Source organism: Posidoniimonas polymericola (assembly GCF_007859935.1).
Classification (GTDB): Bacteria; Planctomycetota; Planctomycetia; order Pirellulales; family Lacipirellulaceae; genus Posidoniimonas; species Posidoniimonas polymericola.
This window is the reverse complement of sequence record NZ_SJPO01000010.1, coordinates 57,672-113,954: the sequence shown is the minus strand read 5'-3', so window position 1 is coordinate 113,954 and position 56,283 is coordinate 57,672. Positions and strand designations below refer to the sequence as shown.

The following is a 56,283-nucleotide window of genomic DNA, read 5'->3' as shown; positions in this document are numbered from 1 at the left end:
ACAAATCCATCTACGAGGCGATCGACCACGCCGGCATCGCCCACCGGGCCCAGATCCGCGTAGGCCGCATCCGCAGCGAGGACGTCGAGGCGGAGGGCCCCGAGCGGCTGCTCTCTGGCTACGACGGCATCCTGGTTCCGGGCGGTTTTGGCGAACGTGGGATCGAGGGCAAGGTGCAGGCGATCCGATTCGCCCGCGAGAAGGGGATCCCGTTCTTCGGGATCTGCCTTGGCATGCAGTGCGCCGTGGTTGAGTTCGCCCGCCACGTGGTGGGTCTCGAGGGAGCCCACTCGACCGAGTTCGACAAGGACACGCCCGACCCCGTGATCTGCCTGCTGGACGAGCAGCGGAACGTGGTGGACATGGGCGGCACTATGCGGCTCGGCGCGCAGCCGACCCGCCTGGAGCCCGGCAGCGAGGCCGCCAAATGCTACGGCTCGTCGGACATCAGCGAGCGGCACCGCCACCGGTACGAGTTCAACAACTGTTACAGGAGCCGCTTTAACGCCCACGGGATGCGGATCACGGGCACCAGCCCCGACGACGCCCTGGTGGAAGTGGTCGAGGTGCCGGACCACCCGTGGTTCCTGGCCGTGCAGTACCACCCCGAGTTCAAGAGCAAGCCGACCGCGGCGCAGCCGCTGTTCGCTGGGTTTGTCGGGGCGGCGGTTCAGCACCGCATGAAGAAGCGTGCGAACGCCAGCGCCGAGGGGACCCCCGCGGCCGAAGAACAGCCGACAACGCCCAGCTAGCCGCTCCCCCTCATCGGTTCCCCCCCCAAGGCAACGCAGCGAGCCCATGGACGAACAACCGCAAGGCGAGAAGCCTAAGATCATCATCGACGAGGACTGGAAAACCCAGGTCCAGGCCGAGAAGGCAGCCGCCAAGCAGGGCGACCCGGCCGCGGGTGAGCCGGCCGCCCCCGGAGAGCCCCCGCAGGCCGCCGATCAGACGCCGCCCGGCGCCGCCGACTTCCCCGACGATCCCGAGATGCCGCCGGCGTCGTTCGAGATGCTGCTTACCGGGCTGGCGACGGAGGCGATGATGTCGCTCGGTCAGATCCCCAACCCGATTACCGGCGAGGCCAAGGTCCGGCGGAATCAGGCCAAGTACCTGATCGACACCATCGGCGTGCTCCAGGAACGCACCAAGGGCAACGTCTCGCCCGAAGAGGCTCAAGCGATCGATGGGCTATTGCACCAGCTGCGGATGGCCTACGTGCGGACACCCAGCGCCTAGAGCGCGATGGACCTCCCCTTAGCTTTGGTGGCCCTTAGCTTTGGTGGCCCGTCGCTTTGGTAACCCGTAGCATCGCTGGCCGGCAGCGTCGCCAGCGGGCTGCGGCCGCGTCGAGGCGGCTGCTCCGCATCAAGAGAAAAAAACCACGCCCAGCCACGGCGTGCCAGGCATCCGCTGCCTGAACTGCCCACAACGTTATGACTTGCATCCCGGGCCGGGTGACAACGGTCGGGAACGTCGGGCAAATGTCGCGCTGGGCGTGGTTTCCGTTTTGATCCGCCGCTAGGCGGTTAATTCGTCGAATAGCTTTCCAAACTCGGGCATCTGCTGGTCGATCATCTCGGACCAGCTCTCTGGCCTCCACAGCTCGACGCAGACTGCCGCGCCGACCACCACTACGGACCCGCCCGGCTCAACCCCGAGGAACTCTCGGAACCCCTCCGGGATTAACAGGCGGCCGCGGCCGGCCAGCTGCACACTGCGGTGCCGGGTCGAGAGCAGCCGACCGAGCGATTGCACCTCGGCCAGACGCCCCTCTAGCCGCCCCGCGGCGATCTTTGACTCAAGGATCCGCTTCCCCTGCTCGAGCTTCTCCTGCACCCGCTCAGGCCGCCACAGGCCAAGGCAGCCAGGACGCTCCTTCGCGAGGAGCAGCTCGCCACCGTCGGCGGCAAGCTCCTCCCCCATTTCTGGCGGCAGCGACAGACGATATCGGTCATCCAGGCTGCGGATCGACTCACCGACTAGCACGAACCGACACCTGCCTTACCGCTGCACCAAAATATTGTAGGGCAATTTCGTGGGATACCGACCCAAACAAGCAATTGAAACGCAACACCTGTGGGTTTCTCGCCCACAGGCAAGATTCTAACGGCGATGCCACCCGGATCAAGCACCCCAATCGGGGGATATCCGCAATATCGCTTACCTCAGCCAGACGCGTGCATGCAATGCGGCTCTCGCAGATGAGCAGCAATGGAAAGCAGGGCAGAAGCAGGGCTAAGACGAACCACCCCCAGAGCAGCTCAGCTAAAGAACTGGCCGCGGTCAGGCGGGTGGAACGCATTGCGGAAGTGCTGGACCGACTCGGGACGCGTGGAGCCCTTGGGCCACACGATGGCGACCACGTCGAATCGGGCCGGGTGCTCCAGCAGGCCGTGGGCCTTGAGAAAAGCAAGGGCCGAGCGAGAAATGCGCCGCTGCTGCTCGGCGCCGACCGCCTCGGCGGGGCTGCCGCCGCGGAGCGAGCGGCGGGTCTTTACCTCGACAAACACGACGGTCTCGCGGGACTCGACCACGATCAGGTCGATCTCCCCGAACCGTCCGCGGTGACCGCCGGCGACCATCACACACCCTGCGCGGCGGAGCAGACGGGCCGCGTAGGCCTCGCCGCGCTGCCCCAGGGTCGCGGCCCGGGGCCCGGCGCCGACCCGGGCGAGGCCGCGCTGCACACGGCGCAGCAGACTACTCACAATCGCCCTCTCGGCTGGCGGGACGGGCGGCTGCGGTCAGGCCGCAGACCGGACTACTTGAGGCCCGTTTACTTGAGGCCCGACTACTTGAGATCGGTGCGACGCTCGCGGAGGCGGGTCGCCTTGCCGGTGCGGTCGCGGAGGTAGTACAGCTTGGCGCGACGCACGCGGGCCGAACGCTTCACGTCGATCTTGGCGATACGCGGCGAGTGGACCGGGAACTTCCGCTCCACGCCCTCGTTGTTCACGATCCGCCGGACGGTGAACATCTCGTTGACGCCCGAGCCGCTCATCGCGATCACGACGCCCGAGAACACCTGGACGCGTTCCTTGTTGCCTTCCAGGATCTTGTTGTGCACGTCGACCGTGTCGCCGACCTCGAACTTCGGCTTGTCCTCTTTGAGGCTCGCCTTCGCAACAAGGTCAAGGATCTGCTGGCTCATCTTGTTTTTCCTTACGCTGTCCGCCCCAGCGCCGGTTGGCTTGCGGGGCGAGAAAATCGGGATCGTTGTTCTATTTGCTGTCCGCGTCGGGCGGCTCGTGAGAGCCTTCCTCCGCGGGGGAGTCCAGTAAGTCTTGTCGCCGATCGCGGGTACGCCTGAGGCTGTCCTGCCGCCGCCACTCGGCGATGTCGGGGTGGTTCCCGTTCAGCAGCACGTCGGGGACCGCCAGGCCCCGGTACTCCCGGGGTCGGGTGTACTGGGCGTGCTCCAGCAGCCGGTTGCCGCGGGAGAACGAGTCCTCGATGCTGCTGTTCTCGTCGCCCAGCACGCCGGGCAACAACCGCACCACCGCATCCACTATCGTCATCGCGGCGACCTCGCCCCCGTTGAGGACAAAGTCGCCCACCGATACCTCTTCGGGCGACAACAGGTCCATGACCCGCTGGTCGAACCCCTCGTACCGCCCGCACAGCAGCAGCAGCCGGTCGCTCTGGGCCAGCTCCTCCGCTACACGCTGGTCGAACCGCCGCCCCTGCGGGGTCAGCAGGATCAGCCGCCCTGGCGGCTGCTCCGCGTCGCGCTGCGACTGCACGGCCTCGACACACTCCACTACGGGCTCGGGCTTGAGCACCATCCCGGGGCCGCCGCCGAAGGGCCGGTCGTCCACGTTCCGGTGCTTGCTCCGCGCCCAGTCGCGGATGTTGTGCAGGTCGACCCTTACCAAGCCGCGGTCGATCGCCAGCTTGAGCAAGCTCTGACTCAGGTAACCGGAGAAGATCTCCGGGAACAGAGTCAGCACATCGAACCGCATGACTCACCCCATCCGCGTCCAAACCTCGCAAGAAGCGACACGACTACTCGGCCGGCTTCTCTTCGCTCGACTCTTCAGCAGCCGGGGCCTCCTCGGCGGGGGCGGCGTCGTCAGCCTTGGCCTCTTCGGCCGGCGCCTCGGCGGCAGCCTCTTCAGCGGGCTTCTCCTCAGCGGCCCCTTCGGCGGCCCCTTCAGCGGCAGGAGCGGCCGCCTCTTCGGCTGGCTTCTCCGGCTCCGGCGCCTTGGGAAGCGAAGCGGGCTCGCCCGGATCGGGAACCTCGCGGCCCATGGCCAGACGGTCGAGGGCCTGCTTCTGGGCGTCGAGGTGCGTGCCTTCGGGGCCGTACTTCTTGATCAACACCGCCACTTTTTCCGAGGGCTGGGCGCCAACACCGAGCCAGTACTCCACGCGTTCCTTCTTGAGCAGGGCGCGGGCGTCGGTCTCGGGGACCATCGGGTCGTACGTGCCCAGCTCTTCCAGCACACGGCCGTCGCGGGGCGACCGCTTGTCCATGGCGCAGATGCGGAAAAACGGGCGATGGGTCCGGCCCATCTTCTTCATGCGGATACGTACGGACACGCGGAACTCCTCGGGAAATATGTGGGGGTTGATTGGCCCGCGCTCAATGGTCGCTCAGGGCGGGCAGGTGTTTTGCTTGGTAGTGCTTGGCTAGCCAGAGAAAACTGGAATCCAGGATTCTGAGCGATTTCGGCCCAGGTGACAAGGCCCAACAGCCCTGCTCCCGCAAGCCGAGCGGCCTCACCCGGAACCACCTTCCTCGGCAGATTGCCACGCCCAGATGAACCCCGCCCCATCGTCGCCCTACCCCCGACGGCCCTGCCCCCGACGGCCCGAGCCCCGGCGGCGCCCGGCCGCAAGCCGCCCTCCTTCGTAAAGTCCGAAACATCGATCGAAGGGGACAAAACCCCCTTCGCACCATTTCCAAGCACGCCACAAGCCATTTTCACAGAACGACTTACAACAATCCACCTAGCCCCTGCCGAGGGGGTTTTGTCCGCTACTAACAGCAAAGGAGCCAACACCCCGGCCAGCCGCCGCGCCGGTAGCCAACCCTCTGCCCGACGCCACCGCGCAGCACCAGCGGCCCAACGCGACAATCCCCGCGCGGCGCTGGCCAAGAGTGGACATTCGAACACTACCCATTGGAGCACATCGGGTGCGCACTTTCCACAAGAAAACGCCCACCCCGAGAGCCAGGCGGCCGAATGTACCGCTGGTTCTCCGAGCCAGCAATGGGCCGGGTCGGCCACGCCGCCAACGGCCCCAGATCGAGACGGGGGCCGCAAGTCAGGGCTCGGAGAGCCCTGGATACACTCAGCTGCCGAACCCGAACCCGAACCACTCACTCAACACGCCCCAAGCGCGGACCCCTTGCGGCGGGCGCGCCACTATCCAGCTTGCTCGCAGTGCGGCGCGGGTACCTGGTTCACACTGCCAGCGAGCTGGCAGTGGCACCAGGCGATGCGCCCACCGGCCGCAACTAAGAGCCGCCCGAGCTTGGCCCCGTCGTCGCCACGCCAGTGCTCGGCGGGCTCCACCACACGTACTCACGCCAAGCGGCGTGACGCTCTTTTCCCCGCCGCCCGCTACACGGGCTGTCTCAACCTGCGCGCCGCCTGAAAAAGACGCGTCACAATAGGCGGCTGGCGTGCTTTCTAGCGAAAGGCAGCCGCATGCTTGGTTCGGGCTCTTCCTTCTAGATCACCCGCTCCGCCTTGCCCAGCTTCCCGGATTGAGTTTTCGGGAGGGACAGCCCCACTTCAGATTGGAATGCGTTTCAGTCTTCTTCATCCTTCAGGCATTTTAGAAAAGCACCGAATGATCCTGCCAACGAAGAGACAAGGTCGTCTTTCCGCTCACGCCACACGGCGCGATCGCCACCAGGCAAGTGGGCAATGTCCTTGTACAAGACTTGCCCATGTCGCGCGCCAGCAAGCCCTAGAAGTAGCAGGTCGTCTCGGCAGCATCGCCCGATAATCAGGGTATCTTCCGGAACCATACCGCTATACTTGTAACGAGCAAAGGATAGCGAGTCGTACTCCGCACAATGGACCGGAGCTGCCAAGTTCTCATCCACCCAGCAGAACCAATCAATCCACAGATCCTCTCCTAGCCAGTCCGCGTAGAAATAGCCAAGCTCAGGAACCCCGCCATTGAAAACGGATAGGAACGCTTTGTAATCGTTCGATAGCCCACCACCGAGTTGCGAATCCAGGGCTTGCACTTGACTTGCAGAGAGACCGGGACGAGTGCTGCTAAAAACCATCGAGTGCATAATGAATACCTTTCGCACGTTTATAACTGACCGCGGCTGTTTACTTGTAGCCGCCCCCCCACAGCTTGGCTCCGCCCGAGTGTCCAACCTTTTCGTGTACGGCGGTCGGCACTAGCAGCATTACGCCGCGTCGGCTGTCATGATGCCATGTGTGAGGCTCACCTAGTTCTTCACTCCAGTTGTACTTACCCGGCTTTCCATATGCCTTGTTGGCATTCGCAATATCTTTCCTAGGGTTCTTGCCGTCTGGAACCACCTTCTTGATCTTCTTGATTGTAGATGGCTCGAAGGTTATTAGCCGTCCGTACTTAGGATGTGCGAAAACATTCACACGGTGGGTGAAACAAAGGTGTCAGGAATGCTCTGTCGAAAACCCCATCTTGCTAGCTAAACAACGCCGCCGCAAGCATTCGTAGAGAGTGCATGGCGACGACGAGCAAGTCCCCGATAGCGGTGCTGAACGCGGCGTGGCGGGTGGCGCAGGACGCATTGCCGGCGTACTCGCACCGATGCAGCCCGAAGAAGTTTACGCAGCACCAGCTGTTCGCGTGCCTGGTGCTGAAGAAGTTCCTCAAGACCGACTACCGCGGTGTTGAGGCGTGCCTGCGTGACAGCAGCGATCTGCGGTCGGCGATCGAACTGGAGAAGGTCCCGCACTACACCACGCTGCAGAAGGCCGCCGACCGGCTGCTGCTCAAGCCGCTGGCGCGACGGTTGCTGGACGCCACGGTCTGCAGCCACCTGGGCAGACGCCGACGCGTGCCGCTGGCCGCGATCGACTCCACCGGGCTCGAGTGCACGTCCGCCAGCGCGTACTTCGTGAGGCGCCGGGCGGCAGTCTCCAGCCCCTGGAAAACGGTGGTCTACCACCGCTTTCCCAAGCTGAGTGTCATCTGCAATGTCGACACCCACTTCATCCTGGCGTTTGAGACCTCCCGCGGACCTCACCCCGATGTGGCCGACTTCCGCCCGCTGCTAGACGACGCCCGCAGGCGGGTCGGCATGACGTCGATCCTCGCCGACGCCGGTTACGACTCCGAGGCCAACCACCGCCACGCCCGCGAGGCTTGCGGCGTCCGCACCGTCATCCCCGCCAAGCACGGCCGGCCGACCGACAAGCCGGCCAGGGGCCGCTACCGCCGGCTGATGCAGGTGCGGTTCCAACGCGACGCCTACCGGCGCCGCTCCCAAGTTGAGACCGTCATGTCGATGATCAAACGCCGTCAGGGAGCCCACGTCCCCGCACGCAGCGTCCGCCGACAACACCGAGAACTACGCTTGATGGCCCTCGCGCACAACATCATGATCCTTTTAACGCGACGGGTTTTCGACAGAGCCTGTCTGACACCTTTTTCACCTCGCGGCGGATAGGCAGGCGGCAGAATGTATCGCTGGTTCTCCGAACCAGCAAATTGGTGGGCCGAGCCCCGCGTTCAATCCCTCCCACGCCAGGCGGCTCGCTAGTCAGGGCTCGGAGAGCCCTGGATACATTCAGACGCCGGAAGTTGCTGAGGGGACGCCCCCCTGAGGGCAACCTGTAGGAGGCCTCTCTGAGGCCGATTTCGCTCTAACCTTGCCAGCGGTATCGGGCTCGGAGAGCCCTCCTGCAGCCGGATGTTAACGAATTGAAGCGAACGCCTGCGAGTGCGGCCCACCCAAACAAAAACGCCCCGCCGAAACCAGACCGGCGGGGCGTCTTGCATTGTTGACAGTGCGCTAGCAGCTTAGTGGCTGTGCGCGGGCTCGCCATCGTGGCTGTGCACCGACACGGTCGCCGCGACGGTCTTGGCGGGCGTGGCGGGCTTCGCTTCGGCGACCGGCTCCTTGCCCTCGTAGGCGCGGTACAGGTCCTTGATGGCCGCCTCGAGGTCGGTCGCGGTCTTCGGGTCGGCGGCCTGCTTGGTCTTCATCGCGGCCACGATCACGCCGTGGGCCGCCTTGAGCTGCTCGACGTACTTCGGGTTGTCGCTCTTGATCCGCTGGGCGAGGAAGTACTGGCCGATGATCTCTTGGATGTTCGAGGCGTGCGCCTCCTTTGTGGCGACCCACCGCGACAGCTGGTTGTGGCCGGTGGCGTCGTGCGTGCCCGAGAGCTCGCCGATCTGGGTGATCGCCTTGGCGATAGTCTCGGTGTCCTCGAGCATCTCGTCGAAGCGGCGCTGGTCGCCGTAGATGCCGCAGGGGACCTGGCAGTGCGCGGCGGCGATCTGCGGGACGACGAGCACGGCGGCGAGTGCGACAGCACTGAGAATGGACTTCATAGTTGCCTTGTGGGTTAGTGACTGTGACGAAACTTCGGAAGGCGCCAGATCAGGTCCGACGCCTGAAACATACTCTACGGCCCCGACCACCCTACGGCAATTCGCATCACTGCATGCCGCAATCTTCGGAGGTTATGCAGGGCCATTGTTGCAATTAACCCCGCAAACGATACATTGCGTCGCGGAGTGACAGGCGATCCTCCCCCCACCTACGCGACCCCCTCGCACAATCTGCCCATGTTTGCCCGCGCGATGCGGCGCTCGCTGAGCGCCGCTTGCTTGCTGTTTTCTGCCGCCGCGACTGTCGAGTGCGCCGCCCAGCAATTCGTTAGCCCCAACCGGACCGCCTCTGCACCGCGACGCGGCGCCGTGGCCGTGCACTATTCCGCCGATACCAGGCCCACTAACGCGAGGCCCACGCCCGGCCTGCCTGCAACCGCGGGGGCGGACCCCCAACCGGCGCCACCGCCCGCCGTGCAATTCGAGCCAGGTGAACTCACCGCCCACGGCGCCAATGTCTCGCGACTGGCGGCCAACTGTGTCTCCGGGAGTCACTTCACCGAAATCGGCTGCTGCTCGCCAGCCGCGGGCGTGCCGCCGCTGCTGGAGCCCTACCAGGCCTTCCCAGCAGCCAGCGATGTCAACGCCGTGACGTTCCCTGACGAGTTCTTTGCCGGCGGGCGGGACATCAGCGTGATCCAAGTCGACGAGTTGACCCACTACGGCTCAGCGCCCCCCAGCTTCGAGGACTTCACATCCTGGCGTGGCGGTGGCTCCTGGGCCGGTCAGAAGCCCCTGCAGGGCGGTGGTTTCGTCGCCCTGGATGCCGCGGTCGGCACACGCTAGCGTCTGGGGACCCGGAGCTCAGGGACCCGGAGCTTGGGGGCGCTAGAGCTGAGTCCAGGGACGACCGACTAGGGCTGCAGCTCCAAAATCTCGATCTTGCGGAAGTCGTAGGGCGCGCTCTCCGACTGGATCGAGATGTAGCCGCCGGTAAGGTCTCGCTCGGCGCCGCCGTCCAACAACCGCTTGGCGTCGGCGTCGTTCGGGTCGAGCTGCGGCCGGGTGTACGCCATCACCTGCTCGCCGTCGACAAAGTGCTTGATCGAGTCGCCGCGGACCTCGGCCTCGATCGTCATCCACTCGCCGTGCGGCACGGTCTTGCTCGACGAGTTCGTGCAGTGCGGCGTGAACAGCTTGCCTTCGAGAAAGACCGTGGTCCCGGGCGTGCAGAGGTTGGCGGTCGAGCGGGGCTGGCCGTCGTCGCGGCCGGCCAGGATCTGCACCTCGAGCGACGCCGGGAACTCCTGATCCAGCACCATCGACTCGGGCGACTGGCAATGCAGCATCAGGCCGTTGTTCCGCTCGGCCCAGCCCGGGCTCCCCTCGGGCTGCTCGCCGACCGAGCGGCACTCGACGCGGATGCGGTAGTTGCTGAACGAGTCCTTGTGGAACAGGTGCCCGTAGCGCCCGCGGTAGCGGCCCTCGTACTGATCGAACCGCACCTTCAGCAGGCCGTCCTCGACACGGAAGGTGTCGGCGAAGTTCTCGCCCGCCTCGTGCCCACGGATCTTGGGGGTCCAGCCGGTCAGGTCCTGGCCGTTGAACAGCTGCCGCCACTCCTCGGCGTTGAGTGTGGGCGTTGCGATCGGGGCGAGCGTGGCCAGGCAGATTCCGGCCGCGAGGAGCAGGCGTGCGGGCATGATGCGAAGATCTCTTGAGGAGTGGGAGTTTGTCGTTCGGCCCCCAAGTATAGCCGCAGTCGACCCCACAAAGCCAATCGCACGGTCTGCTCAGACCGACTCGCCCGCCAGGTAGCCGGTGGCGAAGGCGGACTGGAAGTTGTACCCGCCGATCGGCCCGTCGAGGTCGAGCACCTCGCCCGCCAGGTACAACCCGGGCGAGACCCGGCTCTGCATGTCGCGGGACGCGACTTCCTTGAGCGAGACCCCGCCGGCGGTCACCTCGGCCTTCTTGAAACCGAGCGTCCCGGAGAGCGGCGCCCTGCCCCGCTTCACCGCGTCGACAATCCTGCCGGTCGCGGCCTTGCCGAGCTCTGCGGTCCGCTGGTCGGGCGGGACGCCGGCGATGGCGAGCAGCTGCTCGACGACGCTCCGCGGCAGCAGTTCGGTCAGCACCGCCAGCACGTTCTTGCCGCCGCTCCGCAGCCGCTCCCGGAGCTGCTCCTCAACCACGTCCGGCGTGAAGTCGAACACGGCCGACCAGTCGGCGGCCGGGCGCTCGGTGATCGCCCGGCTGAGGTCCATCGCGACCGGGCCCGAGAGCCCGAAGTGCGTGAACAGCAGCGAGCCGCGGCGGGTGTCGGCCGGCTTCGCGCCGGGCTCGACCGCGCTCAAGCGGACGTCGCTCAGCGTGACGCCCTGCAGCTCGTGGAGCCACGTCGCGGTGCTGGTCAGCGGCGCGAGCGCGGGCCGCGTGGGGACAATCTTGTGCCCCAACTGCTTGGCCCAGGCGTAGCCGTCGCCAGTCGTGCCGCAGCCTGGCCAGGAGCGGCCGCCGCTCGACAGCACCACGCGGGGCGTCGTGACCGTGCGGGCCGGGGTCGTGATCTCGTAGTCGTCGCCGACCCGGACAAGCTGCTCGACCGGCTCGCCGAGCGACATCACCGCGCCGGCATTCTGCACCGCCGCGATGCACGCCCGGGCGACGTCGAGCGCCCGGTTGCTGACCGGGAAGACCTTGCCCGTCTCCTCGACCTTGGTCGGCACGCCCCAGGAGTGGAACAGGTCGACCACGTCCTCCGGGCCCAGACAGGCAAACGGGGCGTGGAGGAAGCGTTCGCCCTGGCGGCCGAACGCGGCGGCCATGTCGCGGGCGGTGGCGGCGTGGGTCAGGTTGCAGCGGGTGCCGCCCGACATCAGGATCTTGACGCCCGCCTTGCGATTTTTCTCGAGCAGCAGCACGCGCCGGCCCCGGGCAGCTGCCCGCCAAGCGGCGAACATGCCGGCCGCGCCGGCGCCAATTACAACGACCTCCCACTTTTCATTCATGCCGACAATCGTAGCGTCCGACGGACCAGTCTGTAACGTCCAGGCGCGAGCCGCGTACCAGAAGCGTAGGGCCGGCCGCCGGTTGTTGGCCCCGCCCCCCAGCAACGTGGTACACTGGACATGGACACACGCCCTCCAATCCGTCGCCCTGTTATGCGTACCGCCGCGATGTGCGTCTCGCCGTTCGAAATCACGCTGGCGGCCCTGGTCTGGCTCGCCGCCCTGGGGGTTGTCGCCCACGGCGAGGCCCCGGTCCCCGTGGCGAACCCGGTCCCCGTGGCGAACCAAGCGCCCGCCGCCGGGCCCCCGGCTGAGGGCGAGCAAGCAGTCCCGCCCAACAACGCCCAGCGCCCCGCTCCCATTCCGGCCGACGACGCCGAGCGGCAGGCGGTTTGGCAGAGCCCCCCGATGCAGTTCGCCCTGGCTTGGCTGCAGGAGTACTTCCGCACCTCGCGGCAGTCGCCCCCCGAGGTCGAGCAGGCCTACCTAGACCGACTGTCAAAGCTCTCCGCAGAAGAGCTCCGGGCGTGGCTGCAGCAGTTCCTGCGTCAGCACCAGCAGACCGCGGTAGAGAACCAACGCTTCTCAGCGGTCCGCCGGCAGTCGGTCGCCGAGGCCGCGTCGTTGAAAACGCCGTCCCGCGTCCCGCGCACTGGCGTCGCGGGGCGATACCCCAACTACGTGCAGCCGCTCTCGGCGCAGCGGCCGTTCAACAACCCGACCTACAGCCCCGTGGGGTCGCCGCTCCGGTCGCTGCAGATCGTCAACTACCTCGACACGCTCGAGGTCCTCGACTACATCCGCGACGTCCGCAGCAGCGGGCGATGACGGTCCGGTCGGCCCCTGACGAGAGTGCCCCGGCGGCCCTATGCTACCGGGCATGAGCCTGCCCGAATGGAAGCTGCCCCCTGGCGTGCCGCGCGGCGTGTGGGACTACGCGCAGTCGGTCGCGGTTGCGCAGGACTACGACGACTACCACGCCCTCAACCCGCTGTTCGAGTTTGAAGAGGCGGTGCTGCGTGAGGAGTTCTCCCGCCCCGGCACGGTCGCGGACCTCGGCTGCGGCACCGGCCGGGCGCTGCTGCCGCTCGTGCGGGAGGGGCACCGCGGCCTCGCGATCGACCTCTCGCAGAACATGCTCGACGTCGTCCGCGAGAAGGCGGAGCTCGAACGCCTGCCGGTCGAGTGCCTGCAGGCCAACCTGACCGAGCTCGACGCGGTGGCCGATCAGAGCGTCGACTACGCGATGTGCCTGTTCAGCACGCTGGGGATGATCCGCCAGCGGAAGATGCGGCGCCGGGCGCTGGCCCACATGCGGCGTGTCCTGCGGCCGGGCGGGCGGCTGGTGCTGCACGTGCACAACTTCTGGTTCAACCTCTGGGACCCCGGCGGCCCGTGGTGGGTCGCCCGCAGCCTGGCGGCGGCCGCCTCGCCCCGCGCGCGGGGCGGCGACTGGGACCTGGGCGACAAGTACTTCCCCTACCGCGGCGTGCCCAATTTCTACCTGCACGTCTTCCGCGAGCGCGAGCTCCGCGCCGACCTCCGCACCGCCGAACTGGCCGTCCGCCGCTGGATCCCGCTGGAGGTCCGCCGCCGGCACGCGCTGCCCCACCCCTGGTTTGCCCGGGCGCTGCGGGCCAACGGCTGGATCGTCGTGGTCGAGCGGTGACGGGGCGCTGACGGGCCGCCGACCGGCCGCGACGGGGCCTGGGCAGGCGGGGCCCGCTGGGCGAAGCTTCTCCCACCGGTCGCAATCGACTATCATCAAGCTGCAGGAAGAACGCCTAATCTCTACGGACGCCCGATGATCGCACCGATTCTCGCCCAGATTGAAAATCTCCGGGACCTCCTCCCGCTGGCCGTCACCTTCATAGTGGTGGTCCTGCTGATCGGACTGGCCATCTTCATCTTCAGCTACGGCAAGCTGTGGCTGCAAGCATGGTCGTCCAATGTGTGGATGAACCCGTTCGACTTGGTCTTCATGAGCCTCCGCCAGGTCCACGCCCGGACGATCGTCGACGCCCGGATCATGGCGACCCAGGCCGGCGTCGGCAGCGACCCCGCGACCGGCATCACCACCCGCCGGCTCGAGGCCCACTACCTGGCCGGCGGCAACGTGCCGCGGGTGATCAACGCGTTGATCGCCGCACACCGCGCCGACATCGACCTCGACTTCGACCGCGCCGCGGCCATCGACCTGGCCGGCCGCGACGTGCTCGACGCCGTCAAGACGAGCGTCTACCCGAAGGTGATCGACTGCCCCGACCCCGAGAAGTCGCCCAGGACCACGCTCAGCGCGGTCGCCAAGAGCGGCGTCGAACTCAAGATCCGCGCGCGGGTGACCGTCCGCACCAACCTCAAGCAGCTGATCGGCGGGGCCACCGAAGAGACCATCATCGCCCGCGTCGGCGAGGGCATCATCACCGCGATCGGCTCGGCTCAGGACCACCAGGCGGTGATGGAGAACCCCGACCGGATCTCCAAGGCGGTGCTCGAGCGGGGCCTCGACGCGCACACGGCGTTTGAGATTGTCTCGATCGATATCGCCGACATCGACATCGGCGAGAACATCGGGGCCCGGCTGCAGGCCGACCAGGCCGAGGCCGACACCCGCAAGGCTCAGGCGTTTGCCGAGCAGCGTCGCGCGGACGCCATCGCCCGCGAGCAAGAGATGAAGGCCGACGTCGCGGCCAACCGGGCCGGCGTGCTGCTGGCTCAGGCCGAGGTGCCGATGGCCATGGCCGAGGCGTTCAAGCGGGGCACGCTCGAGACCTCGCGGAACGGCGCCGGCTAGGCGTGCGACCGCGCAGGGCCGCCTGCCGCTGAAGGGTCACCGCGGCCCAAGGGTCACCTACCCCTACTGGCGCCGCAGGGCGTACTCGAACGCCGCCTGGATAGCAGACTCGGTCTCGGGGTCGGGCTTGGTGAGCAGCCGCCACGAGCCGTCGATGTACTCGAGCTCGAAGTCCTTGACGTCTTCGCCGTCGCGGGTCTTGATGGGCGAGCTGCTGCTGATCGGCGCCGCCTTGTCGGTCATCGGCTGACCAAACTGGATCTCGAATTCGTTGTCCGACCCGTCGCCGCTATCAGCAGCATCGCGGCCGCGGTCGTCCTGGGACTTCTCGTCTTCCTTGTCGCGGTCGCGGTTGTGGGTGAACATGGTCACCGTGTAGCGACGTGTGATGGTAATCGTGCCGCGGTAGTTCTCGTCCTCGGAGGTCGGCTTCACCAATTTCCGCTCGACGCCGTGGCTCCACTCGGTGTTGGCGCCCCCGGCGGGGCCAGGATCGTGGGCCGAACTGTCCTCCGTGCCCACAATCCGGTCGATGTCGTCGTAGATGTGGTCGAACTTGACCTCGGCCTCCGGACGCGGCGGCTCCACGGGCGCGGGAGGCTTGCTTTCGGTTTCGCAGCCGCTTAGTACGGCCACGGCAATCGCCGTCAGCAGAGTCCGGGCCGGCAGGCGGTTTGGTTGCGGGTAGGAAGAGGTCGGCATCGGCGCAGGAGAACGGGTTAGAGAGCGTGGGCTTTACCAGGGCCGCGGAGCGGCTGCGTCGCATGCTTCAGGATAGCACTAGACCCCGCCCCGGGCCAACCGAAACCGCTCGCCGCAGGGCCTAATCGGCGTGACTCGCCTAAACCGGCTAACCGGACTCCGTGCCGCCCGTGCGTGCGTCAGGGGTCGCCAGCAGTGGGTGCGGGCCCCAACATAACCGCCGTCAGCGTGACCAACATCAGCACGATAAACAGGTAGACACCCGCCACACCGATCCAGTGGGTCCAGTGGCGGCGTTTCCCCTCACGGCGGTCGCCGAGCATGCCGACGGTCACCAAACCAGCGGCGACCAATTGCGGCAGCAGCATGGAGCAGTACACAACCGCCACCATGCCGTGGTACCCCGATTGGTAGCCGACGAAGGAGTAAATCAGTAGTCGGGAGAAGAACCTCGCGATCGGTTCTGCCGCCGCCCAAACGAACACCCAACGCCAGCGCCCCGGCGTCCGCCAGGCGAGCGTCGCCCCGACCGATAGCACGAGCACGAAACGGAACAGTTGGTAGACTGAGTGCACCCAGTAGGACGCCTCACCCGCAGCGGCAAACACCGCGAACAGCACAAGCTGGGCGAGCACCTCGAGCCCGCTAAGCAGCAGCAGGCCGTGCCCCGGCTGCCAATCTCGCACCCCCGCCCGCCGCGCTAGCAGCACCACCAGCAGCGCCGACAACTCGGCGCTCGCCGGCAAGTACCACATCAGCGTGAGCGCCGACCGGGGATCGTCGATCTGGTCGGAAGTTCGCTGGTAAGAGAACACGACTGCGAACACCACCGACGCCACCGCGGTCCACAGCAGCAGGTGGCCGATCCGCAGCGGCGGCAACGCAGACTCCGTCAGGCAGTCCTCGACGAACTGACTTTCGTCGTGGTCGTCGAACGGGCTCTCTGCCGCCATCACCGGGGTTCTCCGAGTATTAGGACGACTCACCCGCTAATCATGACAGCGCCGAGGGAGCTTGAAACGGGGACTGGCTCTCGACCGCCGAGCACGGCCTCGCCTTAGGGCAAGCGCGGCGGCGGTCGCGTGCCTGTCCCCCTTTCAAGCGGGGCGCCGGTGGACAGTGTGATTCGATGGTCCGTCGAAAACGGGGACAGGCACGGCGCGGCCTGCCGATGCCCGGGTTCCGGCCCACTCGACGCTTCGAGCCAGTCCCCGTTTTCGACTCGCGTCTTGCGCCCTACAGGTTGAACCGCTCTTGCAGGCTCTCGACCTGCATCTCCTCGACCCGCAGGGCCTCCATCGCCTGGGTGGCCGCCTCGCACGCCTCGAGCGTGGTCAGGCACGGCACGCCGGCCGCGACCGCGGCGGCGCGGATGCGCCCCTCGTCGGTCCGGGCGCCCTTGCCGATCGGCGTGTTCATCACCAGCGCGACGTTCTCGTCGGCCAGGTAGTCGAGCAGGTTCGGGTGGCCCTGCTGGATCTTCTTCACCTCCTGGCACTCGATGCCCGCCTCGCGGAGGGCCTTGCCCGTCCCCGGGGTGCAGAGGATCGAGAACCCGATGGCCGCCAGCCGCTTGCCGATCTCGACCGCCGCCGGCTTGTGACGCGGCGCGACGCTCAGGAAGATGTTGCCCGACTCGGGCAGCACGGTCCCCGCCGCGAGCTGGCTCTTGGCGAACGCCAGGCTGAACCGTGGGCTGATGCCCATCACCTCGCCTGTGCTCCGCATCTCGGGGCCCAGCACGATGTCGACCCCCTGAAACTTGTTGAACGGGAACACCGCTTCCTTCACCGAGACGTGCGCCGGGATCGGGTCTTCGGTGACGCCCTGCTCTTTGAGGCTGACGCCGGCCATCACCTTGGCGGCAACCTTGGCCGCCGGCAGGCCGGTCGCCTTGGCGACGAACGGCACCGTGCGGCTCGCACGGGGGTTTACCTCGATCACGTAGAGGACCGGCTTCTCGTCTTCCCAACGCACGGCGTACTGCACGTTCATCAGGCCCTTCACGCCGAGCTCCATCGCGAGCGCAACGGTCGCCTCGCGGATCTCGGCCAGCACCGGCCCCGGCAGGCTGTAGGCCGGGATCGAGCAGGCCGAGTCGCCCGAGTGCACGCCGGCCTCCTCGATGTGCTCCATGATGCCGGGCACGACGACCGTCTCGCCGTCGGCGATGGCGTCGACGTCCACCTCCGTGGCGCCCTCCAGGAACTTGTCGATCAGCACCGGCTGGCCCTGGGCCGCGATGAACGCCACGGCGACAAACTTCTCTAGCTGGGCGTTGTCGTAGCAGATCTCCATCGCGCGGCCGCCGAGCACAAAGCTCGGACGCACCAGCACCGGGAAGCCGATTTCGCCGGCGATGCGGCGGGCCTCGTCCATCGTGCGGGCGATGCCGTTGGCCGGCTGCCGCAGGCCGAGCCGCTCGAGCAGCGCGGCGAACTTCTCGCGGTCCTCGGCGTCCTCGATCGCGCTGACGCTGGTGCCGATGATCGGCACGCCCGACTCCTCGAGCGCCCGCGCCAGGTTGAGCGGGGTCTGGCCGCCGAACTGCACGATCACGCCGTCCGGCTGCACGCGGTCGCAGATGTTCAGCACGTCCTCGACCGTCAGCGGCTCGAAGAACAACAGGTCCGAGGTGTCGTAGTCGGTGCTGACGGTCTCGGGGTTCGAGTTGACCATGATCGACTCGATGCCCAGCTCACGCAGCGCGAAGCTGGCGTGGCAGCAGCAGTAGTCGAACTCGATGCCCTGGCCGATCCGGTTGGGGCCGCCGCCGAGGATCATGATCCGCTTCGCGCCGGCGGCCTTGGGCGGGGTCTCGTCCTCGTCCTCGTAGGTCGAATAGAAGTACGGGGTGTAGGCCTCGAACTCGGCCGCGCAGGTGTCGACCGACTTGAACGCGGTCTGGATGCCCCGCTTGATCCGCTCGGCCCGCACCTCCAGCTCGCTGCGGCCAAAGATGGTAGAGAGCTGGCGGTCGGAGAAGCCGAACCGCTTGGCCGTGCGGAGCTGCGCGTCGGAAATGGCGTCCCAGGAGAACCCACCTTCGGCGACCAACTCGCGCAGCGCGTCCTCGGTCTCAACGATCTCGTGCAGGTTGTCGAGGAACCAGGGGTCGATGCCGGTGATCTCGAACACCTCGGAAACCGACAGCCCGAGCTTGAACGCGTAGCGGACGTGCCAGATGCGGTCGGGGCCGGCCGAGGCCAACTGCGCCCGGATCTCCTCCTCGTCGGGGCGCTCCTCGCCCGGCTCGCCGTTGGGTCCGTACCACAGGTCCGACTGGTCGCAGCCGAAGCCGAACGCGCCGACCTCCAGCCCCCGCAACGCCTTCTGGAAGCTCTCCTTGAACGTGCTGCCGATGGCCATGGTCTCGCCGACGCTCTTCATCTGCGTGGTGAGCTTGTCGTTGGCGTCGGGGAACTTCTCGAACGCGAACCGCGGGATCTTCGTCACGACGTAGTCGATCGTCGGCTCGAAGCAGGCGGTGGTCTCGCGGGTGATGTCGTTAGGGAGCTCGTGCAGCCGGTAGCCGACCGCCAGCTTGGCGGCGATCTTGGCGATCGGGAAGCCGGTCGCCTTGCTCGCCAACGCGCTCGAGCGGCTCACGCGGGGGTTCATCTCGATCACGATCATCCGCCCGTCCTCGGGGTTGATCGCGAACTGGATGTTGGAGCCGCCGGTCTCGACGCCGATCTCCCTGATCACCGCCAGCGACGCGTCGCGCATCCGCTGATACTCTTTGTCGGTGAGCGTCTGGGCTGGCGCCACGGTAATTGAGTCGCCGGTGTGGATCCCCATGGCGTCGAAGTTCTCGATCGCGCAGATGATCACAACGTTGTCGTCCGCGTCGCGCATCACCTCCATCTCGAACTCTTTCCAGCCGAGGATCGACTCCTCGATCAGCACCTCGGTGGTCGGCGACAGGTCCAGCCCGCGGCGGACCATCTGATCGAACTCCTGGCGGTTGTAGGCGATGCCGCCGCCCGAGCCGCCCATTGTGAAGCTCGGCCGGATGATAGCCGGCAGGCTGATGTGCTCGATCCACTCGCGGGCCGCCTCGAGGGTCTGGACCGTCTTGCCCTTGCACACGCCCAGGCCGAGCTTGTCCATGGCGGCCTTGAACCGCTCGCGGTTCTCGGCCTTGTCGATCACGTCGGCGTTGGCCGCGATCATCTCCACGCCGTGCTTCTCGAGCACGCCGTGGTGGTCGAGCTCCATCGCCAGGTTCAGCGCGGTCTGCCCGCCGAGGGTCGGCAGCAGGGCGTCCGGTTTCTCCTTCTCGATGATCTTCTCGACGATCGGCCAGGTGAGCGGCTCGATGTAGGTGCGGTCGGCCGTCGCCGGGTCGGTCATGATCGTGGCCGGGTTCGAGTTGACCAGCACGACCTCGTAGCCCTCCTCGCGGAGCGCCTTGCACGCCTGGGTGCCGGAATAGTCGAACTCGCAGGCCTGACCAATGACAATCGGGCCGCTGCCCAGGAGCAGAATCTTGTGGATATCGTCGCGTCGTGGCACGGTCGGCAGTGGGGAAGGCGGATGGCAGAGGGGGGACGCTTCCCAGGGACCCTCCGCTGGAGCGGGTAAAATCGCTCCAAGTTATCACGCCGATGGGCGGGTCGACAACCGGCTACCGGGGTAAGGAATTTGCCCTCCTTAGCAAGGGCCATGCCCGCTTCGCCCGCCACGCGGGAATCCTTCACCAACGGGCCGGCGTCTTGGCCTACTTGATCTCGAACGACTGCGCCGTGTAGTCGCCCTGGAACGACTCGATTTCTCGGCCGGTGATCTGCCTCAGCTTGTCGGCCAGGTCGAAGTACTCAGGGCTGTGCTCCTTGTAGGCCCAGAAGAAGGCGCGGTCTTCGACCCCGTCCGGCCGCCGAATATCGTTGCGGGCGTGCTTGGTCGGGAAATAGGTGTAGACGTCCAACGGGACCCCCTCCGGCAACCCGTCGATGACGCCGTCGATGCGTTGCTCGTTGTAGCCAGCCACGATCACCCGCTTCAGGTCGACCCCCTCGCCGACCTCCAGCTTCCAGTCCTGCCAGTAGTAAGAACTCAGCACCACCGTGAGCGGCTCGCCTGTCTTGGTGACGCGCACCACCAGCGGCTTGTCCTCCGGTCCGTTGTAGGTTCCCACGACATACACCTTCGAGTTGGCGACCTCCGGAAGATCTTCCAGCGCGGGTCGGTCCGCTTCTGCCTGCGGCTCATCGTGCTGCGCTGGTTTATCGCCAGGAGCTTGCAACTTGAGTTGCTTGGTGAGCTCCTCGATCTGGCGTGCCTGCTCCTCTAGCCGGCTCCGCATCTCTCGAACCTGTTCTTCGGCAACCTGCCTCTGGTGCTCGGCTTCTAGTCGAGCGCGGTCGGATTGACGTTGTGTATCCTGGAGTTGTTCTTCGAGCCTTGCAACTTGTCGCTGCTCTCCCGGCCGAAGCGTGGACCTAGTCAACACCATCGTCGCCGTTATGTAGTTTGGCAACGCCTGTTCTAGTTCCGTGTTGGTGCGCCCCCGCACGCAGCGCAGCAGGACCAATGCCGATTCTGGCCGCAACCCGGGGCCAAGTTGTCGAAGTTCGCACACCTCACCACGCACTACGACTCTCGTTGGGTTGCCCCCCAAATTAGCCGCGAGGCCGTTTGAGTCGGTACCGGGGTCGACAACCGACATCAGGGCCGAAAAGTGACCGTCGTGCCCATTCGCCGCCATGCGGACGAGCTTCATGTGCGGGCGAGGCCGCGGATCGCCGGGCAGCAGCACCGGCATGTGCTCTCCGAGCCGCAGATCAGCGATGACGGCCCAGCCCTTCGGATCTAGCTCCGACGGTTCGTGCTCGGCGTTCCAGTTCCCCTGCTTCATCGTCGATTCGGGCCCGTACTGATCGCGCTCCGGCACGACCGGCATCGCTTCAATCTCTCGCCCCTCCGGATCGCTTCCTGTGCGTCCTCCGAGATCCTTCGCTCGCAGCGCTGCCTCGAACTGGGCTCGATACGCCGCAAGCTGATCGGAAACGGCGTCGGCCTGCTTCTGAATCTGGCGGAACTTGTGCTCGCCCACCCCGCTCATTGCTTTCATGTCCGCCAAGTACTGCTCGTAAGACTGCTTTTTTTGCTGTAGGTACTGGTACTTCGAATCCGCCGCCAAGGCGGCGAGCAACTCCATATCCTCTGCCTGCCTTGCCGACGACGGTTGCTTGGGGTTCGTCTCCCGCAGTTCCGCCGATTGGTTCTGCAACTCCCCCATCCGCCGCTGCATCTCTACCGCCCGGGCTTGGGCCTCGAGGGCCTCGGCGTTAGCGACCATTTGCTGCTGGGCCGCCACCAACGCCTGCTTCGCCCGCGTCAGCTGCTCGGCGGCGTCAAACTGGTCGTCGATGCTCGCCGGCTCGCCCGACTGGGCGGCATGTTGCATTAGTTCCGAACGCCGCTCCGCTAGGTCGACCGCGACCTTGAGCTGGCGAAGTGCCTCCTCTCGCTCACCGTGGATCTGGTGCAGCTCTGCCACGGCCGAGGCGTAACGCCGTTCGGCCGTGAGCAGTGCGAGTGTGGACGCGACTCCCTGCTCGTGCTGCTGGCGGACCATTTCGACCAAGTGGCGGTACACGTCGACGAGTTCCTGCTGCGGAGCGGCTGCGTCTTGGTCGGCGTCTCGATTGGCGCCGGTGGGTTCGGCTTGAGTGACGGCGACGGGCGTGGCGTCGACGGGTTCGGCAGCGTCCGCCTCGACGATCGGCGCCGCGGGTAGCGTCATGGCGACCGAAGCCCCTTCGTCGGCATCCACCGGCGTGGCGTCGAGTTGCACGGTGAGATTCGACGCGGGCCCCGCCACAGCGTTTGACGCTAGGGTTGATTGGTCTTCGGCAGTGGCCACCAACGCGGCGATCGCGATCGTCGCGGCGACGGCCAGGGGCTTGGCGTAGGCTGCCATCATCATCGAGCGGGCTCCGCTGAGGGTCAGTTGTTGGACGATCACCGAGTGCGACGCGATCGCGCCGCCGGAGCTGAGCACCGGGCCGACCGGCGCCGCCTCGGCCGGGCGGCTGGCGGCCAGCACGCCCATCGCCACCGAGAGCGACACGCCGCGGCGGATCAGCCGCGAGCGGAGCTGCCGCTTGCCGCGGACCAGCTGGCCCTGCACGGTGGCGACCGTGGTGTCGAGCTGGTCGGCGATCTCCTGGCGGCTGAGGCCTTCTAGGTACCGCAGCACGAGCGGCGTCTGGTACTTGTCAGGAAGAGCACGCAGCTCCTCCATCAGCGCGGCGGAAAGTTGCCGGCGCTCGATGTCGGGGAACGCCGGCTCGGGCTGCAGCGGCTCGTCGTCGAGCGGCGCCTCGCGGCGGCGCAGCCGGGCGCGGCGGGCGTCACACGCCGCGCGGAGGGCGACCCGGTACAGCCAGCCAGCGGCCGACTCGCTCGCCCGGATGCTGTCGGCGCGGCGGAGCAGGATCAGGAAGGTCGCCTGGAACGCGTCCTGCGCGTCGGCCTCGCGGTGCAGCACGTTGCGGCAGACGCCCCACACCATCGCGGCGTGGCGGTCGAGGATCTCGGCCAGGGCTTGGGGGTCGCCGCCGCGGCGGAACCGCATCAACAGCTCGCCGTCGGTCGCGGAGATCGGGCTGGCGGTGGTGCGGCGTGTCCGCGCGCTGGTCAGCAGGCGTCTGGCAGTGGTCGGCATCGGGCTCTCCAGGGTGCGTCGCGGCGTTTGGAACCCTTGCCGCTACCTGTACCGAGGCCGATTATCGCCGATCGAACCGCGGCGATTCTGAAAAAAGCCGAGAAAACACCTGCCGTGTTGGATCCCCGGCACGATTAGCCCCGGCATTCATGCCGGGGTTTGCCTGGTCACACTCCGCTGCTGGAGCCCCGTTCACGGGGCTCCAGCAGGGCCAACGGGCTCAAGCCGCCGGGACGGAAGGCCCGTGAACGGGCCTGATGGGGTGATAGCGACTCCCACGACCCGGCGTAAACGCCGGGCCTAGAGCACCTGCTGCAGGAAAGAACACTAGCACCGCCGGCGGTCGGCCAGCCGCTCGAGGAAGTCGGTCGGCTTGCTCGCCTTGACCACGGTGGCGATCTCGTCGGCCGACATGCCGCGGTCGAGCATCTCGTGCTTCAGGTCGATCTCCATCCGGCTCTTCTGCAGCGAGGCGACCAGACCCGAGAAGACGCAGAACACCACAATCAGCGCCGCCGTCACGCAGCCGATGCCGACGATCAGCAGCACGAAGACCTGGTCCGGGGTGAGGCTCCCGTTCATGGAGACCTGCTCGGCGAGCGAGGCTTCTTGGGCGAGCATGGGGAGCATATGGTTGGCCTGTGTGGAGGGGTCGGGGGCTGGCTGTCTAGCTTATTCGATTGGGACTTCGCCCGCCTGGGGGAGATCTTGGCAAAGTCGCGCAGGAAAACCGCCAGGCCCAGCGCAGACCCAGCGGAGGCCGAGGTTGGCCCCAAACGCGGCCCAACCGTTAGCCACGCTAGAGTTGGCCATTTGCTTATACCGAATGTGCCTATTATTTAGGCTTCGGCTGCCCGGGGCTCGTTGACTTGATCACGTAAGCCGTTTACCGTAAACAAGTTGGCGCAAGCCCTGCTTATGCCCACCGCATTCTGGCTCTCTCACCCTCCTACCCGCCGACTGCCTACCGTGTCTGATAAGCCTTGGGGCGGAGTCTTCGAGTCCGCCACCGACGAACGCGTGGAAGAGTTCACCGAGAGCGTGAGCTTCGATCGCCGGCTGTACGAACACGACATCCGGGGCTCGATTGCCCACGCGCGGATGCTGGCAGAAGTGGGCATCCTGACGGCGGACGAGCGGAAGCAGATTGTGTCGGGCCTGACGGCGATCGGCGACCAGATCGCGGCCGGCAAGTTCCCGTTCAAGCGGGAGCTGGAAGACGTCCACATGAACATCGAGCGGGCGTTGGTCGAGAAGATCGGCGACGTCGGCCGCAAGCTGCACACCGGCCGCAGCCGCAACGACCAGGTCAGCACCGACTTCCGGCTGTGGGTCCGCGACGAGATCGACGCCATCGACAAGCGGCTGAAGATCCTGCAGCACGCCTTTATCAGCCGCACCGAGAAGGACGCCGGCGTCATCCTGCCGGGCTACACCCACCTGCAGCGGGCCCAGCCGGTGCTCGCCAACCACTACTGGCTGGCGTACTGCGAGAAGTTTGAGCGGGACCGCCAGCGGCTGGCCGACTGCCGCAAGCGGGTCAACCAGCTGCCGCTGGGCACCGCCGCGATGGCCGGCACCACGATGCCGATCGACCGCGAGCTGGTCGCCAAGGAGCTGTCGTTCGAGGGCCTGGTGGCCAACAGCCTCGACTCTTCGAGCGACCGCGACTTCGCCATCGAGTTTGCGTTCTGCCTGTCGCTGGTCGCCACCCACCTGAGCGGGTGGGCCGAAGAGTGGATCTTGTGGGCAACCATCGAGTTCGATTTCATCAAGCTGCCGCAGCAGTTCTGCACCGGCAGCTCGATCATGCCGCAGAAGATCAACCCCGACGTGCTCGAGCTGATCCGCGGCAAGACCGCCCGGGTCGACGGCAACCTGACGTCGCTCTTGGTGCTGGTGAAGTCGCTGCCGCTGGCCTACAACCGCGACCTGCAAGAAGACAAAGAGCGGGTGTTCGACTCGGCCGACACCGTGCGCGCGTGCCTAGAGCTGGCTGCCCCGCTGGCCGCCGGAGCCGACCTGAAGCGGGAATCGATCGAGGCCCGGCTCGACCACGGCTACCTCGACGCCACCACGCTCATGGAGCACCTGATCCACCAGGGCGTGCCGCAGCGGACCGCCCACGAGCTGATCGGCAAGCTGGTCAGCGCGGCGATGAAGCGGGGCGAGCGGCTCTCGGACCTGCCGGTCGACTTCTTCAAGTCGGCCCACGAGCTGCTCGACGAGTCGGTCTACGAGGTACTCGGCGTTGAGAACGCCGTGAAAGCGTTTTGCAGCACCGGAAGCACCAACCCCACCAAGGTTGAGGAACAGATTGCCGTCTGGAAGGATCGCCTGAGAGATTAGCCAGCATCCCGAGTCCCACAGCATGAATCTTCGGCTTCCCATTTCCGCCCTCTGTGCATTGGCAGCAGCGTCGTTGCTCGCCGTCACCCCAGCGGTTGCGCAGACCGACCTTGATGATGTCGTCCCCGCGGCGCCGAGCCGCGCCGCCGGCTACGCACTCAGCAACGAACGCGAAGAGCCCGCCGACTACGTCCGCGACCTCCTGGTGCTGGTCAACCTGGGCGAGGGCGAGCTGGCCAAGCCGTTGATGGACGAGCTGGCCGGCATGAGCCTTACCGGCGAGCAGCTGGCCGGTTTGGTCGCGCAGTTTGGCGCGGCCAAGATCCACCGCCTGGCGCGGGCCGCCGAGCTCGGCCCCGCGGCCGACCAGTTCGCGGGCAAGTGCTTCGAGGCAGCCGGCGCAGCCGCCGCCGACCCCGGGCGCCTGAGTGAGTTGACCCGACAGTACGCCACCGGCGACAAGGCCGCCCGCCGCGTCGCGCTGCAGGGCCTGCAGGCGGCCGGCGTTGACGGCGCCCTGGCGACCATCACCGCCCTGGCCGCCGCCGACGACGCGAAGCAGCAGAGCCGCCTCCGCGAGGCGCTGGTGCGGATGAAGCCGCTGTCGACCCCGCTGGTCGCCGCCGCGCTCGACTCGCCCAACGCCGCCGTGCGTCAGCAGGCCGCGTGGGCGCTCGGCCAGATGGGCGACCGCGCGTCGATCCCCCGCCTGGCCGCGATCGCCGCGGGCGCTCAGGGCAGCGAGCCGGTTGGCGCCGCCGCCCGGTGGTCGCTCAGCGAGCTGACCGGCGTGGCGTTCTCGCCCACTAGCGCCGAGCCGCTGCTCCGCGACGCCATCGTTAACGCCAACGCCGGCGTGCCTGCCCGCCGCGGTGTCCCGGGAACCGGGGCCCAGGAGGGCGGCGCCACCGCGTGGATCTGGAACCAAGACCTCGCCGCGGGAGACGCCGCCGTTGTGTCGGCGGGCGTCTCGCGTGAGGACGCGGCGCACCTCCGCACCGCGGAGCTCGCCGCCGACCTGTGGAACCTGAATCAGGGCGATCCCGACCACGCCACGCTGGCGGTGGCCTACCGGCTGCACGCCGAGTGGCTGCTGGACAACCGTGGCGTCGCCGCGACGCTGCCCGGCCCCGCCGCTGCCGATCTGCCTGCGGAGACGCTTAGTCAGGCGCTCGAGCTGGCGACCGAAGAATCGCTCACCGGGTCGGCAATCGCGATCGCCGCCGAGCTGGGCAGCCGCCGCAACCCCGCGGTGCTCGCCACGCACGACGGACGCCCGTCGCCGCTGGCGGCGGCGCTGGTGGCGTCGCACCCGGCGGTCCGCTTCGCCGCTCTCGAGGCGATAATGCAGATCAACCCGACGAGCCCGTTCCCGGGCAGCAGCAAGGTAACTAAGTCGCTCTTGCACTTTGCCAGCAGCGACGGCGAGTCCGCGGCGGTTGTCGCCATGCCCAAGACCGCCGACGCCGCGACCGTCAGCGGGCGGCTGGCGGGCATCGGCGTGCAGGCGATCGCCACGAATATCGGGGCCGCCGTGGTGTGCGACGCCGCCGACCACCCCGATGTCGAGTTCGTGATCATCGACACCGGCGTGCTGCGTCCGAACGTCCGTGAGGTGCTGTTCCAGGTCCGCCGCCTGACCGCCACCGCTAACCTGCCGGTGGTGCTGCTGGCCGCCGACGGCCAGCTCGACCGCGCTAAGCAGATCGCCCGCGAGCACGAACGGGTGCTCGCCTTCCCGCGGCCTCACAGCACCGAAGCGACCACCTCGATCGCGCAGGCGGCGCGCGAGATCGCCCCCGCCGGGCTGCCGACGCCCACCCAGCGGAACGAGCACGCCGCGGCCGCCGCCGGCTGGATCGAGCGGCTGCTGAAGGACGGCCCGAGCTTCTACAACGTGCGGGCCCACTCGTCCGAACTGCTGGCCGCGGTGAACCGGTCGTCCGACATCGCGTCGACCATCCCGTCGCTGGCGCTGGTCGGCACACCGGAGAGCCAGACCTCGCTGCTCAACCTGGCCAATCAGGACGTGCTGCCGGTCGCCACCCGCGACGCGGCGGCCGCCGGCTTCGACCAGAGCGTGCAGAAGCACGGCCTGCTGCTCACCCGGCAGCAGATCGTCGGCCAGTACGACCGCTACAACGCCAGCGAGACCGAGTCGCCCGACACCCAACGGGTGCTCGGCGCGGTGCTCGACTCGATCGAATCACTGCGTGACGAATCACTGAGCGGCGAAACTCCCAGCGAAGAACCTCGCAGCAACGAGGGGTAATGACCGCGCCTTCCCCACAGCGAACCACCGAGCCGCCGCTGCCGAGCATCATCGGATCCAGCGCCGCGATGCAGGAGGTCTACCGCATCACGCGGCAGGTCGCCTCGCGGAAGGCCTCGGTGCTGCTGCTCGGCGAGACCGGCACCGGCAAGGAGCTGATCGCGCGGGCGATCCACGAGCTGAGCGACCGCAAGAAGAAGCCGTTTGTCCGTGTGAACTGCGGCGCCCTCAGCGAGAGCCTGCTAGAGAGCGAGCTGTTTGGCCACGTGCGGGGCGCCTTTACCGGGGCGATCGAGAACCGCACCGGCCGCTTCGAGGCCGCCCACACCGGCACCATCTTCCTCGATGAGATCAACAGCACCACGCTGCACCTGCAGGTCAAGCTGCTGCGGGTGCTGCAGGAGCGGGAGTTCGAGCGGGTCGGCGACACCCAGACTATCCGCGTCGACACGCGGGTGATCGCCGCCAGCAACCGCGACCTGCTGGAGGAGAGCACCGAGGGCCGCTTTCGGGAGGACCTCTACTACCGCCTGAACGTGGTGCCGGTGTACCTGCCGTCGCTCCGCGAGCGGCGCGAGGACATCCCGTCGCTCGTCGGACACTTCCTCAACTACTACAATGAAGAGAACGACACCTACGTCGCGCACATCTCGCCGCAGGCGCTCGAGGCGTTGCAGGACTACCACTGGCCCGGCAACGTACGGGAGCTGCAGAACTACGTGGAACGCGCGGTCGTGATGGCGATGGGGGACGAGCTGACGGTCGAGCTGCTGCCGGCGGTTGTCCGCGGCGAGGTCGAGCCGCACAGCATGGCGATCCGCCGTTTCGACTTCGACTCGCTGGCCGAGCAGCTCGTGGTCGAGGGCCTCAGCCAGGCCGACGACAAGAGCGAGGACCTGCACAGCCGGATCGTCGACCGGGTGGAGCGTGAGGTGATCTCCCAGGTGCTGGGACAGTGCGAGGGGGTGCAGATCAAGGCCGCCCAGCGGCTCGGGATCAACCGCAACACGCTGCACAAAAAGATCAAAGACTACGGCCTGGAACCGCCGGCGGGCGGAGCCAAGACCGCCTAGGAATACCTGCAACACAACTTCCTCATCCGATGTCGCTCTCCCAAGGGGGAGGGGGTAAGCCGGGGCGGTGAACAGAAAACCGCGGCAGTTGTTTTTGAGTCATTCCTGAGCGGCCCCGCGCAACCAATAACGACTCATCAACCGGCGGCGATGAACCTCTCCGAAACGACTACGTTCTGCTTTGTCGCGAGCTACGCCGTGGCGTTGTCGCTCGAGGTAGTCAGCCTCGTGCGCCGCTTCGGCTGGCACCGTCTGCTGCTGCTCGGCTTCGCGATCGCCGGCGTGTTCGCCCACATCACGTTCCTGACGGTCCACGCGCGGGGCTCGCACACGCCGCTCTCCAGCCCGTCCGACTGGGCGTCGGTGGCGGCGTTGTCGCTGGCTTGCGTGTACTTATTTGCGTCGTTCTCGGCTCCGCGGCAGGCGATTGGCCTGTTCCTCTTGCCGCTGGTGCTGGCGTTGGTCGGCGTGTCGACCGTCGCCAGCGACCGGCCGATCGCGGCGGAGAACGCCTCGGACTTCTGGGGCCGCACGCACGGCGTGCTGCTGGTGATGGCGACCGTCTCGGTGATTGTCGGATTCCTGGCGGGCGTGATGTACCTGATCCAGAGCTGGCGGCTGAAGCAGAAGCTCCCCTCGGCCAACGAGTTCCGCCTGCCGTCGCTGGAGGTGCTCGAGCAGCTCAACTCGCGTGCGTTGGGGGTCAGCGCGGTATTGGTGGCGGGCGGGTTCGGCTCCGGCCTGGTGCTCACGCGGCTGCGTCACGGCGCGGACGGGGCCTCCCTCTGGGGGGACCCCCTCGTAATCAGTCTATCCGTCATGCTGCTGTGGTTAGTTGCCGCAGAGCTGTTCCGCTGGCTGTACCCCGGCGCGCGGCGGGGACGAAAAGTCGCCTATCTGACGGTCGCGTCGTTCGGGTTCTTGGTGATCGTGCTGGCCTCCCTGCTGTGGACCGGCAGCTCGCACGCGGCGCGTGTTGAGCCGCCCCAACCGCCACGGCAACTGACATGAAGCTCCGCATGATAGGCTGCTCGCACCACCGCTCGGGGGTGGCGGTGCGCGAGCGACTCGCCTTCACGCCCGACCAGGCGGCGCTGGCGCTGGAAGGCTGGCGGGTCGAGCGTCCTTCGAACGAGGCGGTGCTGCTCTCGACCTGCAACCGGGTAGAGTTCTACGTCGCCTCGGGCGAGGACGACCTGCCCCCCTGCCCGCGGCTGATGGCCCGCCACCTGGCCGACGCGCACCACGTGCCGGTCGAGGAGGTGCACTCGGAGCTCGTTTCGCTGCGGGACGAGGAGGTTGTGGACCACCTGTTCCACGTTGCGGCCAGCCTGGACAGCATGGTGCTGGGCGAGCCGCAGATTTTGGCCCAGGTCAAAGAGGCGTACGACCTGGCGCAGAAGCTGGGCGTCGCCGGTCCGATGACGCACGGCTGCTTCCAGTCGGCGCTGCGGGTCGGCCGCCGGGTCGCCAGCGAGACCGCCCTGCACCGCTGCCGCGTGAGCATCCCGAGCGTGGCGATCGCCGACTTCGCGCGGCGGATCTTCGAACGCTTCGACGACAAACGCGTGCTGGTGGTGGGCGCCGGCGAGATGGCCGACGAGACCCTCCGCTACCTGACCGACCACGGCGCCAAGCACATCACGATCGTCAACCGCGACCCGCTCCGCGCCGCCCAGCTCGCCAGCCAGTGGAAGGGGGAGTCGGCGTCGTTCTCCGACCTGCTCGACCAGGCCGTGCGGGCCGACATGATCATCAGCACTACCGGCGCGCCGCAGACGGTGGTCACGCTCGAACAGTTCCGGGAGAAGATCGCCCCCCGCCGCCGGCAGCGTCCGCTGTTCATCCTCGACCTGGCGATGCCGCGCGACTTCGACCCCCGCATCGCCGACGAGATCGGCGTCTACCTTTACTCGATCGACGACCTCCGCCTGGCGTGCGACGCCAACCGCAGCGCCCGCGAACGCGAGCTGCCGCTGGCCGAGCGGATCATCGACGAAGAGCGTGAGAAGTTCTTCGTCGACGCCCGGCACCGGATCTCGGCGCCGGTTATCGCCCGGCTCCGCAGCGGGCTGGAAGAGCCGAAGGAGCTGGAGCTCGACCGGCTATTCAACAAGCTGCCAGAACTCGACAGCGACGCCCGCGACGAGGTCCGCCGCTTCGCCGACCGGCTGGTCAACAAGATGCTGCACGCGCCGATGGAGTCGCTCCGCGACGAGTCGAAATCGGGCTCGCCCCGCAAGCTGCTCGACGCGCTCAGCCGCCTGTTCCAGCTCAAGGAGTAGGCCCCGGCGCGGCGGCCCGCTGCGGCAGACTAGCTCCGCGCCGCGGCGGCAGCTACAGTGGTGGTCGTCGCGACCCTGGCGACCTTGGCCGTCACTTCCTGGACCTCCCACCGCTGCGAGTCTGTCATGCCGTTCCGCACCACTGCCGTTCTACTCCTGCTCTGCGCGCCCACCGCGGCCTTGGCCCACGACGGGCACGTGCACGCAGAAGCCACGCCCGAACAGACCTCCACCGCCGCCCCGCCGGCCGACGCGGTGACCGGCGCCGGCGAGTTCCGCTTCCGCTACAACGCTGAGCTCAGCGAGCTGCCGGCCGAGGTCAACGAGCACCTGGTCAAGGCTCACGGCGGTTTCGCGAAGGCCCCGAACGGCGAGATCTACTTCGGCCTGAAGAACTGCGGCCCCGTGCGGATCTCGGCCGACCTGAAGACCAAAACCGTCATCCCCAGCTCCGAGGCGGTGCGGACCGGCGGGCTGCACAACACGGCCTATCTCAACCGCGACGGCGGCGTCCTCGTGCTGCCCGACAACGAGCACGCCGAGATCCACATCATCAGCAAAGAGGGCCAGGACATCGCCCGGATGGGCCGCCCGGCGGTCAACGACTACTACCGGGACGAAGCAAACCCCTACCGCCCGACCGACGTCGAGTTCGCGGCGGGCGGCCGGATGGTCGTCTGTGACGGCTACTCGCCCGGCAAGTACGTGCTGACCGCCGATGTCGACAAGGCCGAGTACGAGGACTTCTACTTCGGCGGCGCGGTCCCCGGCGACGGCCGCACCTCCGGCAAGTTCTCCACCAACCACGGCGTCACGCTCGACCCGGCCGACAACGCGCTGGTGATCGCCGACCGCGAGCGGCAGTGGCTGCAGCGGTTCAACCAGGAGGGCGAGTTCCTCGGCTCGATCGACCTCGTCGACGCGAACCCGTGCGACGTCGACTTCGTCGACTGGCAGGGCGAGCAGCTCGCGGTAGTCGGCTGCCTGCAGGGCAAGGACGGCGAGCCCGGCGTGGTGAAACTCGTGCGGGGCGATAAAGTGATCGCCACGCTCCGCCCGCAAGAAGACCTGGGCATCAAGGAGTTCGACCACATCCACAACGCGGCCGGCGTGGTGGTCGGCGGCAAGCTGTACGTGCTATGCTACGGCTGGAACCCCGGCTGCTACGCGGTGCTCGAGCACGTCAGCGAGTAACGCGGCGCCCGGGTCGAGTGCGAGCCGCTAGCTTCTTGTCCATCTCCTCTGGAGCTCTACCGTCATGCGCCGCCGAATGTTGCCGTTGCTGCTTGCGATTCTTGCAGCCAACTTCCCCCAAGCCGCGTCAGCCGAACCCGCGGAACAGGCAGCTGGTCACGCGCTCCCTGCCGACGAAGCCGACACCCGGATGGCCTGGTGGCGGGACGCCCGGTTCGGGATGTTCATCCACTGGGGGCTCTACGCGGCGCCGGCCGGCGAGTGGAATGGCGAGAAGCAGGCCGGGATCGGCGAGTGGATCATGAACACCGCCGACATCCCGGTCGATGAGTACGAGCAGCTCGCCGCGCAGTTCAACCCGACCAAGTACGATCCGGCCGCCTGGGCCAAGGCGGCCAAGCAGGCCGGTATGAAGTACGTGGTGATCACCTCTAAACACCACGACGGCTTCTGCCTGTTCGACACCAAGACCACCGAGTGGGACGTCGTCGACGCGACTCCCTACGGGCGCGACCTGCTGCGGCCGCTGTCCGAGGCGTGCCGCGCCGAGGGCCTGAAGTTCTGCACCTACTACTCCATCATGGACTGGCACCACCCCGCGCAGGGCAAGAGCGCCGACGGCCGCTACAACCCGTCGACGATCAAAGAGGGCCGCAAGGCCGAGTACATCAAGTACATGGAGCAGCAGCTGGCCGAGTTGCTCGAATCGTGCGACCCCGAGGTGCTGTGGTTTGATGGCGAGTGGCCCGACTGGTGGACCGAGCCAGACGGCAAGCGGCTCTACAGCTACCTCCGCGGCCTCAAGCCGAGCCTGATCATCAACAACCGCGTCGGCAAAGGCCGCAAGGGCATGGAGGGCCTCAGCAAGGGCGACCAGCAGTACGCCGGCGACTTCGGCACGCCCGAGCAGCAGATCCCCGCGACCGGCCTGCCGGGCGTCGATTGGGAGTCGTGCATGACGATGAACGACACCTGGGGCTTCCGTGCCGACGACCACAAATGGAAGTCCACGGAGACGCTCGTCCGCAACCTGGTCGACATCGCGTCGAAGGGGGGCAACTACCTGCTGAACGTCGGCCCGACCGCCGAGGGCGAAATCCCCGCGGCCAGCCTGGAGCGGCTCGCCCAGATCGGCGAGTGGATGCGCGTCAACGGCGAGTCGATCTACGGCACGTCCGCCAGCCCAATCGAAATCCCCTGGGGCCGCTGCACCGTCAAGCGAGACGGCGACGCGGGGTCCCTGTACCTGCACGTGTTCGACTGGCCCGAGGACGGACGCCTGACTGCGCCGTTGGGTGGGCTGAAGGCAGCTACCGCGGAGCTACTCGCCAACGGGTCTGAACTGCAGGTCGACGCCACCGAGACGCAATTCACGCTGACGCTTCCCGAGCAGGCGCCCGATCCGATCGACTCGGTAATCAAACTCAAAGTCACTACCGAGTAGTTTGCAAGAATCCCGCGGCCGTGCGCTTGCGCGACCGCGGGGGGTGCGCCCGCTGAAGGCGCCGCGACGTCATTTCTCGGTTGACTTCACGGGCGACTTCACGGCGATCTTCTTGGGGCGTTGTTCGACGCTCTTGGGGACTTTCACAGTCAGCACGCCGTGCTCGAACGTCGCCTCGACGCCCTTGCTGTCGGCGGCGTCGGGGAGCTGCACGACGCGGCGGAACTCGCCGTGCCTCCGCTCTACCCGGTGAACCGTCTTGCCCTTCTCCTCTTTCTCTTCCTTCTTCTCCCCAGAGACCACCAGCGTGCCGCCGGTCATCTCGACCGACACGTCTTCGGGCGCCAGGCCGGGCAGCTCGGCGGTGACCTCGTACGACCTGTCGGTCTCGGTCACGTTGAGCGAGGGCGTGAAGCGGTTGACCGACCAGTCTTCGCCCGCGCCGAGGTAGCGTTCCATGAGGTCTTCCATCTCGTTCTCAAACCGGGAGAACGTGGCGGGGAACCTCTCCCGCCAAGGAACCATCGACCGTAACATTGCAGCCTCCTTCGGGGCGGCTCGCCCCAAAGCAATCCGGCCCCCGCTCGCGGCCCGCCCGCGTCAACACGGGGGCTCTCCTGTTCCTACGAAGCGGCTCGGGCGACGGTTCTCTCGGCGCCCAGTTTGCGCAAAGTGGCGCCGGGCGCCCCCAGCCCTACTTCTTCTTCGCCACGCTCCGCCAGCCGGTCGGCAGGGCGGGGCTCGGCTGGTTCCAGTTCGACTCGCGGACCGAGTCGACCGCGTAGTACAGGCTGGGGTCGATCTCCATCGCCTGCTTGATCAGCCGCCGCGCGTCGCGGCGCCGGGCGGGCACGTAGATCAGCGTGACCGGCGCCAGGTGCTCGCGGCCCTCGAACTGGAACACCTTGGGCGACCGCCGCTTCAGCAGTTCGGCCACCTCCTGCCCGGCCGATTGGGACACGAACCTCACGATCACTGCGCCGAGGGCCAGGCGTTTCTCGACCGCGATGCCGACCGCGTTGCCCGCCGCGAAGCCCCCCGCGTACGCGACCAGCAGCACCGGGTTGCCGGTCGCCCGCTGCACGACGTGCGTCACCGTGGTGACCCACACCAGCACCTCGATGAAGCCGAGCAGCACCGTCACGGTCGACCGGCCTTGCACGACCGCGATGGTCCTCACCGTGCCAAGCGAGACATCAAAAATCCGCAGGCAGAAGATCAACAGGGCCAGCACACCCACCGGCAGCGAATCCAACCACTCCATCTCTCGCCAACTCTTTCCTCGCTGTCGCGGCGCTGACCGCGAACGAACAATTTGGAATTAGAACACCAGGCTGGCCATCGCCAGCGTCAGGGCCAGGTTGAGCGACTGGCCGCACACGTACAGCACGAGCGGCTTGCCGCCGTCGATCGCGTGGGCCAGCTCGCGGAAGTTACTCTCCAGGCCGATGCTGACAAACGCCAGGCAGAAGAACCAGGAACGCAGCGGCTCGGTCCCCTGCTTGAGCGCCGCGTTGACGATCGACTCGCCGCCGGGCGCCCACGCCTGGACCATCGAAAACACAAGCGACGCCCCCAAGAACCCAATGACAAACTTCGGGAACCGCGTCCAGACTTCCCACAGGCTCGGCTTGACGTCCGAGTCGCGGTCGACAAACCGCACCCAGTAGACCGCAACACCGAACGCGGTCAGGCCGATCAGCAGGTTCTGGATCAGCTTGATCGTGATCGCCACGGTGGCGGCCCGCTCGCCTAATGCCTGGCCGGACGCGACCACCGCGCCGGTCGAGTCGATCGTGCCGCCGATCCACGCGCCGCCGACCTCCTCGCTCAGGCCGAGCGCCACCGCGGCCATCGGCAGCAGGATCATCATCACCACCGTGAACAGCAGCGAGATGCTGATCGCGAGCGTCAGCTCCTTCTGCTTCGCGCGGCAGGCGCTCGCCGTGGCGATGGCGGCCGACACGCCGCACACGCTCATGTCGGCAGAGATCACCATGTTGAGCGTCTTCGACTCGATGCCGAGCACCCGCTGGCCGAACCAGTACGTGGTGATCAGCACGACCGGCGTCACGACCCACGCCACGGCCAGGCCGGGCGGGCCTAGCTGGTAGAGCTCGCCGATTAGCACCTTCGCGCCGTACAGCACCAGGCCGGTCTTGATGTACAGCTCGGTCCGCGCCGCCGGCCGCAGCCAGTCCGGCAGGCCGACCGTGTTGCTGATCGCCAGGCCGATTGCCAGGGCCCACAACGCGTACTCCAGGTTGTACGCCTTGATAGCCGCCTGGCTGGTGATCATCAGCGCCAGCAACCCCAGGGCGAACAACCCAGCAAAGGCCTTGGCGAAGGCTGCCCACGAATCTCCGCGGGCGGCGACCACCGCGCCGAACAGCACCAGTCCAGCGGCAAACGCGCCGCCGATTCCCAGCAGCTCGTTGTCGCGCGCCGAGCTCCACAAGGCGGCGACGGGGTTGGACTCCCACTTGCCGGGCTTTGCGAACCAGCCGTCAAGCGGGTTGGTGATCGCCGCGTCGGACGCCGCCTCCGGCAGCGTCGCCGTTACCAACAGGAGCGAAACCGTAAGCAGCCCGCCGCCAATCAGCACGGCCGACCAGTCGTCACTCGCTAGGATCGATTTCAAACGCGACACGTTGTCCCTCCCCAGAGACTTCCCGTTAGCACGCCGTCTAACTACTGGTTTCGAGTCGGCCGGTTCGGCAACGACGCCAGGACCGCGAGGGCCGGTGTTACCCACGACACACGCCGCCAGAGCGAGGGCGCTACAAACCCTCGTTGAGGCCCTTGAGGTCGTCGACCACGAAGAAGCCGTCCTTGCGGATGAGCTGGTCGTCGAAGTAGATCTCGCCGCCGCCGTAGTCCTCGCGCTGGATCAGCACCAGGTCCCAGTGGATGCGGCTGCGGTTGCCGTTGTCGGCGTCCTCGTACGCCTGGCCTGGGGTGAGGTGCAGGCTGCCGCCGATCTTCTCGTCGAACAGCGTGTCGAGCATCGGGTGGCGGACGTAGTTGTTGCAGCCGATTGCGAACTCGCCGACGAAGCGGGCGCCCTCGTCGGAGTCGAGCAGCGTGTTGAGCCGTTCGGTGTTGTTGGCCGTCGCGTCGACGATCTTGCCGTCCTTGAACTCGAAGCGGATGTCGCTGAACACCGTGCCCTGATAGCGGCTCTGGGTGTTGTAATGGATCACGCCGTTGAGGCTGTCGCGGACCGGCGCGGTGAAGACCTCGCCGTCGGGGATGTTCCGCTGGCCGGCGCAGGGCCGCACGGGGATGCCCTTGATGGAGAATGTTAGGTCGGTTTCACCGGGGCCGACGATCCGCACCTTGTCGGCGTCCTCCATCCGCTTGATCAGCGGCTTCTGGTTCTCGGCCATCTTGGCGTAGTCGGCCGTGCAGACGTCGAAGTAGAAGTCGGTGAAGGCCTCGGTGCTCATGCCGGCTGCCTGGGCGAACGAGTCGGTCGGGTACCGCAGCACCACCCACTTGGTCTTGGGGACCCGGTAGTCGTTGACGTTCCGCAGCCAGTGCTCCTGGTACAGGTCCATCTTTTCCGAGGGGACGTCGGCGTGCTGGCTGCTGTTGCCGCTGCCCCGCACGCCGATGTACGCCTGGACCTGCTCCATCCGGTTGCGTTCCAGCTTGCCGGCCAGCTTCATCGCCTCGGGCGTGGCGGTGCGGTACAGCGAGCGGAGCACGGTGAGGTCCTTGGTGGTGACTAGCGGCGTCGCGCCGCGGGCGGCGGCGCCCTCGATCAGCGCGCAGGTCAGGTTCTGCTCGGGCAGGTCGATCGCCTCGATGAGGATGGTCTCGCCGCGTTTCAGCTCGCAGCTGTGGTCGAGCAGCAGGTTGGCCAGTTTGGTGATTCGCGGGTCGTGCATGGCGAAGGAAGTTGCGGGGTAAGAGGCGCCGGGGACTGTGGGAACCGTGGGTCCACAGTGGTATCATCCAGCGAGAACCGCAGGAGAGACAAGGGGGCGTCGCCCGTCCCACGGCCACACGCGTCGCCCATCCGTATGGAACAGCCCCCCGAACACTTCGCCGTCAGGTGGCTCGAGGAGCACGGCGACCTGCTGTACGGCTACGCACTTCCCCGCGTCGGCGGCGACGCGGCGGTTGCCGAAGACCTTGTGCAGGAGACCCTGCTCGCCGCGATCAGGGCGAACGAGCGATACTCGGGCGACGCCAGCCGCGGCACGTGGCTGGTCGGGATCCTGCGGCACAAGATTGTCGACCACTACCGCCGATCGTCGCGGCGGCCCGAACGCCCCGCCGCCGACTCGTCCGACTCCGAGGCGGTCGAGGCCCTGCTCGCCGCCGGCGACGGCGCCCGCTGGCGTGATCGGGACGGGGCAGCCCTGGAGTCACAGGAATTCGCCGAGGTCTTCGATAAATGCCTAGAAAACATCAACCCTACCCTCGCCGAGGCGTTTATCCTGATGGTGATGGACGGGCTAACGACCGAAGAAGTCTGTAGGCATTTGCAGATTTCCCCGACTAACCTGTCGGTGAGACTCTGCCGCGCACGCCTGGAACTGCGCCGCGAACTCAAATCCCGCTGGTTCGACGAGTAATCGGGTGAGCACCCTCCGCGCCATCAAGATGCTGCTGACGCTCCGCTGCGAGGAGTCTGCGCGGCTGCTCTCGGACGCCAGCTTCCGCAGCCTCAGCCCGGTCGAGCGGTGGTCGGTGCGGCTGCACCAGGTGAGCTGCAAGCGGTGCCGGCAGCTGGCGTCCCAGCTCAGCCAGATCGACCAGGCGGCCCGGTCACGGGTGTCGCAGGCGCAGCAGATGCCCGACGAGATGCGGCAACGCATCGCCCGCTCGGTTGCGCAGGCAAGAGGGACGCAGGCCCACGGCGACGACGCCTAGCCCCCGCGGTGCGAGCCTGCTTACGCAGTGTGAGCCAGGTTACATTCGCGCGGCCGCGAAAAAATTTCTAGCCGCGGTGTAATAACCGGCCCCGCCGCGCGACTAATCCTGTGTCAGGCACGGGGGCTCGCCCCACTGCCGTCTGTACGCCCGCTGGCGCCTGCCCGCTGGCCTCCCGCTTTCCTGCCGTGCTACCGGTACGCGCGGCCGCCACCCCGAGGACACAGAAGATGCTCCGCACCACGCTTATTGCACTCACCCTGGCCGCTTCCGCGACTGCCGCGTCGGCGGTCGACATCCGCGTCACAATCGAAAGCCTGGCGCCCGCCGGCGGCGCCGTGCTGACCCCGGTCTGGGTCGGCTTCCACGACGGCAGCTTCGACAGCTACGACGGCGGGCTGTCCGCCCAACCGGGCCTCGAGCGGCTCGCGGAGGACGGCAACACAGGACCGATCTCTGCCGATTTCCTCGCCGGCCGGACCTACGTCGACGGCGGCGTCAGCGGAACCTTCGACAACGCCCAGCCCGCGGGCCAGCGCGTCGACGGGACGATCGTCAGCGCCGGACCTGGTCCGCTGCTGCCGGGACAGACCACCAGCCAGGTGTTCAGCATCGCCAGCGACGGCGCCAACCGCTACTTCTCCTACGCCTCGATGGTGCTGCCGAGCAACGACTACTTTGTCGCCAACGGCTCGCCTACGGCCCATGACCTGATGGACCTGCTTGACGGGTCGGGCTCGCTGAGCTTCGTGATCGGCGCCCCCGGCACGGTAAACGACGCCGGCACCGAAGAAGAGGACTTCGACTTCGCCGCGCCCGACCTGGGTGGCCTGAACGGGCTGTTCCCCGGGGCCGGCTTCGGCGGCATCGCCGGCCAAACGGGACCTGACCAGGGCCCCGCGGACGCCACGACTGTCGTCGCCAACGTCGCAGGCGACCCGTACGCCAACTTCCTCAACAACGACGGCTTCGACCTCACCGGGCTGAACTTCAATGAGCTGCCCGTGGGCATCGCCCGGGTCACGCTGACCGCTGTCCCAGAGCCGGCGACCGTCGCGCTCGCGGCGTTGACGCTGGCAGGCGTGGTTGGCTGGCGGCGGCGGTAGGTCTGCTTTGTCGACTCTGCCCAGGGAGGGTCCGCGGTTGTCGCGGGCCCTCCTTCTTCTGCTAGCCAGCGTTGCTCGACCGCCGGCCGCGCATCAGCGCCGCGCCCAGCACCAACGCCAGGGCTGCAGCGGCGGGTTCGGGAACCGCCGTGATCGATGGCGACGCGAGGGCCAGCGTGATGTTGTCAAAGTAGCCGTAGATGGCGACCGAGTTTACGGCCGGACGGAGGAAACGCAGCTCGAGGTCGTACCAGCCCGGCGCCACGCCCAGCGCCGTGCCGGCGAGCGAGTCGCGGATCACCTGCCCGCCGGCGATGCTCTGGCCGTTCATGTCGACGACATCCACCAGTTGGCCGGCCAGCCACAGCTCAAATCTCCCCGGCGCCGTGTTTCCGCCGGACGACAAATTCTGCGACGCGATGTCGGCCGCCACCACGTAGTCGCCGCCCGTCAGGAAGAGCAGCTGGCTCACCCCGCCGCCGGCAACCTCGTCATCGATGTAGTCGTCCTGGCCCGCCCGGATCCGCATGGCGGGCGACGAAACGCCATCGCCCGTCACGTCAAACGAGCTCACCAAGGGGTAACCGAAGGAGATGTTGGCGTTCGGCGTTGCGACCGTCTGCCAGCCCTCAAGTCCGTTGGACTCGAAGCCCCCGTTCACCACGTCCTCCGGCGCGCTCGCGCCGTAGTTCTGCCGCCAGATGTCGTAGTCGCCCTGATCGACCGCGCCGCTGCCGTTGGCGTCGGCCCGGAGGTCGACCGCGCTGCCGTTGGTCGCCCGCCAGACGGAGTAGTCCGCCGCGTCGACGCGGCCGTCGGCGGTAAAATCGCCGGGAAGGCCCGGCATGGAATAAGTGATCTCCAGGAGCGGGCCGCTCGAGAATGTCGATTCGCCGGCGTAGACGTTCACGTATTGTGGCAGATCGTCGCTCCGGAGTCGGAGACCCAGGTGCGAGGCGTCGCGACTCGCCAGCGCCTGGACGAAGTTCGTGAACAGCGGCACGGACACGCCCCCGCAGCAGCTCTCCGGGCCGGTGTAGGCGACCAGCGTCCCGTCGGCTTCGCCATCGGATAGCGAGGCCAGGCCGTCCCCCTCGTAGCCGGTCACCACGATCCGGGGGGCGCCCGAGGACGTGCCCGTGTTGACCCTCAGGGTTGCCGACTCGATCCTCGCACCCCGAGGGATTGAGTCGAGCGGGAACTCGAAAACCGGCTCTTCCTCGGGCGTGTTGTCGGAACCTGCGAATCCGCCGACAACCAGGGAAGTCCTGCCCTCGACGAGCGACGAAATATCGCCCGGCCGGTACGCCACGTCAAAGGTCGGTCCGATCACCAACTCGTTGGACGAGCCGCCCGGGACCTCGACAGCAAAGTTGTCCACGGCGGTTACGTGATCCTGCCCGCCACGCGCGGTGAACCCCGCGTACAGGGCCGGATCGAACTTGAGGCCGAGGTTGTCGCGGATCGTGCGAGACGCCGACATCACGACGCCCAGCGAGGCGTCGCCGCCCGCGCCGAAGTCCTCGAGGCTCACCTCCCACCCGATGTCCCCGCTGCCGAGGTGCTCGAGCTCGAGCCCGAGCTTGTACCAGCGGTTGTCCTGCAGGGTGCCAACGGAGAAGTCCTCGCTGAAACCGGGGTACGACCCGCCCCCAGCCTGCAGCGGGCCAGCGCGCAAAAAGTCGGCGGTCGAGTCGCGGCCGAACTCGACGAATGCGGCGTCGTTGCTGTAGACAACGCCGTCTGGCTCGTCGGTGAGGAACACCTCGCCGTAGGTTGTGAAGAACCCAGAGCCGAGCGTTTCGAGGACGCCGGTGCGGAAGAACGTCGAGACGCCAATCGTGTCGCCAACGTTGCTCAGCGCAAAGCTCTTCGCGTTGTAGGTCGCGTCGACCGTCCCGTAGATCTCCAAGCTGGCGGTGCCGCCCACGCCGGAGTCGCCGCCGGTGATCACGGGGTAGCCGTGAAAGTCAACGGTGAACTTGTCCAAGTCGTCGTCTGACGAGAAGCCGACCTCGACTGCACCGGATGCGCTTGCGACAGCCCAGACTAACGACGACAGCAGAAACCAGCGGCGAACCATGCGCGCAATTCTCCCTGCGGCGAACAGCCGCTCTTTCGATGCTGGACGTGCCACGCCCGGCAGAAGCTATCAGACGGGAGCCCATGATAGCACCGCCGCGCTGGCGAGTCGATTTCCTGCCCAGGCCGCGGGCTGGCTGCCGGCGAGCGGCTTCCGAAAAAGCCGGAATAACTGGGCGGAATCCCACCCGCGCGGCCAAATTGACCGACTCTCGCGAGAGCCGACGCCCCACTGCAGACGTATACTTAGGTAAGGCAAAACCCGACGCAAAAGGCGGAGAAACCATGGCGACCGATCTGCAAGACCCCGGCACCGACCACCACGCGCCCGCAGCACAATCCGCGGCGGAGCACGTCGAGTCGTTCGCGGAGACCGCGCTGAAGCTCGGCGGCAAGTCCGACGACGAGGCCCGCCGCACTGGCGCCATCGACACCGCCGACGACCAGGTCGAGCAGCTGTTCGCCGCCCAGTACCAGACCGTCAACAGCCCGGCCCACCGCGCGGTGTGGGACCGCTCGGTCCCGACCGACGAGTTCCTCAGCACGCCCCCCAAGACGCCGGCCGAGGTCCAGAAGGTGATGGACGACTCCATCGCCGTGGTCAGCCGGCACAAGCAGGCCGGCACGCTGCTCAACGACGAGGGCAAGACCCGCGAAGAGGTCCTGCAGGAGCTGGCGGGCGTCGGCTACTGGGGACTGCTAGTCGGCAAAGAGTTCGGCGGCAGCGACTGTTCGTTCAGCAGCTTCGCCGCGTTCCTCGCCCGGATGGCGACCCTCGACGGCACGATCGCCGGCCTGGCCTCAATCCACGGCTGCATCGGCGCGGTCGACCCGGTCAAGACCTTCGGCAACGCCGACCAGAAGCAGCGGTTCCTGCCCGGGCTGGCGGACGGCAGCCGGCTGAGCGCCTTCGCGCTGACCGAGCCGTGCGCCGGCAGCGACCTCACCGCGCTGCGGACCACGGCCGTGCTCGACGGCGACTCCTACGTGGTGAACGGCGAGAAGCTGTTCATCTCGAACGTCGTGCCCGGCAGGACGATCGGCCTGGTCTGCCTGGTCGACGACAAGCCGGCCGTGCTGGTGGTCGACCTGCCGGCCGAAGAGAACGAGCAGTTCCAGCTGAAGAAGTACGGCATCCACGCGCTGGCGCGGCTCTACAACCGCGGCATCGTGTTCAACAACTTCCGCGTCCCGCAAGAGAACCTGCTGAAGCCGGTCAAGGGGGACGGGCTGACCATCGCCTACCACGGGCTGAACCTGGGGCGGGTTTCGTTGTGCGCAAACGCGGCCGGCACGATGCGGCAGATGATGGCCGACATGATCCCGTGGGCCCACTTCCGCGTGACCTACAGCGAGCCGATCGCCCACCGCGAGCTCGTGCAGAGGCGCCTGGGCGAGATGGCCGGCCTGATCGTCGGCTGCGACGCGCTCGTGGCCTGGTGCAGCGACCTCTTGGACCGCGGCTACCGCGGCGAGATGGAGTGCATCATCGCCAAGATCTTCGGCAGCGAGTCGATGAAGCACGCCGCGATCGAGCTGTACATGAAGACCCACGGCGGCCGCTCATTCCTGCACGGGCACGCCTTCGGTGACAACGTGCACGACTTCCTCGCCCCCTGCATCTACGAGGGCGAGGGGGAGATGCTCGGCATGGCGTTCTTCAAGTCGCTGGTCAAGCGCCACGGCAAGACCTATTTCGAGCCGGTCGGCAAGGCGCTCGCCGCGGCGGGCATCCAGCGGCCCAACCCGCTGAACCCGGCGCACGCGTTGAAGCTGGCTCCGGTCGCGATGCCGTACCTCAAGTGGCTGATTGGCCGCAAGCTGATGAGGGGCTCGAAGCCGAACCTGCCGGGCATGCCGTCCGAGCTCCGCGGCCACGCCGAGTACGCGTGCGAGAAGCTCACCGCCACCGCCCTCGAGATCGACGGCGCGATGCAGAAGTTCCAGCTCAAGCTGGCCGACCGCCAGTGCCGCATGGCGGAGCTGTCCGGCCGCTGCCAGGACCTGATCACCATGCTGGCGACCAGCATGTACGCCGCCCGGCAGGAGAACGAGGTGGTCCGCGTCTCGGCCGACCTGCTGTGCCAGAAGCTGCGTCAGAAGCTCGACGGCCGCCGGCCGAGCAACCAGTACTTCAAGCAGGTCACCGGCCTCGGGGCCCAGGTTTCCGCAGGGGCGTTCCCCGGGCTCGAGGAGATCTGCGGACAGGAGATTTTGCAGAAGTACGCCCCACCCGCTCAGTAGAAGCTACCGGCCAGGGTGGCCCGGCGGCAGGTAGAACGACGCCATCCGGCCCGTGATGCGTTCTAGCAGACTCCGCCAGGCGGCCGCGGTCTCGGCGTTCCACTGGGGGTCGCTCTCCTCGGCGGTCTGGAGCAGGGCCTCGATCCACAGCTCGTACCAATCCGGCAGGATGTTGTGGTGGTCGATGTCGTGCGTCACGCCCAGCTCCCGCAGGCGGGCGAGCGCCTCCTGCTTCCCCTCGGTAGCGTCGACGCAGATATCGAGCGCCTCGTTGAACTTCTTGACCTGCGTTTCGAAGTCGGTGAAGCGGAAGCGATCGCGGATCGCGTCGTCCTTGGCCCGCAGCCGCGCGTAGAACTCGTGGGCGAAGCGCTCGGACTCCCGGCACCGCTTGAGACTAGCGAGGAATCGGTCTTTCCGGAATGGCATGCGTCCCTCGATACACTCCCTTGCCCGCACGCGGATTGTAGAGGGATGCGTCCGGCCGAGTCTAGGTAGTTGCGGCGCCAGACAGCCACGCCGCCAGCTGGGGCGCGGTTCTACCGGCCAATGTCCAGGCGGGGTAGGCGTATTGCCGACGCCTCACACGTCGGCGTACTGCTTGAGGTACTTGGCCGACTCGAGGTTGCAATCGTCGGCGCCGGGCGCCGCGCTCTGGAGCTGGGCGCCGCCAACGATTGCCGACGCCTGCACGCTCTGCCCGGTCGCGCCGTACGCGGCGTCGACCAGCGCCCTCACCTCGGGTCCGAGCCCGGCCTCCGACACCAGCGAGACCGCGGTCTGGTAGTCGGCCTGGGTGATCCACGCGGTGTAGCTGACTATCAGGGCCGGCAGCGCAACGGCGCCCATCAGCATAATCGCCCACATGTTGTTGATCCGCTCGGGCGCGAGGTCCTGCCCCGCTTCGGGTGCGAACAGGGCCTTGGCCGAGCCGAACGCCGCCAAGAAGAACACGAACGCCACGGCGCGAGCGTAGGCGAACCCAACCGACTTCATCGACATCCGGATCGGGATGCCCTCTACCCGGTTCCACTTCTCGCTGAGGACGAGCAGCGACTCCTTGGGGACCAGCGGGAACCAGAAGAAGTGGCCGAACTCGGTGGCGACGTGCCCGACGCCCTCGATCTCATCGACCTTGCCGAAGGGCCGGGATCCGTAGAGAAAATACATGGTCAGCGTGTCCCCAAAGACCAGAATCGTGACAACGCACAGTGCGCTGAAGTATGGGGTACGGGCCGCGGTTGTCGAATCGGCTGGGACGATTGTGCCGAAAAACCGCGTCCGGGGCCTGCCGACGATGCGGGTTGATGCGGCGGGCCCAGTCGGTGGAACCCACGGTAGTAGACGCCAGCAGGGTCCCCGTTGATCTCAGCGGGGCCGGCGTGCTGCTCAACTTACGTAGCCAAACGCTCCCAGGTATCGTCCTCGTACACGATCAGGGAATGCTGTTCCTCGCAGCCATCGCGACCAACGATTGATGTGTCGTACCACACAGACCCGTCTTCATCGATCCGCGAGACACTGACGACTGGCGTTTGCTCGATGATCCGTTCAATCGTGTCGGCCGTCCATCCGGCCAGCTCCGTGTTCTCGGAAAGCTCTCGTTCGCGCTGCTTCAAGTCACACTGCGGAACACGCAGGATCCGGATGCGGTCACCGATTCGGAGCGACTTGGGATCGGGCATGATGAGGCGAGTCCTCGGGTTGAGCGGCGGACTTGTCGCCAAACTGCAATTGGCGCCCCGGACTAGCGAGGGAGGTCTTACGTACGCAACGCACCAATCTACCGTGCGCCCGCACACGCTCACAAGCTTACTACAGCCGGATCACACCGGCGCCGCGTTGAGCCGCTCGACCCGTACCGTCATGCCGACCAGCTCGACCGGGTCGCCGAACTGGGTGTAGATCGCCACGTCCGCGGCGTCGCGGCCGTAGGCGATCGCCACGCGGCCGCCGCAGGGGCTCCCCTGAGTAGGATCGAACGTGTACCAGCGGCCGCCGACGTAGGCCTCGAACCAGGCGTGCAGGTCCATCGGCTGGAGCGCCTCGAGGTAGCCCACGACCATCCGGGCCGGAATGCACAGCGCGCGGCAGAGGGCAATCCCGAGGTGGGCCATGTCGCGGCACACGGCCTGCGACCGCTGGTTCACTTCGGCGGCGCTGATAATGTCCTGGCCGGCGCCCGGCACGTACTGCAGGGCGCCGCGGATGTAGTCGACGATCGCCGCGCACTGGTTGTACCCCGGCGTAAAGCCGGCTGTGATCGAGGAAGCTATCTGGCTGAATCGGTCGGACTCGCAGTACCGGCTCGGCAGCAGGAACGGCAGCGTGGCGTCGGGCAGCAACTGCACCTCGACAAACGGCGCGCCGTACGCGGTGTCGGTGAAGTCGGCTGCCTCGATGTCTGCCGACGTGTGGATCGAAAACCTGCCGGCCGGCGCGACCAGCCGCTGGCAGAGGTTGCCGAACTGGTCGGTGAACTCGACCGCCGGCACGCTCGGCGTCAGCACGTACTGCTCACGGGCGATCCACTGCTGGGCGCCGCTGCGGGGCCGCAGCATTAGCAAGAAGGGCGTCGCCACCGGCGTTTCAAACGCCAGTGAACAGGAGGTCTCCATCCACATCTGGGATACTCTCAGCGAGGGTGAAACCGCCTAAGGCAACCCGTACCATCCTAGACGCCGGCCTCGTCTGACGCCATGGACGACTCCGCCACGGCGCCGACCGCCCTACCCGGCCGCAGAATACCTGCCCGCCAGCACGCGCAGCCGCCGCAGCGAGCGACCACCGACGGTCGATCAAGTAGAGCCCGGCCGGGTCACGCAGGACATAGAAGTTGAGCGCCGGCTCCCGGACTTGGAGGATGTCGTCGTGCATCGGGCAAACTCGCTCCCCTTCTAGAGGACTGGGGGTCCGCCGTCCTGCTCTCGGGCAAACACAATGTAATCGGTCGGCGTAGGCTGGCCGCCGTTGCGGCCGATCGCCTTCGCGATCTGCCCGCGGTGGTAGGGCCCGTGGGTAACGACGTGCGTCAGGATATCGGCCGCACGGTTCTCGAAGGGCAGCCCCGCCGCGTTGTGGTAGGCGACGGGCGATTGAAGCCAATCGTCGGTCGCTTGGGCAAGCAACTCCGCGTAGCCGGCCGTGTTCGCGTTGGCAAGCCGCCGACACGCGTCGAGCGTTAGGCTAGGGAACACCTCGTGTTCGGCCGCGCGGCCGGTGAGCCGACAGAACCAGATATGCTCGGCGGCCAGCAGGTGAGCCAGCAGCGGCAGGGCCTCGTCCGACGCGGCGGGCGTGGCGGCCAGGGACTCGATCACTCGAGAGTTGGCCCAGGCGTCGTAGCGAAACGACCGCTGAAACTGTGATTTCAATGGACCGCGTCTCCCAATTGCGAGTCGTGTTGCTAGATACGGCTATCGCCGGCGTCGACGGCCCAATCTTCGCCCGGCATCATCCACTTCCTTGGCAGCAGCAGGCCGAGCACCAGGCCGAACACGAGCGAACAAACAATCAGGCTGCCGCCGACCAGCACCGTCACGGCGAAGCCGGCGGTCTCGCTGCGGAGTGGGCCGCTCAAGGGGGCGTCGAGCGGCTCACCGGCGACAAGGCTGCCGACGCTGGTGACAATCGCGATCGACGCCATGCCAATATAAATGTGCAGGATCGGGATGACCTGCGAGAGGGCCGTGATCACGGCCCCCACAATCAACCGTCGGCCGACCCAAGCATGCCGCGGCGCCAGCCACCACCCGCCTGCGAGCACGACCGCCATGGCCACAAACATGCCGACCCGCCCTGCCTGCTCCGTCATGCCCCAACCGAACATCAAGGGCACAATAATGTTCAACGCGTAGACCACCGGCCAGCCAACCACCGAGAAGCGGTCCCACAGCGCCGCCCGCGGGACCGGCGGGTCGGCGGCGACGCTGGGCGACTGATAGGGGTTGTCGGAACGCGTCATGACGACCGGGGGCGAGGGACAAACAGCAACGGGCGGGGCCACCAAGGTTGCCGGGTTACCAAGGGCAGGACGCCGTCAGTCTAGGTAGCCACGAAATGGCGCGAAAGGGCACGAATGCCGCCTGGGTCTGCGGTGGCGATAGGATCGGCGCCAACATCGTCCGCGTCGCCCCCGAAAAATGCCGGACAAAAATCGGTTCCTGGAACGCGGTGGCAATGTCATTTCCTCGGGTCTCACCCGCTGCTGCTGCGGTCCCTAACGCCTGCCACCCATGGGGTTTGTGTCGCTCTGCCTGCGCTCAGGCCAGAGTCGGACGCAAGCGACCCAAACGGTTCGTCGAACGCGGCGACGACGCCGCGGTTGGTCGACTCTGCCTGGCCAATCGCTTACAACCTGCTGCTGGTGGGGTGTCGCTTCGCCTGGCGTCTCAACGCCCGCAGACGCTCCCCCGCTCCACGACACGTTACGAGTTCTCTTGCTGCAGCGACTTCTCTGTCCCTTTCAGGAGGCTGCTAAGATGAATCGCACGGTCACGCTGTCCGCAATCTTCTTGCTGAGTTCGCTGGGCGGTGTCAGTCGCTCGGCGCCGCTAAACCCGCTCGACTTTGCATCGCTCGGCTCGCTGCCCACCGGTGGGTTCACGATTGACACCGACGCGCTGACCTTCGGCGGGGCGCCCGGCGGCGTGCTGTTCGCCCAGGGGGGCGGCGCCCCGGACATCGCGGTGTTCTCGTTCGACGGCGGCGGCACGCTCGCTGCCGGGAACGCCATTACCGTCGCCGGCAGCAATCCGCTGGCGCTGTTGTTCCGCGGTTCGGTGACGCTGGCCGGCTCGATCGATGTCAGCGGCTCCAACGGAGTGGACGCCGTGCAGCAGGCCGTGACCGGCCTCGGCGGCTCCGGCGTCGCAGGCGGCGGACGCGGCGGCCACGGCGGTCCGTTCAGTTCAAACCAAGACGGCGTGGGGCCGGGGCACGGCGTCGTTGGATCCAACAGCGCCTCGGTCAGCGGCGTCGGCTCGGGTTCGGGAGCAGGTTTTGGAACCGCGGGCGGAGACGGGGGAGTGGGCGTGACGATCCGCGCCGGCGGACTGCCCTATGGCGATCCGCTCAGCGGCCAGCTCTTCGCCGGCAGCGGCGGCGGGGGAGGCGGCGGCCAGGGGGTGATGCGGTACGGCGGCGGCGGTGGGGCCGGCGGCGGTGCGCTCGAGATTGGGGCCCTTGCCACGATGGAATTCAGCGGCGCCACGATCCTGGCGAACGGGGGCAATGGCTCGCTTGGGTTTGCCGACGGGGGCGGGGGCAGTGGCGGCGCGATCCTGCTGCACGCCAGGTCGCTCTCGCTCGACGCGGCGACACGGATCGAGGCCAACGGGGGCGACGGCGGCAGCGGCATGGGCCTTGGTGTTGGCGCCGCCGGCTGCGGCGGCGCCGGCCGGGTCGAGATCGTCCACAACCCCGGCGGCGGACTGGTCAATCTTGGCGCGATCGAGGTCAACGCCGGCGCCTTCGACGGCGACTGCAACGACAGCGAACCGGTCGTCACCGTCAGCCCCAATGTCGGCGTCCCCGAGCCGGCCGGCTCGGCATTGGCTATGCTGGCGACTCTCGCGGCTGCCAGTGGTCGCTGGGAACGGGGGCTCTCTCGCAACGACTACCCCGAAGACTAGAGCCCACAACCTGAACCAAGAGCGTTGCTAGCTGGCTGCAGCTGTGCGCCGCACGCGCTAGAGAAGGAGCTCGTCTTCTTCCGTGGCCCCCGGTGGAACGAACCACCGTGAGGGCAACTGGGTCTGCAACGCGACTCCGAAGAGGTACGAGACGCCGAGGAGCGCTGCCCCTACCAACAAGGTCGTCAGGATGGCGCCAAATGCGTGCTGGTCGGAGAATGCTGGTCCGTCGCCGCTGCCGTCTACGAGGCCGGCGAACTCCATCACCAGAATCACTACGAGCCCAATGGCGAAGTGGAGAACCGGAATCACCTGCAGAACTGCAGTGACAACCGAACCCATAAGTAGCCGGCGCGACTCCAATGGCTTGACTAGGCAAACCAACCACCCCAGCGCAAGGATCACGAGGAGCATGAGCACGATGCCGGCTCGGCTTGCTCCGAAGGCTTCCAGCCATGCAAATCGAAGCGGAACGATTAGGTTGGCCCCAAATGCCACCGGCCAAGCAAGGATTGGAACCCAGTCGATTCCGTAACGTCCGGTGCCCACCCCCGGGGCGTCGTCTCCGCCTGGCGACTGGTACGGGTTAAATGGCTCAGGCATCGGCGGCGTTCTAGGTGGCTTGCGAGGAGTTGGATCTCCTACGCTAGCGGCCGCCGGACGGTTCGACCAACCTCTGGGCCGCGTTCAGCCAATCATCGGTTTTGTTGCTGAAAGTAGCCCGCTTGTGTGATCCAATAATAGTGCCCCACGGATCGGCTGCTAGGACCAAACGGCGTCGGTCGCCGGAACGAGTATTGTCCCTGGTTGCGCGCACGAGCGGACAAAAGTCGCGTACTCTACAAGTGAACGCCGGTCGTAACTGCAACGCCGAAAAGAAGTTGCGGAATCCGAGGCATGAAATGGGACCCAACTTTTGTCCCTCTAAATGGATGGGCGAATAGGGGACAAAAGTCGCCCTGCTCGGGCCTACTTCACGCCGAGCAGCGTGAGGATCCCCTCGCCCTTGATCTGGTTGAGCAGACCAACGGTGCGGAGGGAGGTCTTCAAGATAATTTCGTTGCGGGTGAGGTTCGAGGCCTCCTCGGCGTAGTCGGCGTCGGCGATCTCGCTGAGCGACTGGGCCGTCACGACCGCCTGGTCCTCGGCGATGCGTTGGTCGACGTCCAGCGTGTACTTCTCGTACGCGCCGGCGGCGGCGCTCGCCTGGGTGATGCGGCTGAGCTCGGCGTCGATTGCCTCGGCCGCGGCGGCCGGGTCGCCGCTGACGACATTGCCCTCGCCGCCGGAGCGGAGCGCCTCGAGGGCCGCCGGGAACGAGATACCGGTTGTGTCGGCGATACGGTCGAGCCCGTCGAGGGCAGAGTCGATCTCGGTCTGGATGGCGGCCTTCTGCTCGGCGGAGGTCGAGTCGCCGGTCGCCTCGACCACCCGGCCGCGGAGGTCGTGCAGCACGCCGGTCGCCTGCTGGCGGCCGCTCTGCTGCACCGAGAGCTGCGAGCGTTCGTAGCCGATCGTGCGGCGGCGGGCGCCGATGTCGACCAGGTCGCCGCGGAGCTGCTCGGCCGCGATCAGCCCGGCCGGGTCGTCCTTGGCCGAGTTGATCCGCAGCCCGGTCGCGAGCTTGAGCGTGGTGTTGTTGAGGCCGTTGGTCGAACGGTTGAGGTTGTTCAGAGCCGTGTAGCCAACGCCGCTAGGCCTAACCGAAAGCATAAGCCCCCACTGAAAAAGATGAGAGAAGAGGTAAAGCAGCGTCTCCAATCGAAAACATAGGTCAATCTCACCCCGCTTGCAGCGCAGAACCGGATGGCGCCCACAGATCGCGGGAACCGCGTGTTGCGAAAAAACAACGCGGCGGCAGGGCTGTGGCAGGGGCGCCGCTACTTACCCATCAACCACGGCGACAAAAGCGAGCTGATCGCGATCAACGCCAGCAAACCGAACGTCAGCTTGCGGAACAGGTTCTTGTCGAGGTGACGGCCGAGGTGGATGCCGAGGTTCACGCCGAGCCAGCAGAGCGGCATCGCGACCAGCGACGCCAGGCAGGCCGGCAGCAGGCCCGCGCCGAAGTTCCAGATCAGCATCGCCGCCATCGGCGGGGCGCCGGTCGCCGACAGGTAGAACAAGAACGCCCGGCACTTGGCGGCGGACCATGTCAGGGCGTTAACGTACAGCACCATCGGGGCGCCGCCGATCGCCGCGAACCCAAGCAGGAACCCCGACAGCAGGAACGCCCCAATCGTGGCCGGCAGCGGGATGTGCTCCCGGTGCTTGATCTTCCAGACCGACAGCACCACAACGATCACCAGCAGCAGGCCGCCGATCAGCTGTTTGATAACGGCCTGGTCGAGTCGGGCCGAGTACGCGAGCGCCATCGCGCCGACCGGGATGCCGATCCACCGCAGCACCAGCGGCAGGTTGGTCTCGTGGTAGGTCAGCTCGTGCCGCAGCCGCCAGGCGCCGCGGACATTCTGCATCGCGGTGAGCAGGAAGTTGATGGCGGCCGCCTCGTGCAGGGCGACCCCCCAGACCACCAGCAGCGGCACCACGATCATGCCCGACGCAAAGCCGACCGTCCCCTGCACGACGCTGCCGAACGCGGTGACGCCGAGGATGAAGGCCCACTGCGCGAGGGTGTAGTGATCGAACAACGGCTGCAGAAACTCGGCCAAACCAGGCTATCTCTCGATCTTGATCTCGAACCGCCCGCCCGCGTCCGCGACGCCGCGGGGCATCGCCCGGGTGTTGAAGTCGAGCACGGCGTTGCCGTCGTGGTCGATGCCGATCAGCCCGCCGGTGCCCTCAGCGAGCCGTTCGAACAGGTTGATGTGCATTGCGTGAGCCATGCTATCGCCCTTGTAAGCCATCCGGGCGGAGATGTCGTACGCGATCGCGTGGCGGATGTACAGCTCGCCGACGCCTGTGCCGCTGACGGCGCAGGTGGCGTTGTCGGCGTAGGTGCCCGCGCCGACGATCGGCGAGTCGCCGATCCGCCCCTGCAGCTTGCCGGTGCGGCCGCCGGTCGACGTGCCGGCCGCCAGGTTGCCGTGCCGGTCGAGGGCGACACAGCCGACGGTCTCGACGAGTGCCTGCGGAGAAGCCTCGGGGGCAGGGGTCGGGTTCTCTTTTCTCCACGCCGCCAAGTCGTCGTCGCTGGCGGGCGTGTGGAAGTAGCTCTGCGGGACCAGCTCAACGCCCATTTGCTTGGCGAACCGCTCGGCGCCACGGCCGCCGAGCAGCACGTGGGGCGACTTCTCCATCACCAGCCGAGCGAGCGAAATCGGGTTCTTGACGTTGGTGATGTTCGTCACGCCGCCGGCCGCGCGGTCGCGGCCGTCCATGATGCTGGCGTCGAGCCAGTGCTCGCCGTCGATGTTGCAGATGGCGCCCTTGCCGGAGTTGAAGCACGGGGCGTCCTCCATCACGCGGATGGTCGCCTCGACCGCGTCGAGGCTCGCGCCGCCCCCCGCCAGCACCTGGCGGCCGGTGTCGAGCGCCCGGCGGAGGGTCGCCTCGACCTCGCCGCGGGACTCGTCGGTAAGCGACTGCCAGCCACCCGCGCCGCCGTGCAGGGCGATCACGTAGGCAGGCGGCTCGGCCGCAGCCGCAAGGCAGGAGCCCGCGCAGGCGATGGTGATAGTAAGCAGCCGCGGCAGGACGGTGGAGCAATTCATAGCGGGTTACCTTTGATTGGGAGTCAGGCGGTCGATTTCGTTGGCGACGCTGGGGAACTTCTGCTTGAGCTCTTCGACCTGCTCAGCGGTCACAACGTGGAAATCGCGGAAGTCGAACCCGGGCGCCACCGTGCAGCCGAGCAGCGCCCACTCGCCGCCGTCACGCAGGCGGCAGCCCTGCCACACGTCGCCCGGCGCGAGGGCCTGCGGCCGCTGGCCGGCCGCCAGGTCGACGCCGAGCGCAGCGTTGGCGACCCGGCCGTCCGGGTAGAGCAGCAGCATGTCGACCGGGTCGCCGGCGTAGAAGTGGAACAGCTCGTCGGTCGGCAGGATGTGCAGCGCAGAGCACTCGTCCGGCGTGATCAGGAAGTAGATGGCGGTCGACACGTTGCGGTCGCCCTCGTACACGCCGGGCAGGCCGGACTCGGGGATCTCCAGCGGTGCGCGGTAGGTCTCGCGGTAGAAGCCCCCTTCCTGCGGGAGCGGCGCGAGGCCGAGCAGCTCGATGATTTCCTGTGCGGTCATACCCTAGGAGTCCTCACAAGAATCAAAGCCGACGTAGGTCTGGGTGAAGCGCTGGCAGGCGTCGCTGCCGATGAAGTCCGCGAGGGTCCACGGCTCGTCGGAGAGCTCGTCAATCCTGCTCGCCGCCAACAGGTACGCCTGGCAGCGGCGGGTCTGCCCGTCCGCGCACGCGACAGCGATCGCCCGTCGGATGTACTGCGGCCCCTCGAACGCGTCGAGACGCCGCAGCGCGGCTTCGCCCACCCCGCAGTACACCAGCCCGGCAACCGACTCGCCGGCCTGCTCGGTCATCGCCGGGTAGTCGGCGCGGCAGACCCGGCGGGCGCGGAAACCCTCGGCCACTCCGGGCACGGTCGTGCACGGCTGCTGGGCGATGCGGCGCCAGATGGCGTCGACCTGCAGCGTTCCGTAGGTAAAGACGTCCACAGGCGCCCGGGGTAGGATAGAGAATCACGCGGCCGGCGCCATTACAGGGCGGCGGCCGCCCCCATCGTAGCGAAAAAACCGACGCATGCCCCCCACCCAAATCACCAGCCGCCACAACCCGCGTCTCAAGGAGGCCGCCGCCCTGCGCAACCGCAAGCAGCGGGACGAGCACCGCCAGACCCTGGTCTACGGCGCCCGGGAGAGCACGCGGGCCCTGGCCTGCGGGGCCGATCTGCGGACCGCGTTTGTCTGCGAGGAGCTGCTCGGCGAGGCGGGGCGGCAGGCAACCGCAGAGCTCGAGGCCCGCGGCGTGGAAGTGGTGGGGGTCTCACCCGACGCGTTCGAGAAGCTCGCCTACGGCGACCGGCTCGACGGCGTGGTGAGCATCGCCGCCACGAGTCGCCGCACGCTGGCCGACCTGCCGGACCTGCCAGAACGCCCGCTCATCGCGGTGATCGAGGGGGTCGAGAAGCCGGGCAACCTTGGCGCCCTGCTCCGCACGGCCGACGGCGCAGGCGCCGACGCGGTGGTGGTGGCCGACCCGGTGATCGACCTCTACAACCCCAACGCCATCCGCGCAAGCGTCGCGACGGTGTTCCTCGACAAGGTCGTGGTGTCGACGGCCGCCGAGTGCATCGACTGGCTGCGGCAGAGCGGGGTCGCGGTATTCGCCACCCGGCCCGACGCGACCGAGAGCTGCTGGCAGGCGGACCTGAGCGGAGCGGCGGCGATCGTCCTCGGGGCCGAGGCGACTGGCCTGACCGACGCGTGGCACACGGCCGGCGCGCGGCCGGTGTCGCTGCCGATGCTCGGCGTGGGAGACAGCCTAAACGTATCGGTGACGGCGGCCGTGCTGCTGTACGAAGCGCGTCGTCAGCGCGGGGCTTCCCGCCGCCACTGATCGACTAAGCCAGAGCTGCTACCACATCGAAGCTACTTGGAAGCGGTCCGAGCGCCGCCAAGGTGGAACTCCTCGTTGGAGACTTCCCGGCAGATCGACAGGCTGTCGAGGGCCGCGTCGATGCGGGCGCGGTCACGCTTGGAGAGCAGCGGCGCCGCCAGGTGCTCGGCCCGCAGGCTCGGGTCCTCCTCGTCGCGGCTATACAACTTGGTCTCGACCGGCATCAGCCCCCGCCGGAAGAGCGCCTCGTTGACGCGGAGACGGGGGTCGGGCGGCAGGCTGGTCTCGAGCAGCGTCTGGAGTTTGGTGAAGCTGTCGAGGAACTGCCGCACGGCAAGACGTTGCTGGTCGTCCTCCATCGGCACGGTGACCAGTCGGTAGGTGAGCTGGTCGCCGGCGAGGGTCAACTCGCCGGTTTGTTCGTCAAAGGTCTCGGCGAAGACAGGATCGCCCGCAAACCTGAGGTACGGGTCCTTGCTGCTGGCGGCCCACTTACGGAGGCTTGCCATCGCCTGATCGACGCGTCGTAGCTCGATTTCGGTGCGGACCGAGCGGTCGGAATCAACCAGCACGAACCGCGCGGGCTTGCCCGCCGCGGCCGACCGGAAGATCGTCACCACCGAGCGGTCTTCGCGGAAGTCGTAGACCGTGTCGCCCGTGAAGAGCGTAACGCTTTCGCAGACCGGCAGCTCTTCGTCGTGCGCGTAGACGCGGGTCTCGATGCGGAGGTCGCCCGCAACGGCCACCGTGCACGTCAGCGAAAATAGGGAAACTGCGAGTTTTTGCGTGAAATTCGTCATAGCACGGGGTTCCAAGGGTCCGGCGCGGATCTGGGAGGGCGAGGTATAGGCGCGATCCCCGCACCGGTAAAGATCAGTTCCCCGGCCGGCGGCCGACCGCTGCCAGCAGAATTTGTGTTCGCGGCCAGCCGTCACTATCATGATGGCACTCTTTCCAATCCACTCGGGACTGCGTCCCGCACTCCACTTCCTTCACCTCCCTTCAGGCAACATAGCGATGGCTAAGCAGAACCAAGAGAGTGAACTCAACACGCCCGCAACCCGGCGCGGCTTTCTTGCGGCCTCGGGCGCAGTGATCGCAACCGCGTCGGTCGCGAGCCGCGCGATGGCAGTCGCTCCGCACACGTTCGGCAACGACACCATCAAGGTTGGCCTGGTGGGCTGCGGCGGCCGCGGCAAGAGCGCCATCGGTCAGATCATCAATACGCCCGGCCCGGTGAAGGTGGTCGCGCTGGCCGACGCGTTTGAGTACCGCATCCAGGAAGCGATCGGCAGCGCATCGGCCGCCGCCCGTGAACGCATCGGCGACGGGCCGGGCAACGTGGCCGACATTGTCGACGTGCCGGCCGAGCGCCAGTTTGTTGGCCTCGACGCGTACAAGGGCCTGCTCGAGACCGACTGCGACCTGGTCGTGCTGGCGACCCCGCCGGGCTTCCGTCCGGTTCAGTTCGAGGCCGCCGTCAACG

54 protein-coding genes (2 of these 54 running past the window's edge) are annotated in these 56,283 nt (G+C 67.2%); 21 read left to right on the top strand and 33 right to left on the bottom strand.

The annotated features are described in order from the left end of the window. Window positions 1-752, top strand: partial view of a CTP synthase gene (locus Pla123a_RS19025; protein WP_146589915.1) — the 3' end only. The gene continues 943 nt to the left of window position 1, outside the view; only the last 752 of its 1,695 coding nucleotides appear in the window; its start codon lies beyond the left edge, outside the window; its stop codon occupies window positions 750-752. Between the two features lie 46 nt (window positions 753-798). Further along, on the top strand, window positions 799-1,239 hold the full coding sequence (locus Pla123a_RS19020; protein WP_146589913.1) for a DUF1844 domain-containing protein: 441 nt from the start codon (window positions 799-801) through the stop codon (window positions 1,237-1,239). Window positions 1,240-1,521: 282 nt separating this feature from the next. Here the strand turns inward: Pla123a_RS19020 and Pla123a_RS19015 are convergent, their stop codons facing one another. From Pla123a_RS19015 to Pla123a_RS25340, 7 genes are all read right to left on the bottom strand, one after another. Continuing rightward, window positions 1,522-1,989, bottom strand: a complete 468-nt coding sequence (locus Pla123a_RS19015; RefSeq protein ID WP_231956554.1) for a division/cell wall cluster transcriptional repressor MraZ — start codon at window positions 1,987-1,989, stop codon at window positions 1,522-1,524. A gap of 275 nt (window positions 1,990-2,264) precedes the next feature. Continuing rightward, window positions 2,265-2,711 (bottom strand): YraN family protein, encoded by a 447-nt coding sequence (locus tag Pla123a_RS19010; protein ID WP_231956553.1) that lies wholly within the window; start codon window positions 2,709-2,711, stop codon window positions 2,265-2,267. Between the two features lie 83 nt (window positions 2,712-2,794). After that, window positions 2,795-3,154 (bottom strand): 50S ribosomal protein L19, encoded by a 360-nt coding sequence (gene rplS, locus Pla123a_RS19005; RefSeq protein WP_146589911.1) that lies wholly within the window; start codon window positions 3,152-3,154, stop codon window positions 2,795-2,797. A gap of 70 nt (window positions 3,155-3,224) precedes the next feature. After that, window positions 3,225-3,965, bottom strand: coding sequence for a tRNA (guanosine(37)-N1)-methyltransferase TrmD (gene trmD, locus Pla123a_RS19000; RefSeq protein ID WP_146589909.1), 741 nt, complete (start codon window positions 3,963-3,965; stop codon window positions 3,225-3,227). 43 nt (window positions 3,966-4,008) lie between these two features. Beyond that, entirely contained in the window at window positions 4,009-4,545 is a 537-nt protein-coding gene (rpsP, locus tag Pla123a_RS18995; protein WP_231956552.1) for a 30S ribosomal protein S16, read from the bottom strand. A 1,219-nt stretch (window positions 4,546-5,764) separates the two neighbouring features. Further along, window positions 5,765-6,262, bottom strand: a complete 498-nt coding sequence (locus Pla123a_RS18990) for an SMI1/KNR4 family protein (RefSeq protein WP_146589907.1) — start codon at window positions 6,260-6,262, stop codon at window positions 5,765-5,767. A gap of 40 nt (window positions 6,263-6,302) precedes the next feature. After that, on the bottom strand, window positions 6,303-6,518 hold the full coding sequence (locus Pla123a_RS25340; RefSeq protein WP_391542832.1) for an HNH endonuclease: 216 nt from the start codon (window positions 6,516-6,518) through the stop codon (window positions 6,303-6,305). A gap of 167 nt (window positions 6,519-6,685) precedes the next feature. Between Pla123a_RS25340 and Pla123a_RS18980 the strand changes: the two genes are divergently transcribed. Continuing rightward, window positions 6,686-7,633: an IS5 family transposase gene (locus Pla123a_RS18980; RefSeq protein WP_146589903.1), complete on the top strand. Its 948-nt coding sequence runs from the start codon at window positions 6,686-6,688 to the stop codon at window positions 7,631-7,633. A 353-nt stretch (window positions 7,634-7,986) separates the two neighbouring features. Here the strand turns inward: Pla123a_RS18980 and Pla123a_RS18975 are convergent, their stop codons facing one another. Continuing rightward, window positions 7,987-8,523, bottom strand: a complete 537-nt coding sequence (locus Pla123a_RS18975; RefSeq protein WP_146589901.1) for a superoxide dismutase [Ni] — start codon at window positions 8,521-8,523, stop codon at window positions 7,987-7,989. 474 nt (window positions 8,524-8,997) lie between these two features. On the opposite strand from Pla123a_RS18975, the gene Pla123a_RS18970 reads away from it, so the two are divergent. Beyond that, the gene (locus tag Pla123a_RS18970) at window positions 8,998-9,369 is read left to right on the top strand and encodes a hypothetical protein (protein WP_146589899.1); all 372 of its coding nucleotides are present in this window, start codon (window positions 8,998-9,000) and stop codon (window positions 9,367-9,369) included. Window positions 9,370-9,437: 68 nt separating this feature from the next. Here the strand turns inward: Pla123a_RS18970 and Pla123a_RS18965 are convergent, their stop codons facing one another. Together Pla123a_RS18965 and Pla123a_RS18960 are read right to left on the bottom strand one after the other, a co-directional pair. Further along, a complete protein-coding gene (locus Pla123a_RS18965; RefSeq protein WP_146589897.1) occupies window positions 9,438-10,226 on the bottom strand; it encodes a 3-keto-disaccharide hydrolase in 789 nt (262 codons plus the stop codon). A 90-nt stretch (window positions 10,227-10,316) separates the two neighbouring features. After that, window positions 10,317-11,534, bottom strand: coding sequence for a BaiN/RdsA family NAD(P)/FAD-dependent oxidoreductase (locus tag Pla123a_RS18960; RefSeq protein ID WP_146589895.1), 1,218 nt, complete (start codon window positions 11,532-11,534; stop codon window positions 10,317-10,319). 153 nt (window positions 11,535-11,687) lie between these two features. Here Pla123a_RS18960 and Pla123a_RS18955 point away from each other — a divergent pair, with 153 nt between their 5' ends. From Pla123a_RS18955 to floA, 3 genes are all read left to right on the top strand, one after another. Next, window positions 11,688-12,362 carry a hypothetical protein gene (locus Pla123a_RS18955; protein WP_146589893.1) on the top strand — a complete coding sequence of 225 codons (675 nt, stop codon included), beginning with the start codon at window positions 11,688-11,690 and terminating at the stop codon, window positions 12,360-12,362. A 52-nt stretch (window positions 12,363-12,414) separates the two neighbouring features. Next, entirely contained in the window at window positions 12,415-13,203 is a 789-nt protein-coding gene (locus Pla123a_RS18950) for a class I SAM-dependent methyltransferase (RefSeq protein WP_197528110.1), read from the top strand. A gap of 135 nt (window positions 13,204-13,338) precedes the next feature. Continuing rightward, complete coding sequence (floA, locus tag Pla123a_RS18945; RefSeq protein WP_146589889.1) at window positions 13,339-14,328, top strand: flotillin-like protein FloA; 990 nt, start codon at window positions 13,339-13,341, stop codon at window positions 14,326-14,328. 63 nt (window positions 14,329-14,391) lie between these two features. On the opposite strand, the gene Pla123a_RS18940 is transcribed toward floA, so the two are convergent. From Pla123a_RS18940 to Pla123a_RS18920, 5 genes are all read right to left on the bottom strand, one after another. Then, entirely contained in the window at window positions 14,392-15,030 is a 639-nt protein-coding gene (locus tag Pla123a_RS18940; RefSeq protein ID WP_146589887.1) for a hypothetical protein, read from the bottom strand. A gap of 179 nt (window positions 15,031-15,209) precedes the next feature. Next, window positions 15,210-15,983: a hypothetical protein gene (locus Pla123a_RS18935; RefSeq protein WP_146589885.1), complete on the bottom strand. Its 774-nt coding sequence runs from the start codon at window positions 15,981-15,983 to the stop codon at window positions 15,210-15,212. Window positions 15,984-16,266: 283 nt separating this feature from the next. Then, window positions 16,267-19,548: a carbamoyl-phosphate synthase large subunit gene (carB, locus tag Pla123a_RS18930; RefSeq protein WP_146589883.1), complete on the bottom strand. Its 3,282-nt coding sequence runs from the start codon at window positions 19,546-19,548 to the stop codon at window positions 16,267-16,269. A gap of 205 nt (window positions 19,549-19,753) precedes the next feature. Next, complete coding sequence (locus Pla123a_RS18925) at window positions 19,754-22,705, bottom strand: sigma-70 family RNA polymerase sigma factor (RefSeq protein ID WP_146589881.1); 2,952 nt, start codon at window positions 22,703-22,705, stop codon at window positions 19,754-19,756. A gap of 327 nt (window positions 22,706-23,032) precedes the next feature. Beyond that, the gene (locus Pla123a_RS18920; protein ID WP_146589879.1) at window positions 23,033-23,335 is read right to left on the bottom strand and encodes a hypothetical protein; all 303 of its coding nucleotides are present in this window, start codon (window positions 23,333-23,335) and stop codon (window positions 23,033-23,035) included. Window positions 23,336-23,674: 339 nt separating this feature from the next. Here Pla123a_RS18920 and argH point away from each other — a divergent pair, with 339 nt between their 5' ends. The 7 genes from argH to Pla123a_RS18885 all read left to right on the top strand — a co-directional run bounded on the left by argH (window position 23,675) and on the right by Pla123a_RS18885 (window position 33,322). Continuing rightward, window positions 23,675-25,054 (top strand): argininosuccinate lyase, encoded by a 1,380-nt coding sequence (gene argH, locus Pla123a_RS18915; RefSeq protein WP_231956551.1) that lies wholly within the window; start codon window positions 23,675-23,677, stop codon window positions 25,052-25,054. 22 nt (window positions 25,055-25,076) lie between these two features. Beyond that, a complete protein-coding gene (locus Pla123a_RS18910) occupies window positions 25,077-27,326 on the top strand; it encodes a HEAT repeat domain-containing protein (RefSeq protein WP_146589876.1) in 2,250 nt (749 codons plus the stop codon). Window positions 27,327-27,394: 68 nt separating this feature from the next. Further along, window positions 27,395-28,399, top strand: coding sequence for a sigma-54 interaction domain-containing protein (locus tag Pla123a_RS18905; RefSeq protein ID WP_231956562.1), 1,005 nt, complete (start codon window positions 27,395-27,397; stop codon window positions 28,397-28,399). Between the two features lie 150 nt (window positions 28,400-28,549). Beyond that, window positions 28,550-29,410 carry a cytochrome c biogenesis protein CcsA gene (locus tag Pla123a_RS18900; RefSeq protein ID WP_146589872.1) on the top strand — a complete coding sequence of 287 codons (861 nt, stop codon included), beginning with the start codon at window positions 28,550-28,552 and terminating at the stop codon, window positions 29,408-29,410. Further along, entirely contained in the window at window positions 29,407-30,684 is a 1,278-nt protein-coding gene (gene hemA / locus Pla123a_RS18895; protein ID WP_146589870.1) for a glutamyl-tRNA reductase, read from the top strand. The genes Pla123a_RS18900 and hemA overlap by 4 nt, the downstream gene beginning before the upstream one ends. A gap of 126 nt (window positions 30,685-30,810) precedes the next feature. Continuing rightward, window positions 30,811-31,878 carry a hypothetical protein gene (locus Pla123a_RS18890; RefSeq protein WP_146589868.1) on the top strand — a complete coding sequence of 356 codons (1,068 nt, stop codon included), beginning with the start codon at window positions 30,811-30,813 and terminating at the stop codon, window positions 31,876-31,878. A gap of 64 nt (window positions 31,879-31,942) precedes the next feature. Beyond that, a complete protein-coding gene (locus Pla123a_RS18885; protein WP_146589866.1) occupies window positions 31,943-33,322 on the top strand; it encodes an alpha-L-fucosidase in 1,380 nt (459 codons plus the stop codon). Between the two features lie 69 nt (window positions 33,323-33,391). Here Pla123a_RS18885 and Pla123a_RS18880 read toward each other — a convergent pair whose 3' ends face one another. The 4 genes from Pla123a_RS18880 to Pla123a_RS18865 form a co-directional block, all read right to left on the bottom strand. Next, window positions 33,392-33,859: an Hsp20/alpha crystallin family protein gene (locus tag Pla123a_RS18880; RefSeq protein ID WP_146589864.1), complete on the bottom strand. Its 468-nt coding sequence runs from the start codon at window positions 33,857-33,859 to the stop codon at window positions 33,392-33,394. Between the two features lie 157 nt (window positions 33,860-34,016). Further along, window positions 34,017-34,586 carry a DUF5698 domain-containing protein gene (locus tag Pla123a_RS18875; RefSeq protein WP_146589862.1) on the bottom strand — a complete coding sequence of 190 codons (570 nt, stop codon included), beginning with the start codon at window positions 34,584-34,586 and terminating at the stop codon, window positions 34,017-34,019. Window positions 34,587-34,643: 57 nt separating this feature from the next. Beyond that, window positions 34,644-35,972 (bottom strand): YeiH family protein, encoded by a 1,329-nt coding sequence (locus tag Pla123a_RS18870; RefSeq protein ID WP_391542787.1) that lies wholly within the window; start codon window positions 35,970-35,972, stop codon window positions 34,644-34,646. 130 nt (window positions 35,973-36,102) lie between these two features. Then, window positions 36,103-37,215 carry an aminopeptidase gene (locus tag Pla123a_RS18865; protein ID WP_146589858.1) on the bottom strand — a complete coding sequence of 371 codons (1,113 nt, stop codon included), beginning with the start codon at window positions 37,213-37,215 and terminating at the stop codon, window positions 36,103-36,105. A gap of 135 nt (window positions 37,216-37,350) precedes the next feature. On the opposite strand from Pla123a_RS18865, the gene Pla123a_RS18860 reads away from it, so the two are divergent. The 3 genes from Pla123a_RS18860 (at window position 37,351) to Pla123a_RS18850 (ending at window position 39,312) form a co-directional block, all read left to right on the top strand. Then, the gene (locus tag Pla123a_RS18860; protein ID WP_146589856.1) at window positions 37,351-37,908 is read left to right on the top strand and encodes a sigma-70 family RNA polymerase sigma factor; all 558 of its coding nucleotides are present in this window, start codon (window positions 37,351-37,353) and stop codon (window positions 37,906-37,908) included. Between the two features lie 4 nt (window positions 37,909-37,912). Continuing rightward, on the top strand, window positions 37,913-38,206 hold the full coding sequence (locus Pla123a_RS18855; protein WP_146589854.1) for a hypothetical protein: 294 nt from the start codon (window positions 37,913-37,915) through the stop codon (window positions 38,204-38,206). Between the two features lie 230 nt (window positions 38,207-38,436). Further along, complete coding sequence (locus Pla123a_RS18850; RefSeq protein ID WP_146589852.1) at window positions 38,437-39,312, top strand: spondin domain-containing protein; 876 nt, start codon at window positions 38,437-38,439, stop codon at window positions 39,310-39,312. A 61-nt stretch (window positions 39,313-39,373) separates the two neighbouring features. Here the strand turns inward: Pla123a_RS18850 and Pla123a_RS18845 are convergent, their stop codons facing one another. Beyond that, complete coding sequence (locus Pla123a_RS18845) at window positions 39,374-41,302, bottom strand: hypothetical protein (protein WP_146589850.1); 1,929 nt, start codon at window positions 41,300-41,302, stop codon at window positions 39,374-39,376. Between the two features lie 377 nt (window positions 41,303-41,679). On the opposite strand from Pla123a_RS18845, the gene Pla123a_RS18840 reads away from it, so the two are divergent. After that, window positions 41,680-43,638 carry an acyl-CoA dehydrogenase family protein gene (locus tag Pla123a_RS18840; RefSeq protein ID WP_146589848.1) on the top strand — a complete coding sequence of 653 codons (1,959 nt, stop codon included), beginning with the start codon at window positions 41,680-41,682 and terminating at the stop codon, window positions 43,636-43,638. A gap of 3 nt (window positions 43,639-43,641) precedes the next feature. Here Pla123a_RS18840 and Pla123a_RS18835 read toward each other — a convergent pair whose 3' ends face one another. From Pla123a_RS18835 to Pla123a_RS18810, 6 genes are all read right to left on the bottom strand, one after another. Continuing rightward, window positions 43,642-44,067: a globin gene (locus tag Pla123a_RS18835; protein WP_146589846.1), complete on the bottom strand. Its 426-nt coding sequence runs from the start codon at window positions 44,065-44,067 to the stop codon at window positions 43,642-43,644. Between the two features lie 153 nt (window positions 44,068-44,220). Beyond that, window positions 44,221-44,808: a hypothetical protein gene (locus tag Pla123a_RS18830; RefSeq protein WP_146589844.1), complete on the bottom strand. Its 588-nt coding sequence runs from the start codon at window positions 44,806-44,808 to the stop codon at window positions 44,221-44,223. Between the two features lie 224 nt (window positions 44,809-45,032). Then, window positions 45,033-45,323 carry a hypothetical protein gene (locus Pla123a_RS18825; protein ID WP_146589842.1) on the bottom strand — a complete coding sequence of 97 codons (291 nt, stop codon included), beginning with the start codon at window positions 45,321-45,323 and terminating at the stop codon, window positions 45,033-45,035. Between the two features lie 141 nt (window positions 45,324-45,464). Further along, window positions 45,465-46,262: a transglutaminase-like domain-containing protein gene (locus tag Pla123a_RS18820; protein ID WP_146589840.1), complete on the bottom strand. Its 798-nt coding sequence runs from the start codon at window positions 46,260-46,262 to the stop codon at window positions 45,465-45,467. 273 nt (window positions 46,263-46,535) lie between these two features. Further along, entirely contained in the window at window positions 46,536-47,012 is a 477-nt protein-coding gene (locus tag Pla123a_RS18815; RefSeq protein ID WP_197528108.1) for a DinB family protein, read from the bottom strand. Between the two features lie 32 nt (window positions 47,013-47,044). Further along, window positions 47,045-47,602, bottom strand: a complete 558-nt coding sequence (locus Pla123a_RS18810; protein ID WP_146589836.1) for a hypothetical protein — start codon at window positions 47,600-47,602, stop codon at window positions 47,045-47,047. A gap of 517 nt (window positions 47,603-48,119) precedes the next feature. Here Pla123a_RS18810 and Pla123a_RS24745 point away from each other — a divergent pair. Beyond that, a complete protein-coding gene (locus tag Pla123a_RS24745; protein ID WP_197528107.1) occupies window positions 48,120-49,271 on the top strand; it encodes a hypothetical protein in 1,152 nt (383 codons plus the stop codon). Window positions 49,272-49,328: 57 nt separating this feature from the next. Here Pla123a_RS24745 and Pla123a_RS18800 read toward each other — a convergent pair whose 3' ends face one another. The 6 genes from Pla123a_RS18800 to Pla123a_RS18775 all read right to left on the bottom strand — a co-directional run bounded on the left by Pla123a_RS18800 (window position 49,329) and on the right by Pla123a_RS18775 (window position 53,896). Further along, window positions 49,329-49,691, bottom strand: coding sequence for a hypothetical protein (locus Pla123a_RS18800; RefSeq protein ID WP_146589834.1), 363 nt, complete (start codon window positions 49,689-49,691; stop codon window positions 49,329-49,331). A 549-nt stretch (window positions 49,692-50,240) separates the two neighbouring features. Further along, on the bottom strand, window positions 50,241-50,984 hold the full coding sequence (locus Pla123a_RS18795; protein WP_146589832.1) for a flagellin: 744 nt from the start codon (window positions 50,982-50,984) through the stop codon (window positions 50,241-50,243). Window positions 50,985-51,151: 167 nt separating this feature from the next. Further along, a complete protein-coding gene (locus tag Pla123a_RS18790) occupies window positions 51,152-51,943 on the bottom strand; it encodes a sulfite exporter TauE/SafE family protein (RefSeq protein WP_146589830.1) in 792 nt (263 codons plus the stop codon). Between the two features lie 6 nt (window positions 51,944-51,949). Then, entirely contained in the window at window positions 51,950-52,945 is a 996-nt protein-coding gene (locus Pla123a_RS18785; protein ID WP_146589828.1) for an isoaspartyl peptidase/L-asparaginase family protein, read from the bottom strand. Between the two features lie 6 nt (window positions 52,946-52,951). Continuing rightward, complete coding sequence (locus Pla123a_RS18780; RefSeq protein WP_146589826.1) at window positions 52,952-53,470, bottom strand: cupin domain-containing protein; 519 nt, start codon at window positions 53,468-53,470, stop codon at window positions 52,952-52,954. A 3-nt stretch (window positions 53,471-53,473) separates the two neighbouring features. After that, window positions 53,474-53,896 carry a gamma-glutamylcyclotransferase family protein gene (locus Pla123a_RS18775; protein WP_197528106.1) on the bottom strand — a complete coding sequence of 141 codons (423 nt, stop codon included), beginning with the start codon at window positions 53,894-53,896 and terminating at the stop codon, window positions 53,474-53,476. Window positions 53,897-53,981: 85 nt separating this feature from the next. On the opposite strand from Pla123a_RS18775, the gene Pla123a_RS18770 reads away from it, so the two are divergent. Further along, entirely contained in the window at window positions 53,982-54,797 is an 816-nt protein-coding gene (locus Pla123a_RS18770; protein ID WP_146589823.1) for a TrmH family RNA methyltransferase, read from the top strand. 32 nt (window positions 54,798-54,829) lie between these two features. Here Pla123a_RS18770 and Pla123a_RS18765 read toward each other — a convergent pair whose 3' ends face one another. Next, on the bottom strand, window positions 54,830-55,597 hold the full coding sequence (locus tag Pla123a_RS18765; RefSeq protein WP_146589821.1) for a hypothetical protein: 768 nt from the start codon (window positions 55,595-55,597) through the stop codon (window positions 54,830-54,832). 217 nt (window positions 55,598-55,814) lie between these two features. Here Pla123a_RS18765 and Pla123a_RS18760 point away from each other — a divergent pair, with 217 nt between their 5' ends. After that, on the top strand, window positions 55,815-56,283 hold the 5' portion of the coding sequence (locus Pla123a_RS18760; protein WP_146589819.1) for a Gfo/Idh/MocA family protein. Its footprint extends 914 nt past the window's final position; only the first 469 of its 1,383 coding nucleotides appear in the window; it begins with the start codon at window positions 55,815-55,817; the stop codon falls past the right edge of the window.

Excerpts from the sequence above, each read along its gene's own strand:
- Pla123a_RS18765 (WP_146589821.1), bottom strand. The coding sequence starts at position 55,597 with ATGACGAATTTCACGCAAAAACTCGCAGTTTCCCTATTTTCGCTGACG.
- Pla123a_RS18835 (WP_146589846.1), bottom strand. The coding sequence starts at position 44,067 with ATGCCATTCCGGAAAGACCGATTCCTCGCTAGTCTCAAGCGGTGCCGG.
- Pla123a_RS18960 (WP_146589895.1), bottom strand. The coding sequence starts at position 11,534 with ATGAATGAAAAGTGGGAGGTCGTTGTAATTGGCGCCGGCGCGGCCGGC.
- Pla123a_RS18825 (WP_146589842.1), bottom strand. The coding sequence starts at position 45,323 with ATGCCCGATCCCAAGTCGCTCCGAATCGGTGACCGCATCCGGATCCTG.
- Pla123a_RS19020 (WP_146589913.1), top strand. The coding sequence starts at position 799 with ATGGACGAACAACCGCAAGGCGAGAAGCCTAAGATCATCATCGACGAG.
- Pla123a_RS18780 (WP_146589826.1), bottom strand. The coding sequence starts at position 53,470 with ATGACCGCACAGGAAATCATCGAGCTGCTCGGCCTCGCGCCGCTCCCG.
- Pla123a_RS24745 (WP_197528107.1), top strand. The coding sequence starts at position 48,120 with ATGAATCGCACGGTCACGCTGTCCGCAATCTTCTTGCTGAGTTCGCTG.
- Pla123a_RS18770 (WP_146589823.1), top strand. The coding sequence starts at position 53,982 with ATGCCCCCCACCCAAATCACCAGCCGCCACAACCCGCGTCTCAAGGAG.
- Pla123a_RS18885 (WP_146589866.1), top strand. The coding sequence starts at position 31,943 with ATGCGCCGCCGAATGTTGCCGTTGCTGCTTGCGATTCTTGCAGCCAAC.
- Pla123a_RS18910 (WP_146589876.1), top strand. The coding sequence starts at position 25,077 with ATGAATCTTCGGCTTCCCATTTCCGCCCTCTGTGCATTGGCAGCAGCG.
- Pla123a_RS18795 (WP_146589832.1), bottom strand. The coding sequence starts at position 50,984 with ATGCTTTCGGTTAGGCCTAGCGGCGTTGGCTACACGGCTCTGAACAAC.
- Pla123a_RS18920 (WP_146589879.1), bottom strand. The coding sequence starts at position 23,335 with ATGCTCCCCATGCTCGCCCAAGAAGCCTCGCTCGCCGAGCAGGTCTCC.
- Pla123a_RS18955 (WP_146589893.1), top strand. The coding sequence starts at position 11,688 with ATGCGTACCGCCGCGATGTGCGTCTCGCCGTTCGAAATCACGCTGGCG.
- Pla123a_RS18820 (WP_146589840.1), bottom strand. The coding sequence starts at position 46,262 with ATGTGGATGGAGACCTCCTGTTCACTGGCGTTTGAAACGCCGGTGGCG.
- Pla123a_RS18785 (WP_146589828.1), bottom strand. The coding sequence starts at position 52,945 with ATGAATTGCTCCACCGTCCTGCCGCGGCTGCTTACTATCACCATCGCC.
- Pla123a_RS18840 (WP_146589848.1), top strand. The coding sequence starts at position 41,680 with ATGGCGACCGATCTGCAAGACCCCGGCACCGACCACCACGCGCCCGCA.
- rplS (WP_146589911.1), bottom strand. The coding sequence starts at position 3,154 with ATGAGCCAGCAGATCCTTGACCTTGTTGCGAAGGCGAGCCTCAAAGAG.
- Pla123a_RS18950 (WP_197528110.1), top strand. The coding sequence starts at position 12,415 with ATGAGCCTGCCCGAATGGAAGCTGCCCCCTGGCGTGCCGCGCGGCGTG.
- Pla123a_RS18935 (WP_146589885.1), bottom strand. The coding sequence starts at position 15,983 with ATGGCGGCAGAGAGCCCGTTCGACGACCACGACGAAAGTCAGTTCGTC.
- Pla123a_RS18900 (WP_146589872.1), top strand. The coding sequence starts at position 28,550 with ATGAACCTCTCCGAAACGACTACGTTCTGCTTTGTCGCGAGCTACGCC.
- Pla123a_RS18905 (WP_231956562.1), top strand. The coding sequence starts at position 27,395 with ATGCAGGAGGTCTACCGCATCACGCGGCAGGTCGCCTCGCGGAAGGCC.
- floA (WP_146589889.1), top strand. The coding sequence starts at position 13,339 with ATGATCGCACCGATTCTCGCCCAGATTGAAAATCTCCGGGACCTCCTC.
- Pla123a_RS18980 (WP_146589903.1), top strand. The coding sequence starts at position 6,686 with ATGGCGACGACGAGCAAGTCCCCGATAGCGGTGCTGAACGCGGCGTGG.
- Pla123a_RS18975 (WP_146589901.1), bottom strand. The coding sequence starts at position 8,523 with ATGAAGTCCATTCTCAGTGCTGTCGCACTCGCCGCCGTGCTCGTCGTC.
- Pla123a_RS18925 (WP_146589881.1), bottom strand. The coding sequence starts at position 22,705 with ATGCCGACCACTGCCAGACGCCTGCTGACCAGCGCGCGGACACGCCGC.
- trmD (WP_146589909.1), bottom strand. The coding sequence starts at position 3,965 with ATGCGGTTCGATGTGCTGACTCTGTTCCCGGAGATCTTCTCCGGTTAC.
- Pla123a_RS18850 (WP_146589852.1), top strand. The coding sequence starts at position 38,437 with ATGCTCCGCACCACGCTTATTGCACTCACCCTGGCCGCTTCCGCGACT.
- Pla123a_RS18890 (WP_146589868.1), top strand. The coding sequence starts at position 30,811 with ATGCCGTTCCGCACCACTGCCGTTCTACTCCTGCTCTGCGCGCCCACC.
- Pla123a_RS18865 (WP_146589858.1), bottom strand. The coding sequence starts at position 37,215 with ATGCACGACCCGCGAATCACCAAACTGGCCAACCTGCTGCTCGACCAC.
- Pla123a_RS18990 (WP_146589907.1), bottom strand. The coding sequence starts at position 6,262 with ATGCACTCGATGGTTTTTAGCAGCACTCGTCCCGGTCTCTCTGCAAGT.
- Pla123a_RS18875 (WP_146589862.1), bottom strand. The coding sequence starts at position 34,586 with ATGGAGTGGTTGGATTCGCTGCCGGTGGGTGTGCTGGCCCTGTTGATC.
- Pla123a_RS18830 (WP_146589844.1), bottom strand. The coding sequence starts at position 44,808 with ATGTATTTTCTCTACGGATCCCGGCCCTTCGGCAAGGTCGATGAGATC.
- Pla123a_RS18965 (WP_146589897.1), bottom strand. The coding sequence starts at position 10,226 with ATGCCCGCACGCCTGCTCCTCGCGGCCGGAATCTGCCTGGCCACGCTC.
- hemA (WP_146589870.1), top strand. The coding sequence starts at position 29,407 with ATGAAGCTCCGCATGATAGGCTGCTCGCACCACCGCTCGGGGGTGGCG.
- Pla123a_RS18860 (WP_146589856.1), top strand. The coding sequence starts at position 37,351 with ATGGAACAGCCCCCCGAACACTTCGCCGTCAGGTGGCTCGAGGAGCAC.
- Pla123a_RS18940 (WP_146589887.1), bottom strand. The coding sequence starts at position 15,030 with ATGCCGACCTCTTCCTACCCGCAACCAAACCGCCTGCCGGCCCGGACT.
- Pla123a_RS18810 (WP_146589836.1), bottom strand. The coding sequence starts at position 47,602 with ATGACGCGTTCCGACAACCCCTATCAGTCGCCCAGCGTCGCCGCCGAC.
- Pla123a_RS18880 (WP_146589864.1), bottom strand. The coding sequence starts at position 33,859 with ATGTTACGGTCGATGGTTCCTTGGCGGGAGAGGTTCCCCGCCACGTTC.